47 protein-coding genes and 6 pseudogenes are annotated in these 50,982 nt (G+C 67.8%); 25 read left to right on the plus strand and 28 right to left on the minus strand.

Annotated elements, in window-relative coordinates:
• Positions 1-197: 197 nt before the first annotated feature.
• Complete coding sequence (locus ACIA8E_RS37380) at positions 198-1,259, plus strand: CU044_5270 family protein (RefSeq protein ID WP_399305388.1); 1,062 nt, start codon at positions 198-200, stop codon at positions 1,257-1,259.
• A 461-nt stretch (positions 1,260-1,720) separates the two neighbouring features.
• Here the strand turns inward: ACIA8E_RS37380 and ACIA8E_RS37385 are convergent, their stop codons facing one another.
• Positions 1,721-1,984, minus strand: coding sequence for a hypothetical protein (locus tag ACIA8E_RS37385; protein WP_399305391.1), 264 nt, complete (start codon positions 1,982-1,984; stop codon positions 1,721-1,723).
• A gap of 652 nt (positions 1,985-2,636) precedes the next feature.
• On the opposite strand from ACIA8E_RS37385, the gene ACIA8E_RS37390 reads away from it, so the two are divergent.
• Entirely contained in the window at positions 2,637-3,383 is a 747-nt protein-coding gene (locus ACIA8E_RS37390; protein WP_399305394.1) for an SGNH/GDSL hydrolase family protein, read from the plus strand.
• A 645-nt stretch (positions 3,384-4,028) separates the two neighbouring features.
• Here the strand turns inward: ACIA8E_RS37390 and ACIA8E_RS37395 are convergent.
• Positions 4,029-4,220, minus strand: a complete 192-nt coding sequence (locus ACIA8E_RS37395; protein ID WP_399305397.1) for a hypothetical protein — start codon at positions 4,218-4,220, stop codon at positions 4,029-4,031.
• On the opposite strand from ACIA8E_RS37395, the pseudogene ACIA8E_RS37400 reads away from it, so the two are divergent.
• The 3 genes and pseudogenes from ACIA8E_RS37400 to ACIA8E_RS37410 all read left to right on the plus strand — a co-directional run.
• Positions 4,206-4,451, plus strand: a pseudogene (locus ACIA8E_RS37400) (hypothetical protein); the annotation flags it as partial. The gene ACIA8E_RS37395 and the pseudogene ACIA8E_RS37400 overlap by 15 nt on opposite strands.
• Before the next feature lie 68 nt (positions 4,452-4,519).
• Complete coding sequence (locus ACIA8E_RS37405) at positions 4,520-4,687, plus strand: hypothetical protein (protein ID WP_399305495.1); 168 nt, start codon at positions 4,520-4,522, stop codon at positions 4,685-4,687.
• 168 nt (positions 4,688-4,855) lie between these two features.
• On the plus strand, positions 4,856-7,027 hold the full coding sequence (locus ACIA8E_RS37410; RefSeq protein WP_399305399.1) for an NEW3 domain-containing protein: 2,172 nt from the start codon (positions 4,856-4,858) through the stop codon (positions 7,025-7,027).
• 303 nt (positions 7,028-7,330) lie between these two features.
• Here the strand turns inward: ACIA8E_RS37410 and ACIA8E_RS37415 are convergent, their stop codons facing one another.
• Positions 7,331-7,837, minus strand: a complete 507-nt coding sequence (locus ACIA8E_RS37415) for a hypothetical protein (protein WP_399305402.1) — start codon at positions 7,835-7,837, stop codon at positions 7,331-7,333.
• Between the two features lie 123 nt (positions 7,838-7,960).
• Positions 7,961-8,389, minus strand: a complete 429-nt coding sequence (locus ACIA8E_RS37420; protein WP_399305404.1) for a transposase — start codon at positions 8,387-8,389, stop codon at positions 7,961-7,963.
• A gap of 252 nt (positions 8,390-8,641) precedes the next feature.
• Here ACIA8E_RS37420 and ACIA8E_RS37425 point away from each other — a divergent pair, with 252 nt between their 5' ends.
• Both ACIA8E_RS37425 and ACIA8E_RS37430 read left to right on the plus strand, forming a co-directional pair.
• Positions 8,642-9,391 (plus strand): hypothetical protein, encoded by a 750-nt coding sequence (locus ACIA8E_RS37425; protein WP_399305407.1) that lies wholly within the window; start codon positions 8,642-8,644, stop codon positions 9,389-9,391.
• A 288-nt stretch (positions 9,392-9,679) separates the two neighbouring features.
• Complete coding sequence (locus ACIA8E_RS37430) at positions 9,680-10,483, plus strand: alpha/beta fold hydrolase (RefSeq protein WP_399305409.1); 804 nt, start codon at positions 9,680-9,682, stop codon at positions 10,481-10,483.
• Between the two features lie 163 nt (positions 10,484-10,646).
• Here ACIA8E_RS37430 and ACIA8E_RS37435 read toward each other — a convergent pair.
• From ACIA8E_RS37435 to ACIA8E_RS37470, 8 genes and pseudogenes are all read right to left on the minus strand, one after another.
• Positions 10,647-10,940 (minus strand): annotated as a pseudogene (locus tag ACIA8E_RS37435) (integrase core domain-containing protein); the annotation flags it as partial.
• A gap of 653 nt (positions 10,941-11,593) precedes the next feature.
• Positions 11,594-12,154, minus strand: coding sequence for an RBBP9/YdeN family alpha/beta hydrolase (locus ACIA8E_RS37440; RefSeq protein WP_399305411.1), 561 nt, complete (start codon positions 12,152-12,154; stop codon positions 11,594-11,596).
• Positions 12,151-13,482, minus strand: coding sequence for an MFS transporter (locus ACIA8E_RS37445; RefSeq protein WP_399305413.1), 1,332 nt, complete (start codon positions 13,480-13,482; stop codon positions 12,151-12,153). The genes ACIA8E_RS37440 and ACIA8E_RS37445 overlap by 4 nt, the downstream gene beginning before the upstream one ends.
• A 238-nt stretch (positions 13,483-13,720) precedes the next feature.
• Positions 13,721-14,047, minus strand: coding sequence for a TauD/TfdA dioxygenase family protein (locus tag ACIA8E_RS37450; RefSeq protein ID WP_399305415.1), 327 nt, complete (start codon positions 14,045-14,047; stop codon positions 13,721-13,723).
• A 367-nt stretch (positions 14,048-14,414) separates the two neighbouring features.
• The gene (locus tag ACIA8E_RS37455) at positions 14,415-15,473 is read right to left on the minus strand and encodes a 3-keto-5-aminohexanoate cleavage protein (RefSeq protein ID WP_399305417.1); all 1,059 of its coding nucleotides are present in this window, start codon (positions 15,471-15,473) and stop codon (positions 14,415-14,417) included.
• A gap of 475 nt (positions 15,474-15,948) precedes the next feature.
• Positions 15,949-17,526, minus strand: coding sequence for a long-chain fatty acid--CoA ligase (locus ACIA8E_RS37460; protein WP_399305420.1), 1,578 nt, complete (start codon positions 17,524-17,526; stop codon positions 15,949-15,951).
• A 356-nt stretch (positions 17,527-17,882) separates the two neighbouring features.
• Positions 17,883-18,293 (minus strand): carboxymuconolactone decarboxylase family protein, encoded by a 411-nt coding sequence (locus tag ACIA8E_RS37465; protein WP_399305422.1) that lies wholly within the window; start codon positions 18,291-18,293, stop codon positions 17,883-17,885.
• A gap of 170 nt (positions 18,294-18,463) precedes the next feature.
• The gene (locus ACIA8E_RS37470; protein WP_399305424.1) at positions 18,464-18,697 is read right to left on the minus strand and encodes a hypothetical protein; all 234 of its coding nucleotides are present in this window, start codon (positions 18,695-18,697) and stop codon (positions 18,464-18,466) included.
• A gap of 121 nt (positions 18,698-18,818) precedes the next feature.
• Between ACIA8E_RS37470 and ACIA8E_RS37475 the strand changes: the two genes are divergently transcribed.
• Together ACIA8E_RS37475 and ACIA8E_RS37480 are read left to right on the plus strand one after the other, a co-directional pair.
• The gene (locus tag ACIA8E_RS37475; RefSeq protein ID WP_399305426.1) at positions 18,819-19,868 is read left to right on the plus strand and encodes an AraC family transcriptional regulator; all 1,050 of its coding nucleotides are present in this window, start codon (positions 18,819-18,821) and stop codon (positions 19,866-19,868) included.
• 745 nt (positions 19,869-20,613) lie between these two features.
• A pseudogene (locus ACIA8E_RS37480) lies at positions 20,614-20,867 on the plus strand (GntR family transcriptional regulator); the annotation flags it as partial.
• Between the two features lie 337 nt (positions 20,868-21,204).
• On the opposite strand, the gene ACIA8E_RS37485 reads toward ACIA8E_RS37480, so the two are convergent.
• Positions 21,205-23,328 (minus strand): SpoIIE family protein phosphatase, encoded by a 2,124-nt coding sequence (locus ACIA8E_RS37485; protein WP_399305428.1) that lies wholly within the window; start codon positions 23,326-23,328, stop codon positions 21,205-21,207.
• A gap of 358 nt (positions 23,329-23,686) precedes the next feature.
• Here ACIA8E_RS37485 and ACIA8E_RS37490 point away from each other — a divergent pair.
• Positions 23,687-23,884: pseudogene (locus ACIA8E_RS37490) on the plus strand (hypothetical protein); the annotation flags it as partial.
• 400 nt (positions 23,885-24,284) lie between these two features.
• On the opposite strand, the gene ACIA8E_RS37495 reads toward ACIA8E_RS37490, so the two are convergent.
• The 4 genes from ACIA8E_RS37495 to ACIA8E_RS37510 form a co-directional block, all read right to left on the minus strand.
• The gene (locus ACIA8E_RS37495) at positions 24,285-25,016 is read right to left on the minus strand and encodes an SMI1/KNR4 family protein (protein ID WP_399305431.1); all 732 of its coding nucleotides are present in this window, start codon (positions 25,014-25,016) and stop codon (positions 24,285-24,287) included.
• Between the two features lie 109 nt (positions 25,017-25,125).
• Complete coding sequence (locus ACIA8E_RS37500; protein WP_399305433.1) at positions 25,126-25,305, minus strand: helix-turn-helix domain-containing protein; 180 nt, start codon at positions 25,303-25,305, stop codon at positions 25,126-25,128.
• A 248-nt stretch (positions 25,306-25,553) separates the two neighbouring features.
• Positions 25,554-25,787 (minus strand): hypothetical protein, encoded by a 234-nt coding sequence (locus ACIA8E_RS37505; RefSeq protein ID WP_399305435.1) that lies wholly within the window; start codon positions 25,785-25,787, stop codon positions 25,554-25,556.
• A 348-nt stretch (positions 25,788-26,135) separates the two neighbouring features.
• Positions 26,136-26,879, minus strand: a complete 744-nt coding sequence (locus tag ACIA8E_RS37510; RefSeq protein WP_399305438.1) for a hypothetical protein — start codon at positions 26,877-26,879, stop codon at positions 26,136-26,138.
• A 108-nt stretch (positions 26,880-26,987) separates the two neighbouring features.
• Between ACIA8E_RS37510 and ACIA8E_RS37515 the strand changes: the two genes are divergently transcribed.
• Positions 26,988-27,623 (plus strand): TetR/AcrR family transcriptional regulator, encoded by a 636-nt coding sequence (locus tag ACIA8E_RS37515; protein WP_399305440.1) that lies wholly within the window; start codon positions 26,988-26,990, stop codon positions 27,621-27,623.
• A 204-nt stretch (positions 27,624-27,827) separates the two neighbouring features.
• Here ACIA8E_RS37515 and ACIA8E_RS37520 read toward each other — a convergent pair whose 3' ends face one another.
• The gene (locus tag ACIA8E_RS37520) at positions 27,828-28,568 is read right to left on the minus strand and encodes a uracil-DNA glycosylase (RefSeq protein ID WP_399305490.1); all 741 of its coding nucleotides are present in this window, start codon (positions 28,566-28,568) and stop codon (positions 27,828-27,830) included.
• Positions 28,569-28,811: 243 nt separating this feature from the next.
• Between ACIA8E_RS37520 and ACIA8E_RS37525 the strand changes: the two genes are divergently transcribed.
• The 6 genes from ACIA8E_RS37525 to ACIA8E_RS37550 all read left to right on the plus strand — a co-directional run bounded on the left by ACIA8E_RS37525 (position 28,812) and on the right by ACIA8E_RS37550 (position 33,211).
• On the plus strand, positions 28,812-29,174 hold the full coding sequence (locus ACIA8E_RS37525; protein WP_399305443.1) for a DUF488 domain-containing protein: 363 nt from the start codon (positions 28,812-28,814) through the stop codon (positions 29,172-29,174).
• 247 nt (positions 29,175-29,421) lie between these two features.
• Positions 29,422-29,826 (plus strand): STAS domain-containing protein, encoded by a 405-nt coding sequence (locus ACIA8E_RS37530; RefSeq protein WP_399305445.1) that lies wholly within the window; start codon positions 29,422-29,424, stop codon positions 29,824-29,826.
• Positions 29,827-30,572: 746 nt separating this feature from the next.
• Positions 30,573-30,728 carry a hypothetical protein gene (locus ACIA8E_RS37535; protein ID WP_399305498.1) on the plus strand — a complete coding sequence of 52 codons (156 nt, stop codon included), beginning with the start codon at positions 30,573-30,575 and terminating at the stop codon, positions 30,726-30,728.
• Positions 30,729-30,814: 86 nt separating this feature from the next.
• Entirely contained in the window at positions 30,815-31,441 is a 627-nt protein-coding gene (locus ACIA8E_RS37540; protein WP_399305447.1) for a TetR/AcrR family transcriptional regulator, read from the plus strand.
• Entirely contained in the window at positions 31,438-32,193 is a 756-nt protein-coding gene (locus ACIA8E_RS37545; protein ID WP_399305449.1) for an SDR family NAD(P)-dependent oxidoreductase, read from the plus strand. Before ACIA8E_RS37540 ends, ACIA8E_RS37545 begins: the two co-directional genes overlap by 4 nt.
• A gap of 142 nt (positions 32,194-32,335) precedes the next feature.
• Positions 32,336-33,211, plus strand: coding sequence for an ABC transporter substrate-binding protein (locus ACIA8E_RS37550; protein WP_399305451.1), 876 nt, complete (start codon positions 32,336-32,338; stop codon positions 33,209-33,211).
• On the opposite strand, the gene ACIA8E_RS37555 is transcribed toward ACIA8E_RS37550, so the two are convergent.
• Positions 33,212-33,571 (minus strand): hypothetical protein, encoded by a 360-nt coding sequence (locus ACIA8E_RS37555; protein WP_399305454.1) that lies wholly within the window; start codon positions 33,569-33,571, stop codon positions 33,212-33,214. It lies immediately after the preceding gene.
• 297 nt (positions 33,572-33,868) lie between these two features.
• A complete protein-coding gene (locus ACIA8E_RS37560; protein ID WP_030980175.1) occupies positions 33,869-34,483 on the minus strand; it encodes a PadR family transcriptional regulator in 615 nt (204 codons plus the stop codon).
• 101 nt (positions 34,484-34,584) lie between these two features.
• On the opposite strand from ACIA8E_RS37560, the gene ACIA8E_RS37565 reads away from it, so the two are divergent.
• From ACIA8E_RS37565 to ACIA8E_RS37575, 3 genes and pseudogenes are all read left to right on the plus strand, one after another.
• Positions 34,585-35,046 carry a hypothetical protein gene (locus ACIA8E_RS37565; protein WP_399305457.1) on the plus strand — a complete coding sequence of 154 codons (462 nt, stop codon included), beginning with the start codon at positions 34,585-34,587 and terminating at the stop codon, positions 35,044-35,046.
• Entirely contained in the window at positions 35,043-36,251 is a 1,209-nt protein-coding gene (locus tag ACIA8E_RS37570; RefSeq protein ID WP_399305460.1) for an FAD-dependent oxidoreductase, read from the plus strand. Before ACIA8E_RS37565 ends, ACIA8E_RS37570 begins: the two co-directional genes overlap by 4 nt.
• A gap of 134 nt (positions 36,252-36,385) precedes the next feature.
• Positions 36,386-37,033 (plus strand): annotated as a pseudogene (locus ACIA8E_RS37575) (PIG-L family deacetylase); the annotation flags it as partial.
• 787 nt (positions 37,034-37,820) lie between these two features.
• On the opposite strand, the gene ACIA8E_RS37580 reads toward ACIA8E_RS37575, so the two are convergent.
• Both ACIA8E_RS37580 and ACIA8E_RS37585 read right to left on the minus strand, forming a co-directional pair.
• Positions 37,821-38,294 carry a Rieske (2Fe-2S) protein gene (locus ACIA8E_RS37580; RefSeq protein WP_399305462.1) on the minus strand — a complete coding sequence of 158 codons (474 nt, stop codon included), beginning with the start codon at positions 38,292-38,294 and terminating at the stop codon, positions 37,821-37,823.
• 412 nt (positions 38,295-38,706) lie between these two features.
• Positions 38,707-39,750, minus strand: coding sequence for a sodium-dependent transporter (locus ACIA8E_RS37585; protein WP_399305464.1), 1,044 nt, complete (start codon positions 39,748-39,750; stop codon positions 38,707-38,709).
• Between the two features lie 721 nt (positions 39,751-40,471).
• Between ACIA8E_RS37585 and ACIA8E_RS37590 the strand changes: the two genes are divergently transcribed.
• Both ACIA8E_RS37590 and ACIA8E_RS37595 read left to right on the plus strand, forming a co-directional pair.
• Positions 40,472-41,371, plus strand: coding sequence for a hypothetical protein (locus tag ACIA8E_RS37590; RefSeq protein WP_399305466.1), 900 nt, complete (start codon positions 40,472-40,474; stop codon positions 41,369-41,371).
• A gap of 234 nt (positions 41,372-41,605) precedes the next feature.
• Positions 41,606-41,854, plus strand: a pseudogene (locus ACIA8E_RS37595) (polysaccharide deacetylase family protein); the annotation flags it as partial.
• A gap of 110 nt (positions 41,855-41,964) precedes the next feature.
• Here the strand turns inward: ACIA8E_RS37595 and ACIA8E_RS37600 are convergent.
• The 4 genes from ACIA8E_RS37600 to ACIA8E_RS37615 form a co-directional block, all read right to left on the minus strand.
• Complete coding sequence (locus ACIA8E_RS37600; RefSeq protein WP_399305469.1) at positions 41,965-42,633, minus strand: response regulator; 669 nt, start codon at positions 42,631-42,633, stop codon at positions 41,965-41,967.
• On the minus strand, positions 42,630-43,886 hold the full coding sequence (locus ACIA8E_RS37605) for a sensor histidine kinase (RefSeq protein WP_399305492.1): 1,257 nt from the start codon (positions 43,884-43,886) through the stop codon (positions 42,630-42,632). Before ACIA8E_RS37605 ends, ACIA8E_RS37600 begins: the two co-directional genes overlap by 4 nt.
• Before the next feature lie 64 nt (positions 43,887-43,950).
• Positions 43,951-44,790, minus strand: coding sequence for an ABC transporter permease (locus tag ACIA8E_RS37610; RefSeq protein WP_399305472.1), 840 nt, complete (start codon positions 44,788-44,790; stop codon positions 43,951-43,953).
• Positions 44,787-45,734, minus strand: a complete 948-nt coding sequence (locus ACIA8E_RS37615; protein ID WP_399305474.1) for an ATP-binding cassette domain-containing protein — start codon at positions 45,732-45,734, stop codon at positions 44,787-44,789. Before ACIA8E_RS37615 ends, ACIA8E_RS37610 begins: the two co-directional genes overlap by 4 nt.
• Positions 45,735-45,936: 202 nt before the next feature.
• Here ACIA8E_RS37615 and ACIA8E_RS37620 point away from each other — a divergent pair, with 202 nt between their 5' ends.
• Complete coding sequence (locus tag ACIA8E_RS37620) at positions 45,937-46,728, plus strand: hypothetical protein (RefSeq protein ID WP_399305477.1); 792 nt, start codon at positions 45,937-45,939, stop codon at positions 46,726-46,728.
• A 383-nt stretch (positions 46,729-47,111) separates the two neighbouring features.
• On the opposite strand, the gene ACIA8E_RS37625 is transcribed toward ACIA8E_RS37620, so the two are convergent.
• Entirely contained in the window at positions 47,112-47,624 is a 513-nt protein-coding gene (locus ACIA8E_RS37625) for a hypothetical protein (RefSeq protein ID WP_399305479.1), read from the minus strand.
• Positions 47,621-48,268, minus strand: coding sequence for a hypothetical protein (locus ACIA8E_RS37630; RefSeq protein ID WP_399305481.1), 648 nt, complete (start codon positions 48,266-48,268; stop codon positions 47,621-47,623). Before ACIA8E_RS37630 ends, ACIA8E_RS37625 begins: the two co-directional genes overlap by 4 nt.
• A gap of 185 nt (positions 48,269-48,453) precedes the next feature.
• Here ACIA8E_RS37630 and ACIA8E_RS37635 point away from each other — a divergent pair, with 185 nt between their 5' ends.
• Complete coding sequence (locus tag ACIA8E_RS37635) at positions 48,454-48,927, plus strand: hypothetical protein (RefSeq protein WP_399305484.1); 474 nt, start codon at positions 48,454-48,456, stop codon at positions 48,925-48,927.
• A 109-nt stretch (positions 48,928-49,036) separates the two neighbouring features.
• Positions 49,037-50,410, plus strand: a complete 1,374-nt coding sequence (locus ACIA8E_RS37640; RefSeq protein WP_399305487.1) for an IS1380 family transposase — start codon at positions 49,037-49,039, stop codon at positions 50,408-50,410.
• Positions 50,411-50,982: the final 572 nt, after the last annotated feature.

The raw sequence follows: 50,982 nt of genomic DNA on the forward strand, positions 1-50,982 counted from the left end.
CAGGAAATCCGTGCCGTCCAGCAGGCATGGGCCGCCGCCAGCCTCGGCACCACCGCCGCATAATCCACGGACCCATCAGAACGTCGAAAGTCGAGAGAACTGAGACGCGCGAAAAAAAGAGTGGAACCCCCTGCACCCGTCCGACAGATACAGGGCGACCGCACACCCGCGGTCCGGTCGATACAGGAGAAAGCCCGATGAACGCTCCGAAGCACGGTGACGAGGTCCAGCGCCAGGAGCTGTCCCACCTGCTGCCGCGCCCCGGCACGCCTGGTCTCTCTCCCGCCCGGTCTCAACGTCTCGAGGAATATCTGATGCAGGAAGTCACCCAGATCGGCGCGCAGGCCCAGCCGTCTCCCGCCGCGAAGCGCGGTATGCCCCGCTGGAGCCTGATCGCCGCGCCGGTCGCGGCACTGGCTGTCGCCGCGGCCGTCGCCGTCAACGTCACCGGCGCCGGCACGACCCCCGACGACGACAGTGTGGCCATGGCATCGGTTGTCACCGTGCAGCCCGCCTCGGCCCACGGCGCCACCGCCTTCCTCAGCCAGGTCGCTGACGCGGCCGGCAAGCAGAAGGCCCCGGCCGTCGGCGCCCACCAGTTCATCTACGTCAAGAGCAAGGTCGGCTTCACCCACCAGATCAAGCAGCGCACCATCGGCGGTCCCGCCAAGCTCGACGCCGTCCACCAGCGCGAGGTGTGGCTGGCCGCCGACCCCTCCAAGAACGGCCTCATCCGTGAGGGCGGCCAGAACATCACCATCCACAACAGCGGCGCGGGCGTGGTCAACCCCGACGCGGCATCGCAGCCCCCGAGGCCGGGCACCGTCCCGCAGATCGCCTCGCTGTCCACCAACCCCGACACACTGCTGAAGCAGATCTACTCCGCCACCCGCGGCCAGGCCCCCGGCAAGGACGCGGCCGCGTTCAACTGGGTCGGCGACACCGTGTCCGAGTCGATCGTCCCCGCAGACGTGGCCTCCACCATCTGGCGGGCCACCGCCAAGATCCCCGGCGTCGTCCTCGTCAAGGACTCCGTCGACGCGGCCGGCCGCCACGGCGAAGCCATCGCCCACGTCTCCAACGGCGAACGCACCGAATACATCTTCGACCGCAACACCCACCTGTTCCTCGGAGAGCGCAGCTACCTCGTCAAGGACACCCCAGAGGGCAAGGCCGGCATGCTGACCGGCACCACCGCAATACTCTCCCGTGCCGTCGTGAACAAGACCGGCGACCTCCCCACAGGCACCCGCGCCTAACCCCACACTCCCCAACCGCCCGGCTGCTGACCACCACCCAGCAGCCGGGCGGACCCATCTCCCAACCAGCCGGGCGCCAACACGGCCTGGCGTGAGTGGAGGCAACGTCGTCCGACAAGGCGACAAGGGCTCTTCGGTGGAGAAGGGCCACAGCCGCTGGAACTGGCTCGCACCACGATCGCCGATGAACTGCGACATGTTCTCGTTCAGCAGCGATAGAAGATCCAAGGATGCCCAGACATGCTGCCGGCGTCGGCCCGTTCGGGATGCACCACACGCCGCCTAACACCGACTGCCCGGTCGGCTTCGTAATTCGGCCAGTCCTGCGGGTGGTGTACAGCGGGCCGGAGGGACAGATGCGAAAGTCTGGGCGATCTCCGCAGAGTTGGCCTGGTTCAATCCAGGAGAGGAGCCGGGGCGGGCTGGGTCTTGGTCCGGGAGCCCGAGCACATCACCCCCCGTTATGTTTTCAGCGGTCCTGCAAGAGGACCGCTGGCCTCGCAGCGGCGGCTGGAGAGTTCGTATGCGACGTCCACGATCGCCGACACCATTTCCTGGATCGCCGGTTCGGCCCACGCGTAACGTTGGAGGTCGATGCCGGTGGACGGACGGCCGCGGACGAGGGCGAGCGCTCGGCGCAGGACGAGGTCGCCGTCTTCGTCGTGACGGGACAAGCCTGTGCGGGCGAGGCGGTCGTCATGACTGAGGCCGCCCAGTGGGGGCATGGGCGCTCGCAGTTCCGCTCCGGCGAGGCGACGAACCGCATCCGGGCTTGGTATCGGCGCGTGGCCTGCCCGAAGTGCAGCGTGGCTATCGGCCGCGCCTTCGGCAGCGGTGGCGTCAAAAGTCGGGTTCTGGCGCGATTGCCGTGAAGGCGGGGGCCGAGGGCGTTCAGGGGCGCGGCCGGGTGCGTCCTTCGGGGCGATCGCTGTCGCTGGTGAAGCGCTCCAGGAAGGCGGCGAACGCGACACCCCCTCCGCGGCGGCCTGACTCTGGCGCTCGGTCCGGCCTCCTGGCTGCTGATTGCGACCTCGTACGACGCGGGGTGCTGCTCACACCACCTGACGCCCTGTCCGACCGCGCCAGGAGCCAGGATCCGGCATCGAGACGATGCGAACCGCACCGGACTCGTCGGTGGCAAGTCCGTTATCAGGCCGGGTTGTTCGCCCCGGTCGAACCCCGACCGCACACGGCACGGTCGTCGACCAATCCGTCGGAAAAAATCACCGGCGGCGGGTCTAGTCAGAAAAGCTGTTTGACATGAACACTTCCCATGGCTCCGATCGCTTGCTACCAAGTGGTAGCAAGCTTTCCTGTCAGGGAGGTTCCGTGAGACCGACCAAGTCATTATCAGCCCTCGCCACGCTGATCCTCGCGATGGTGTTCAGCCTGCTGCTGACCGGTCCGGCGCATGCTGCCGGCCCGGCGTACGTAGCGCTGGGGGACTCCTACTCGTCCGGCAACGGCGCGGGTAACTACGACAGCGCGAGCGGCGGCTGTCACCGCAGCTTCAGCGCGTACCCGTACCTGTGGAAGAACGCCCATGCCCCGTCCTCGTTCGCCGACACCTCCTGCTCGGGTGCGGTGACCACGGACGTGACTAACAACCAGCTCGGCCCGCTGAACTCGACCACCGGGCTGGTCTCCCTCACTATCGGCGGCAATGACGCGGGATTCTCCGACGTCATGACCACCTGTGTGGCCGGCTCGGACGCCGACTGCGTCAACCGGGTCAGCCAGGCCGAGGCCTACGCCCAGAACACGCTCCCCGCCCGCCTGGACGCCGTCTACAACGCGATCGGCGCCAAGGCGCCCAACGCCAAGGTTGTCGTGCTCGGTTACCCGCGCGTGTACACGCTCAACGTCTTCTGCGTCGGCCTGTCCGACACCAAGCACCGCAAGATCGACGAGGCCGCAGACGTCATCGACAACGTCATCGCCAGCCGGGCCGCGGCCCACGGCTTCGTCTTCGGTGACGTGCGCAGCAACTTCAACGGACACGAACTGTGCTCCGGTGACGACTGGCTGCACGCCCTGGTGGCCTCGCCGAGCTGGGAGTCCTACCACCCCACGGCCACCGGCCACTCGAGCGGCTACTACCCCGTCCTCAACGCCAAGAGCTGACCACTCCCACGAACCGGCGCACCGCAGAGCCCCTGTCCGCCGCACTCCGCGAACAGGGGCTCCTTCCCGACGGGTGACCCCCGCGCCCAGGCCGCGTGCAGCTCCCAGTAGACGGGGGAGATGGCCTCGGGCGGGGCCACCTGGGCCGCGCTTTCGATGACGGCGGTTCCGATGGATACGTCGACGCCGACGTGGGCGGCGCCTGGATGCCGGTCCCGGACAGCTCCTTGTGCAAGTTGATCGCCCAGTTGCGCAGCGCTGCCGCGGCGGCGTTGATGTTGCCGACCTCCGCCACGGGGTCGATGCAGCCGGCGCCTGTGGTGTAGAGCAGGGTGCCCGCGCCGGCCTCGCGCATGGCGGGCAGCAGCGACTTGGGTGGCGGTGATCGCGCCGTCCAGCTGGAACTCCATTTCGTGCTGTACGTGGGACGGGTCCCTCTGGCTCGGGGTGGTCAGGACGGTGAAGCCGAAGGTACCCACGGGGGAATGCTCCAGGACATCGATGCCGCCGAACCGTGCAGCGGCGTCCTTGAGCGCCTGGGTGAGCGCGTCGCGGTCGAGGACGGCCGCAGGAAATGCACGGCGGTGATGCCCTCGGCGGGCTGCGAGAGATCGGCGCATCCGGCTCTCCAGTGCCTTTTCTTTCTCATGAGTTCTGCCGCGAGGGGCGTCCGCTGAAGTGGATTCCTTCGCGGCAGACACGGCAGACGACCAGGGTTTTCCGACGACGCGCAGCCATCATCAGAGCCCAGGCGGGCCTGGCAGCCCGCCCCCGGACGTTCAGGTCGTTCAGGTGCCAGATGTGATGCACTTCGATACCGTCATGAGACCCGCACATCTCGCAAGTTTCAGCAAGCAGGCGCTTCACAATCTCGTTGCGTCCACGGTTCCAAACCTGCGCCGGTTGATCGTCGAGACTTCCAACCCGTCGGCTAGCGGCGCGCTGCCGGGCGCGACCCACCCAGACCCCAGCTCTCCGCAAGACGGCTTGGACCTCGTCGGCCGACGGGCCGAGCGCAAGAAGGCCGCATACGCCCTGGTCCACGATCTGCTCGCCCAAGGCCACTCACGCCGGGCGATCGCCCGGCACCTGGGCTGGGGCCTCGACACCGTGCTCCGATACGCGACCGCCGCACGATGGCAGGACACCATCTCCTGGTCGCCGACTCCACCCAGCTCGGCAAGCGGGCGTTCGCCCGGGTCTGCGACGTCACCGCGATCGCCGTGCTCATCACCGACAAGGACGCGCCGGACGAGCTCGTCGAGCGGCTCACCGCGCAGGGCGTCGAGGTGCAGTGCGTCTGACGCCAGCCGGGCGACCCCGCTGGGCTGAACATTGCGTGGGTGAGGCTGCGTGTTTCTGCTCGTTACTGCAGTTCTCTTGTCAACTCTGCGCATTGCTGCCTGGATATACCTCGCAACGGTTCTGGATCAGCCGCCCCCGCGGCCCAACGAATCAATGAGGTTACCTCCGTGATATCACCCCTCGCCCGGCGACTGCGCACAGCTGCCGTCGGCTGCGGCTCGCTCACCCTCACGCTCGCCGGACTGGTGGCCGCGGCCCCCGCCGGGTCCGCGGCCGCACCCGCGGACACCGCCGCGCAGTACCCGAACTACGCGCCCACCCCGCCCATGGGGTGGAACGACTGGTCGTACTACCAGTGCAACATCGACGAGAACACCATCCTCGGCAACGCCCGGGCCCTGGTGAGCAGCGGCCTGGCCGCCAAGGGCTACGACACGGTCACCACTGACGACTGCTGGATGGCGCGCTCCCGCGACAGCTCGGGCAACCTCGTCTCCGACCCGGTGAAGTTCCCGCACGGCATGGACTACGTCGGTGTCCAACTCCACGCTATGGGGCTGAAGTTCGGTATCTACGAGGACGCGGGCACCACCACCTGCGGCGGTTACCCCGGCTCTCTGGACCACTGGCAGCAGGACGCCGACCTGTTCGCGAAGTGGGGCGTCGACTACGTCAAGCTCGACGGCTGCAACGTGCCGACCAAGCCCGGCGAGACCGACGAGCAGAGCTACCACGACACGTACTCCGCGTGGAGCCAGGCGATGCTCAACACCGGCCGCCCGATGGTCTTCTCCGTCTCCGCACCCGCGTACTTCCAGGACGGGCCCGACTGGGACAAGGTCATCGGCTGGTCCGCCCAGGTCGGCAACCTGTGGCGAGAGGGCGCCGACGTCGCCCTCGGCCAGGAGAGCCCGGCCGCCAAGTGGAGCTCGCTGAAGTACAACTACGCCTACAACGTGGCCCTGGCCGACCTTCAGAGCCCGGGACGCTGGAACGACCCGGACTTCCTGCTCGCCGGCGACTCGGGGCTGACCCGCGACGAGATCCAGAGCCAGATGTCGCTGTGGTCGGTGATGGCCGCGCCGCTGATCTCCAGCACCGACCTCACCCACCTGTCCGCTGACGCCCTCGCCGTCCTCGGCAACCGCGACGTCATCGCGGTCGACCAGGACCCCAAGGGCCTGCAGGGCCGCATCGTGCAGCAGGGCGACGGCTACGACGTGCTGTCCAAGCCGCTGGCCAACGGCGACCGCGCAGTCGCGCTGTTCAACAAGTCCGACTCCGCGCTGACCATCAGCACCTCGGCCGCCACGGCGGGCTTCGGCCACGGTTCGTCCTTCGTCCTGAAGGACCTGGTGACCAAGCACGTCACGCGGACCACCGGGACCATCGCGGCCGACGTCCCGCCGCACGCGAGCGTGCTCTACCGGGTCAGCGCCGGCGGCGACCTGTTCGTGCCGCCCGCGACCACGGTGACCTGGAAGGACGTCAGCACCGCCGACCACCCCGGCACCTACACCGTGGGCCTGACCGACCTCGGCCCGACCGGCCTGTCCGACACCAGCGTGTCGCTGACCGCCCCGGCCGGCTGGACTGTCACCCCCGCATCCGTCCGCCTCAACCGGGTCGCCCCCGGAAAGACCGCCACGGCGAAGGTCACCCTCACCGCGCCCGAGGCCGCGCCCGGCACCACGGTCAGCACCATCACCGCGACCGCGCACTACGTGGCGGGCCCGGCCGGCCGGGACTCCGTCAGCGGGCCGCTGACGATCACCACGGTCGTGCCGTACCCGACGCTCGCCGACGCCTTCAACAACGTCGGCGCCACGCTGGAGAGCGACACCGCGCCGGGCAACCTCGACGGCGACAGCAACAGCTACTCCGCCGACGCGCTCGCCGCGGCCGGCGCCACCCCCGGCGCCACGATCACCGCCAACGGCCTGACCTTCACCTGGCCGACCGCCGCGCCCGGCACCCCCGACAACGTGGAGACCGGCGGCCAGGTCGTCGAACTCACTGGCCAGGGAAGTGCGCTGGCGTTCCTCGGCACCGAGACCGGATTCACCTCCGGCCAGGTCGTGGTGACCTACACCGACGGCACGACCAGCACCGGCACGCTCGGCTTCCCGAACTGGTGCTGCTCCACGACCACCGACTACGGCGCGCAGACGGTCCTCACCATGGACCACCGCAACACCCCTGCGGGCCCGGCCAACTTCGGGGTGAGCTACCGGGTGTTCTCCAACACCGTCCCGCTCACCGCCGGCAAGACCGTGCGCACCGTCACCCTGCCCAACCAGCCCGCGATCCACGTCTTCGCCCTCGCGGTCAAGCCGTAACGGGCGTGCCCGGCCCCACCCGGCGTGATCCGCCGGGTGGGGCCACTGCGGGGACCGGACGCAGGCACCACGCGTCTCGGCGCAGCTGGTCCGGATCGGTGATGGTGTCCTTGCCGATGCGCCCGGACGCCGTGCCATATTCCCGGCTCAGCTGGTTCTCGGCGTTATCGGCGACCAGGGGGTGCCGGCCGGGCCGGACGATCAGGTTGATCAGGTGCCTCAGGTCCGGCGCTCGGGTGCGGTGGGTCCGCCCATGCGCAATGCGCCTTCCTATTCACGTGCTGTTTTGTCGGTGGCGGGATGTCAGGACAGCTGCGGCCCGGGGCCCGCCAACTTGAAGTCCCGAGCGGTGGGCTGTGGGGCGGCCTGGGACGGCAACCCAGCGGCGGCCAGGATCTGCCGGGCCATCTCCTGGGGGCTGTGCTGCTCGGTATCGAAGACCAGCAGGGTGCGGTGGCGGCGGTCGACGTGGTGCAGGCGCAGCCCCTCCCTGCCGCTGTCGGCCTCCAACACGCCCAGCAGCCGCCGGTACTCCGGCGCGAGCACCAGAGCCGTGACCCCCTCGCGCCACTTGGGAACCACCGATCCGTCCACGGGCGCCTTCACCGGGACCGGAACCGGTGCCGGCTGGACCGGCTCCTGCGGCACAGCACCCGCGGTCAGGGCCTCGACCAGTTCCGCGAGCGCGACGACCCGCCGTTCCAGCACGGCTTCTGCCTCCGCCAGCTCGGCCAGAACCCGGCCCGCCTCGGCACGCATTTCCTCCACCCGCACCCGAGCAGCCGACTCCCGAGCCTCCAACAGCCCCATCACCGACGGCACCTGCATACCTCCCCGACGAAACAACACGACGTGTCGTCCCTGCCGCAGAACTGTCGACATCATGCCTGAGCAGCGAAAACGCAGCGATCACATTCGGAAAGACAACAGCTTCTAAGGTCGCTTTTTTAGGATCTCAATCGTTTTCGCCTGTTCCGCGGTGAGCTTCCGGAGCCGCTGCAACTCCTCGTCCCGGCCGTCCGCGTCCCGCTCAGCCACTGGTGGGGCCTCGGCGGCCCGGGCCTTCTTAACCCATCCACGCAGACACTCCGAGCTGATCCCGAGTTCGCGGGCGACGTCGGTCACCGTCCGCCCGGACGACCGCCCGATGCCCTTCCGTGTGAATGTTTGATTCTGCGTGAAGTCGCGTGTTTGCAAGCAAGTATTGACACTCCTCGACTGGAGGCGCCATAGTCCTCCGCAGACAAGGGACTGCAGGGTTCCGGCGAACGAAGAAAAGTGCCTACTGGTGCGGTGCCTGTCGGTGCACGGCTCTTTCGGGGCCAAGTAGGAAGCTTTCGGCACACTTATTGTCAGGTGCATGGCGACACGTCAACCGGCGTGTTCTGTCACCGGGCTCAGTACTGCAGGCCCGAAAGGACGCCTCTGAGCATCCGTGTCGCGAAGTAACGGGAAACAGGCTGGTCGTCGGCCCTGGAGCCCAGGCAACAGAGCCACCTCAGACATACCGCGAGCACTGTGGCGTAGTCGTTAGTGCCTGCGGCCCTCATCCGAGAAGGCTGGCCAACCGGTCACGACCAGGCTCGACTTCAACACCCCCTTGAGGAGAATCAGATGAAACGAGCGTTGACACGCACTGTGGTAGCAGCCCTGGCTGCACTCGTCCCGTTCATCGCAGCACCTGACGCACAGGCACAGACCTTCGGCGGGAACGAACTCCTGTCGTGGTCCATCAGCGGGGCTCCCAGCGGGGGACTGACATCCCTCAACTTCCCGATCACCGTGAACACCGGCACCGCCCATGTAGCAGGGACCTACTTCGCGATGCAGTACGGGTTCACCGGGCAGAGCGACATTGGGTACGCAGGACTGCAGCCGCGGCCGGATGCGAACGGGCACCAGCGCCTGCGTGGGGTGTTCTCCTCCTTCATCAGCGGCGCGACAAGCACCCACGCCAACTGTTCGGACGGGGCTGACGGCGGCGCCGGCGTCAGCTGCGGAGTGGACTTCGACGCCGTGTACGGCCACACCTTCCGCGTTGTGGTCGCACAGGCCGGCACGGACACCTGGTCGGGCACCGTCGTCGACACCAACACCGGACAGCAGATCCCCATCGGCACCTACAAGTTGCCCGCTGGCTCCGGCAACCTGAAGGCCTCACAGGTGGGTTTCATCGAGTACTACGACGTGCCCAGCTGCGACCAGCAGCAGCGGTACGACGTCACGTTCGGCGGACCGTCCTCCGGCTCCCTGTCCGGCACAACCACGTGGAGCCAGGAATACGGAGAGTGCGCCGGCTACGGCAGCACCAACGTGACCACGGTCGGCACAGGTGTGCGCGTGACCCGCGGTAGCGTGGGTTAGCACGCCGGGCAGGGCTTTGCAGTTGGTCCTTGGGATGATTTCGGGGCGGCTGGAACCTGATCGGGCTGATGGCTTGGCAGGGGCGGCCTCGCTGAGGCCGCCCCTCGATCATGTGCCTGCTGTGGGAGAGGACGGGCAGCGCCGCCGGAGGGACCGTGGCGGCGAGGGCACGCGGCTGCAGGTGGACGGGCATGAGAGGCCAGGCCAGCGCGGCGATCTCGACCAGATCCGACCGGATCGTGAGGGCGCTGGGACCCCGCTCTCGCGCACCCCCGTTAGGGTGCCGAGGTGACTTGGATCGAGCGTGTGATCGAGCGGGAAGGCGTGCGACTGGTCTGCCGGGACTGGGGCGGCGACGGGCCGGCGTTGGTGCTGTTGCATGGACTGGCCGGTCATGCGGGCGAGTGGGATGCACTGGCAGACCCTCTGCGCTCGGCATATCGGGTGGTCGCATTCGACCAACGCGGTCAAGGTGCCAGCGACCGCTTCCCTTCTGACGTATCCCGGGATGCCTTCGTTGAAGACATCGTTGCCGTAGCAGACCAATTGGGCCTGGAGCGCGTTGTTCTTGTCGGACAGTCGATGGGCGGACACGCGGCCATCCTGGCCGCCTCGAGGCATCCTGAGTTGATCCGCGCGCTGGTGGCCATCGAAGCCGACGTGAGCGGCCCCGACCTCGAATGGCCGGCTCATATCCGCCGGTGGTTCGACTCGTGGCCGGCCTCCTTTCCCTCGCGCGATGCTGCCGTCCAGTTCTTCGGCGGCGGAGCGATCGGCATGGGCTGGGCGGATGGCCTGGAGGAGCGCGGTGGGCAGTGGTGGCCCCGCTTCGACCGGGACGTGATGGTCCAGTCCGTGGCGGATGCTGCCCAACACTCCTTCGCGCACGAGTGGCAGCGCATCACCTGCCCCACTCTGCTCATCCTCGCCCAGTCGAGCTTCATCTCGCCTTCACGGGTCGCTGATCTAATGCGCCGACGCGTCCCGACCGTGTCTGTCAGCATTCCTGGAACCCGTCACGACCTGCACCTGGAGCAACCCGCCATCGTGTATGACCTGATCTCCCCATTCCTCGCCGGTCTTTCTCCATAGGTTTGCGTTGGGACCTGTGAACCCGATGGGGAACTCACAGCCGAAAGTTGACCTGTACGCCGCTCTGGCCTTTTCCTGTGCTCGTCACCACCACGCGATGCTCGGCATTGCCCACCTGCACAACCTGGGCCTTCCCCCGTGAAGGTGGGCACGCGGTTATTGATCACGCGGCGAGCGTGAGTTTAGCGGTGTGGTGTCGGTGTTCGTATTCGTTGGGGCTGAGGTGGCCGTTGGCGGAGTGCCGGCGGCGGGTGTTGTAGCGGGTCAGCCAGGCGAAGACGGTCCTGCGGCAGGTATCGGAGTCGCCGTACTCGTGGACGCCCTGGAGGGTCTCGCGTTTCAGGGAGGCGTGGAAGCTTTCGCAGGCCGCGTTGTCGGCGCTGGTGCCGACCGCGCCCATCGACCGTGTGACCCCGAGTTGGTCGCAGAGGCCGGCGAAGGCCCGGGATCCGTATTGCTTGGACCCAGCCGCAACCCGCGCACGCGTACCGGCCATCGAGACCCGCGATCTGTGTCCCGCACCGAGCGCACCCTATATAGGTGATCTCGGGATGCGCCAGAGACATCTCAGGCCGGCCCGGCCATTCCAATTCCGGCGCAATCGCCATGATCGGAAGCTACCTGCATAGACGGTGACGTCAGGTACCAAAAGCGACACCACCACACCCTCTCTACAGACGCCAGGAAACCCTTACTTGCAGGCTTGCCCACAGCTGGCAGAGGCTTGCCCGGGGGCCGGCGGCAGGCTTGCCCACAGCCCGGCAGTTGCCGTCGGCCGCGAGCTCTTCGCGTCTTCTGTGCCACCGGCCGCGGGCGGTCGCTGAACCGGCCGGACACACCACGGCCTCCGCCAGGAGGACGCCGGTCACGGGGCGCGGTGCACGGGGACGTACAGGCCCCCGGCTTTCGGCTCAGAGTGAGGCCGGAACGGGAAGGGCCTGTTCGCTCCAGACTGTCTTGCCTTCCGCGGTGTAACGGGCTGACTGATCCGGCACCCCTGCTCAACCCATCAAGCAGGGTTGTGAGCTGCTGTCGACCGTGCCCGACGGCAGGCTGGCGGGAGTGCGAGGAAAGCGCCGTCGTGCCTCAGGCGGAAATGTCAGACAAGGCTCAGCTGAGCTCGCGGATGAACTCCTTTGCCCGAGGCCATTCGCCATAGCCGGACGCAGGGTTGAGGTGTCCGACCGGGCCGAGATCCACGAAGCGGCTCCCCCATGCTCGGGCGAGATCGGCGACGCGGTCGACACCGGCTAGGGGGTCGTTCGTGCTTGCCACGACGATGCTGGGGAAGGGTAGGCGCGTCCGCGGCGTCGGCGTCCATCCACTTTCGCGCAGGACTTCCAGGGTGGGGTAGCCCTCCGGCAGCGGCGTGTCGAAGTCGGGCGGCGCTGCCAGCAGCGCGCCCTTGACCGGACGCCGATGTCGTTGCGCCCAGTGCACGGTGGTCATCACCCCCGCGCTGTGGGCGACCAGCACGATCGGTCCGGAGGTGTCCGACAGCGTCTCGTTCAGCGCAGCGACGTGGGCGTCGCAGCTCAGCCTCTCGTCTGTCAACGGCGGAACGGTGCGCGCGTCTGCGACCTTGTTGGCGAGGATGGTCTGCCAGTGGTCCGGCGCGTGATCGCGTAGCCCGGGGACGAACACGACCGTCGACTGTGCGGTGATGCTCATGACTGAAACTCCGGGGACTTGAGCACCGTGTCAGGGAGCAGGCCCAGGCGGCGCAGATCCTTTTCGTAGAAAGACTTGCCGATGATGAAGGCCGTGCCGCCCGCGAGCGCGACGAGCGGGACCACCTGCAGTGCGCCGAGCAGGCCCAAGTGGTCCGCGAGCATGCCTGTCACCGCGGGCCCCGGGGCCAGTCCGAGCAAGCTATTGGCCAGAGTGAGGGTGGCGAAGGCCGTCGCCGCGAGGGCCGCGGGGGTCAGATTCGCCACCATGGCGGCCGCCGGGCCGGCGGTGCCGGCGGCCACCAGGGTCCCGGTGGCGATCAGCACGAGCTGCAGCAGGCCGGCCGGCAGCTGGAATCCGATCATCAGCAGAACGAGCGACGTAAGACTGCAGGCGATCGCAACGGTCCACTTCCGGGCGGCGGCCTTCCGGCTGAGGCGGTCGGCGACGATCCCGCAGAGGATCATGCCGGTTCCGCTGATCAGCGCGAAGACCCCGGCGGTCAGGCCGGCTTTCGCGGGAGGCATGGCGTAGTAACGGTTGAGGAAGCTGGGCATCCAGGCGAGCAGGGACATCGCGATGAACAGCTGCAGTCCGCTGCCGATGTAGGCGCAGATCACAGAGACCGTGGAGAACAGCCGCGGCAGCTGGGTCCGAACGGGGGCGCGTTCGCCGGACTTGGCGCTGTTACGGGTGGAGGCCGGACCCAGCCTCTTCTCCGTGACCACGATGCCGTAGATCGCGGCCAGTACCAGCCCGAAGATCCCCATCGCGCCGAACGCCCAGCGCCAGCCGTGCTCCTGGGCGATGACGCCGCCGATCGAAACGCCCAGCACGGATCCGAAGGAGCCTCCGCCGATGAATGCACCGGAGAGCGTGGCCCGCCGGCTGATGGGGAAGACGCTGAGGACCACCGCGATGCCGACGCTCCCGTAGGCCGCCTCTCCGACACCGACCATGAACCGGCCCAGGAACATCTGGCCGTAGCTCGCGGAAACGGCGCAGCCGAGAGTCGCCAGACTCCACACCGTCGCGGCGATGACCAGGCTCTTGACCCTGCCCCAGCGGTCCGCCAGGAGCGACAGGGGGAAGGTGAGCACACCGACCATCACGGCCACGATGCCGGTGAGAGAACCCAACTGGGCATCGGAGAGCAGCCACTCCGCCTTCAGCATAGGAAAGACCGCATTGAGGACCTGCCGCGCCATGTAGTCGGACAGCATGAGCCCAAAACTCAGGGCGAACACCAGCCAGGCATAGCTGCGGGAAACCGCCGGTATGACGGGAGACGTCTCCGGCACGGCCGTGTCGGCAGTGTGAAGTCCCATGGGCGTCACCTTTCTTCTTCACTAATCGGGGCTCAGAAGGGTCTGTCGATTCCGGCGCGCTCTCTTGCGGACGGCGAGCCATTTGGCCTGGACGGCGTAGTGCTGCGTAGAGCGGTTGTCCCAGATGGCCACGCTGTTCTTTTGCCAGCGCCGGCGCACCTGCTACTCGGGGACGGCTGCCTTCCTGATCAGGTAGTTCAACAGGTTGGCGGCGCCGGGCGCGTGTTCCAGGCCGAAGCTACGAGTGCATGGTCAAGGCATTGACGAAGAGGATCTGCTCGCCGGTCTCCGGGCGGGTGCGCACTGCTGGGTGCTCCGGGTCCGGGTACCTGGCCTTCAGTTGGTGGCGCTGCGCCATCGGCATGAAGGCGCCGAAGGTCGCCTCGATGCTGTGCCGCGCGCAAGCCGCGATCGGCTTCTGGATGTGCTCGGGCAGCCTACGGTAGGCGTCTGCCCTGTTGACCCAGATCGTGTCACCCCCCTCAGGCGTCTCCACGCAGGGCAGTACCGCACCCGTCCCGTCGCGCTGGAGCGCGTTCTCATAGCGCTGAGGCTTGCTGTCCACGTCCTGGCGCGGCGGACATGACCCGCTCCGTGCTGTAGGCGCCCAGCGGGCTGCCTGTGTAGGTCACACGGTCACCCTCGGCGGCGTGCGTCACACCCTCGAGCCTCCACGCCGAGCCCTGCGGGCAGCGGAGTCGGGTACAGGCCGGTCCGGAAGTAGGCGTCGGCGAAGTTGAGTCGGACAGCGACGTGCCGGATCGTACGCCCGGGCCCGGGTCGCCGGCCTTCTCCCCCCGCAGGACTTCGGGGCCGCCGGTTTCGTGGAAGCCAATGGCGTGTGCCATGACTTGCTCCCTTTGCTCGTGTGTGGGGCGGCGGCCGCGGGATCAGTCCACGGGCCGCCGCCAGTGGGGTCGGGTCGGGTCGGGTCAGCTCTTGACGTCGCGCAGCATGAAGCCGCGCTGGCCGGGGCGGCGGTTGGGCACCATGCCGAGCTGGGCCAGGGTCTCGTCCGCGTCCGAGTACCATTCGCCGATCTTGTAGATCTCCTTCGCCTCCTGCCCGGTGGCGATCTCACGGCCGAGCGCGTTGGCGACCTGGACCATCTGCTCGACCTGCTCCACGGAGGACATCCGCTCGCCCTTGCGCCGCCACAGGTTGTCCTCGTTGCCCACCCGCACGTGCGCACCCAGGGCGATGCCGATCGCGTTCATTGGTGCCACCGCGCGCATGGATGCCTCGATGGTGAGCACGGCGCCGTCCGGGACCCGGCGGATGAACTCCATCAGGTCGGCCGGGTGCCGGCCGGCGAGCCCGCCGCCGATGGCGACGTAGTTGAGTACCAGCGGCCCACTGTAGGTGCCCTTGCGGATCAGCCGCTCCACGGTCTCCAGTTGCGCCATGTGACCGAGCTGGAAGTGCGGCTGGATGTCGTTGGCGCGGAGCCGCTTGAGGTGTTCCAGGTAGAAATCCGGCCCGGCCTCAACCACCATGTCGCGGTAGGCCTGGTAGTACGCCGGCTTGGCGATGGAGGTGCCCTCGATGTCCTCGTCGTCGAAGAGCTCGACGATGTTCATCTGGGCGGTGTTGATCGCGATCGTCACCTGGTCCGGCCGAGGGGTGACCTCGGCCAGCATGTGGCGGGTGTCGTAGCTGAGCCACTTGGCGTCGGAGCCCTCGTCCTCGGGGGCGAAGGAGATAGAGCCGCCGATCTGCAGGACCATGTCCGGCACGGCCTCGCGCAGCCGGGCCATCAGCTCCTTGAACATGGAGATGCGCTTGGAGCCGTGGCCGTCCAGCTCACGCACGTGGATGTGCAGCACCGTGGCGCCGGCGTTGTAGCAGTCGACCGCCGCCTGCACGTGCTCGTCCATGGTGAGCGGGAGGTCGTCGGCGTCACCGGGCAGCCACTCCGGCCCGTAGGGGGCCGCCTGGATCACCAGTTTCTCCTGGTTCTCCGGATACAGGGAGTCGTCGAGGAAGTGCACGGTCCATCTCCTTTGTTGTGTGGGTGATCACTCGCCGCGTGCATCGCTGTCTGCAGCGCACGGCCGGGGGGCTTGGCGAGGAGCGGAGCGAAGATTGCAGACGGGGTGCCCCGGGTTCGCTGGGTTGTTCGGATACGATCAGCGGTTCCCGGAGGGGGATGCGGCTGCGGGCAGGGTTGCTACTCGTCCTTGAAGGCCGGCGGTCTCCCTTGGGTATGGCAACGTTAAGGGCCGGTTACGCCGCATGCTTGACCGCACGTGGCAGCTGACTTACCACTTGGGGACAAAAGTTCCGCTGGCGTCGCTCCAGCCTCAGGCTGGGCCACCGAGAGGATCGAGCTAACGGTCACGGCCACACCGGAGATCGATCTGTCCTGGACCGCGAGGCCGACGGGTCGCAGTACGGGGGCTGCGCGATCGAGTTGCCGGCTGCGCGCAGGATCGCTTGTGGGCACCTGTGCGGCGGCTGTCCCGGTTACTTTGAGTCGGCCACAGCATCGGCCGAGCGCAATTCGCGCTTGAGGATCTTGCCGCTAGCGTTCATGGGCAGGACGTCGCGGAACTCGACCTGACGGGGGTACTTGTAGCCGGCCATGATTGATCGGGCCCAGGTGATGAGGGCGTCCTCGGTGATGTCCGCGCCGGGGGCGCGAACGATGTAGGCCTTGATCTCCTCGCCGTGACTGTCGTGGGGGACCCCGACGACAGCGGCCAAGCTGACGGCGGGGTGGGAGAGCAGGACCTCTTCGATTTCACGGGGGTAGACGTTGAAACCACCGCGAATGATCATGTCCTTGGCGCGGTCGACGATGTAGAGCCAGCCGTCCTCGTCCCGGGAGGCCAGGTCGCCGGTGCGCAACCAGCCGTCGCGCATGACCTCTGCGGTGGCCTCAGGGCGCTGGTAGTAGCCCTTCATGACGTTGTGTCCGCGGACAATGATCTCCCCGGTTTGCCCGGGTTCGACCGAGGTCCAGTCGGGCGCGACCAGGTCGATCTCCACGCCCCAGACCGGTCGGCCGATGGACCCGGGCCGCGCCTTGGCCCCGAGCGGGGAGAAGGTCGCCAGCGGGCTGGTCTCCGAGAGTCCGTACCCTTCGCGAACCACCAGGCCGCAGGTCTTCGCGAACTTGCGGTGGATCTCCACAGGAAGCGCCGCGCCGCCGGAAATGGCTATTCGGAGGTTCTTCGTGGCGACGGGCAGGTCCATGTCAGCGATGTCTTCGTTGAGCAGGGCCCAGTACATGGTCGGAACGCCCGCAAAGAAGGTCACCTCGTGGCGCTTCATCAGGGTAAGGGCGCCTCGGGCGTCGAAACGCGGCATGAGGACCAGGGTTGATCGCGAGGCGAGTCCGACGTTCATCTGCACGGTCTGGCCGAAGGAATGGAAGAGCGGCAGGCTAATGAGGTGGACCTCGTGCTCCCCCTCGCCGAACAGCTTGTGGCAAGCCAGCGCGTTGAACGCCATGTTGGCGTGGGTGAGCTCGGCGCCTTTCGGTCGACCAGTGGTGCCGGAGGTGTAGAGGATGACCGCGCTGTCGCCGGGCTCGGTCACCACCGTGTCGAACGCACTGGGCTGGTCCGTGAGGACGTTGGCGATGGTCTCGGCTCCCTCCAGTGAGGAGGCGGCCTTGCCTGCCGCCTCCTCACTGGTCATCAGGAAGAAGTGCTCGCACCCGTCCGTGTCGCCGAATGCGGCCCAGCCTTCGCGGCCCAGCGGGAGTTCCGTGCCGCCTTCGAAGCAGAAGTAGGCCTTCGCATCGGAGTCTGTGAGGTGGTAGGCGATCTCACTGCTCTTGAGCAGCACGTTGAGCGGAACGACCACGGCCCCGGCCTTGAGGATCCCGTAGTAGACCGCTGGGAACCACTCCACGTTGGGGCACGACAGCGCTACCTTGTCACCCTTGGCGATCCCCCGTGACACGAGGAGGTTGGCCACCTGGCCAGCCATCGCATTGAGCTGGCGATACGTCAGCTGGTGCTCGCCCGAAACGATCGCCAATCTGTCGGGGACGGCCCGGGCGGTGTCCTCCAACATGACGGCAAGGTTCAGCATTAAGAACTCCAGAGTCCTATTGGGCAGGGATGATGGGCGCAGGCGTCGGCGATGCTGCACCTGTCGGGGGTCTTGGTGTGGCGCGCTGTTGCGGCACGCGCAGCCGGCGCGGAAGGCTGGGCCGTACTCGACGTGATGAGGCAGGGACGCTGGACCGTCCTCATAGCGGCGAGAACCGTGCAGCGCACTTGGCGCACGCGCTGCTGATCGAGGGGCATTGGCTGGGCTGTTGCAGCGTCGCCGAGGAGCTGCGCCGCTCGCCGACGCCGGGGATGGCCAGCCTTCGCTTCCTTGAGGATGGGCCCTGTGTTGTGGGCGCCTGACCTCCGGCCCCGGTGACTTGCCGGACTGGGTGACTAACCGATGTCGGACCGTGGCTGCTCGCGGGCAGCGAGCTCCTCGGCGAGGATCGGGACGCCGATGTTGCATGCGTGGATGCCCACCAGCGTCGTCAACTTGAGGACGTCGAGGATTTCCTCACGGGAGGCTCCGAGGTCCAGTGCCGCCCGGATGTGGCGGCGTACACCGGGGCTGTACATGTGAGTGGCGGCCGCGTCCAGGGCAATGCAGAGAAGCTCGACGAGCTTCGGCTCCAGCACCCCGCTCTGCCAGGGTTGCATTCCCATGGCCATGAACTGCTCGGTCCAGGCCGGGTCCCACTCATGTAGTTTGTCCCACTTTGGATTCCACGCACCGCGGGCACGCATCTGGTCCACGACCGGCGTGTCTACGAGCGCGGCAGGGGCCCCTTCGGCATCGGTATTCATTTCTTCAACTCCCTTTCTCGACTTCTACTGTGATCACGATCGATACCGAAGCGGCAGCGTTCGCCAGGCCTTTCTCATAGGTCCGCGAGCCCGACAACAGTGCGCTGCTACGCCGAGGCCGAACATCGGCATTACGGCGAGAGTGGCCGGAGGCCGAAGGTGTCGGAGAGCTATCCGGTCAGAACCAGCCCGACGGCCAAGCCGACGGACTCCGGATGCGGGCCACCACGCCGGTCGCGGTGGACCGTATAGAGGGGCACGCCGTCGACCACCACCGCGGGGTGGTGCCAACCGAACACCATCGCGAAAGCCCACCAGCCCGAGCGCCGGGAGACGAGATGCGTGACCGACCGGAGGCGTCCAAAACCAGAGGTTGCTTGCGTTTCCTCGATGGGCCCGTTCATGCACCTACTCCCTGCTCTCGCACCGTTCACGCGGGTGATGGCAGCATAGGCGCGACCACACATGAAAACTTGACCTTGCGTGGCGAAATAGTTAGCACTTCGTGGCATCGGAGACCTGCCCATGAGACCGCTTGTACGTAACGCGGCGCTGAACGGCTATCTGGCACTCACCCGCTCCCTGGCCGTCGACCCTCAACCGCTATTGAGATCGGCCGGCCTGGCCAACACGGACCTGGCCATTCATAACAAATGGATCCCCGCCGACGCGGTCGCCCAGCTCTTGGAGCTCTCGGCCGTCGTGACCGGCGAGGAAAACTTCGGGCTCAGGCTCGCCGAAGACCGGCGATTCTCGAACCTCGGCCCTGTCGGCCTCATCGCTCGCGATGAACCCGACGTGCGTAGCGCACTGGAAATGATCATGCGCTATCTGCACCTACACAACGAGGCACTCCACATCGGGATATCCGAGACCAACAGCCTTGTAACAGTCCAACTGCGTATCGTCCTGGGCACGCCCACGGAATGCCGTCAGGCCATCGAACTGATCGTCGGTGCCTTCCACTGCATCATCCGCAGTCTCGCCGGCTACACCTGGAATCCTGTCACCGTCTGTTTCATGCACCACGCACCGAACGACCTCGCCACGCACCACCGCGTCCTGGGTCCCTCTATCCGCTTCGGTGAGGAGTTCAACGGCATCATCTTCTACGCTGACGACCTCGACGCCCCGAATACACTGTCCGACCCCCTCCTGAGGCCCTACACCAGGCAGTACCTCGAAGCGGTCGCGCTACCCCGCCCCACAGCCGACGTCGACCGCATTCGGAATCTCATCGAGGCGCTGCTCCCGACCGGACGCTGCTCCCTCCAGCAGGTGGCCCACAGCCTGGGCGTCGACCGAAAGACCGTGCACCGGCACCTCGCCAGATCCAATGAGACGTTCTCGTCGGCCCTCAACTCCACCCGCATACATCTGGCCCAGCAGTACGTCGGACAGCAGAACCGCCCCCTGACCCAGGTCGCGGAACTGCTCGGCTTCTCTGCCCTCAGCGCTTTCTCCCGTTGGTTCCGCGGCGAGTTCGGCTCAAGCCCTAGAGCCTGGCGGGTCACCCGCAATCACGAAGTGAATCGCCCCGGGTCGAATGGAAGCTCGACTCTCGAAGAGGATTGAGTCATGACACGTCCCTCCCCTTACCCCCAATGCCGCGTAGTTGGCATCGAAATTTCGTGACGGCCCGTTGGTTTGCCCGGCGGGCTATTTCGTCCGTCTGTGCCGGTTGTGGGCGTGTTGGTGGCTCGGCTGTCGCGTCGGGTGGGCGCCGGGTTCCACGGCTCCGGTGATTGATCAGACCCGAGCTGACCGAAGCCCGACACGCCGCGATCGACTTCACAGTGGCCCCGCACGCACGGGGTGACGTGGACTGGGTGGCGGCCGGCATCGCCGATCAGGACGTGCTGCACCGGCCCGTGACCTCCGCCCATCCTCTACGGCGCCGCGCCGCGGCCCCATCTGCTACCCGATCTCCTGCGGCTTCTGGCCGAGGACGCGGACGTCCTCGTGCGCACCCACCTGGCCGTGTACCACCCCGACACCCCGGAGAAGGTCCTGATGAGCGTGTACGCATAGCTCGGCGGGATGTTCCCGCTACGCGGACCATCTACCGACAGCTGGCCGTCCGCGCCCCCGCCGCCGGCCCCGATCTGATCGAGCGGCTCAGCCACGACCCGGACGTCTGGACGCGCCAGGCGGCAGCCCGCCGACCCGAGCCTGCCGCTCCCCCGGCTCCTCGAGGCCCTCGCCCTGCCCGAGCGGGCCTCCAGCGCGGGTGCCAAACCCGGCCCTCCCCCCGGAAAAGATGGCCGTGGTCATGGACGAGGCCGGGGTACCCACATGACGACGGGCGCCCAGCGCGACACTGCCGAAGCTCGGGGCCGATCTGCACCTGGAGCTGACCGGTGCGGGCAGTCGGCGGGCGGTGCTGACCAGGGCGTTGCGCGAGGTGCTACGGAGCGGCCGACTGGAACCCGGGACGCGGCTGCCGCCGTACCGGTCGCTCGCCGCCGATCTGGGTCTTGCCCGGAACACCGTGACCGACGCGTACGCCGAGCTGGTCGCCAAGGGATGGCTGACCTCCCGCCAGGGTCCGGGACGCGGGTGGCCCGCCGGGCGGTGACCACGGAAACGACTGGGGACGCGGCGGCAGGGGGCGACGATCGCCAGCACCCGGGCCCGGACCCCCTCGCTGTGCAGAGCACACCATGTCCCGAAGCTCATCACACCCTGTCCGGCAAAGCACGCTCTAACTGATCAGCACAGGCCACAGCCACAATCCCCGATCAGAAACACTCACCCTGGACAACACCGCCCTCGCCGAGCTGGGAGTGGAGTGGGCGTGACACCGGCCGCGGGCGGGCGCTGAACCCGCCGGACACACCACAGCCTCCGCCAGGAGGACGCCGGTCACGGGGCGCGGTGCACGGGGACGTACAGGCCCCGGGCTCTCGGCTCAGAGTGAGGCCGGAGCGGGAAGGGCCTGTTCGCTCCAGACTGTCTTGCCTTCCGCGGTGTAGCGGGTGCCCCATCGTTGGGCGAGTTGAGCGACGATGAACAGACCGCGTCCCCCTTCGTCGACCGTGCGGGCGTGGCGCAGTTGGGGGGAAGTAGCGGCGGCGTCGTGGACTTCGCAGGTGAGGGTGTGGTTCTTGATGAGGCGTAGTTGCAGGGGCGGGGCTCCGTAGCGGATCGCGTTGGTGATGAGTTCGCTGACGATCAGTTCGGCTGCGTAAGCGGTGTCTTCGTCCACGTTCCAGTCTGCGAGTGTCCGGCGGATGTGTCCACGGGCGGTGGCTGCTGCTGTGGGGTCCTGGTCAAGGAGCCAGGTGGCAAGACAGTGGGCGGGGAAGGGCCGAGTGCGGGCCAGGAGGAGAACGGCGTCGCCGGGACAGTCCTTGCTACGGAGGGTGCAGAGGATGTCGTCGCACAGGTCCTTAAGAGGACGGCCGGGTTGAGCAAGGACGTCGCGCAGGAGGGCGGAGGCACCGTCGGAATCGGCGGGGGGTGTGGGCAGGATCGCGGAGGTGTAGAGGGCGAGGATGCTGCCGTGGGGGAGGTCGGTGGTGGTAGCGGCGAAGGGCGGACCTTCCGCACTGCCCAGTAGGGGCCCCGGGGTGCTGTCCGGGATCTCGGTGCTGCTGTCGGGGCGGATGATCACGGGTGTGGTGTGCCCGGCCCGTGCGAAGGCGCACGTGCGGGTGACCGGGTCGTAGACCGCGTAGACGCAGCTCGCCGAGACCGGTTGCCGGTGCAGGGGGTCGCCGGGGGGAAGAGCCGCGCGCTCTGCTGCCAGGAAGACGGCGGTGTCGTTGAGGCGCGCGAGGAGCTCGTCGGGTTGCAGGTCCAGTGCGGCCAGAGAGCGGATGACGGTACGCAGCTGTCCCATGGTGGTGGCGGCTTGGATGCCGCGGCCGGCGACCTCGCCGACGACCAGAGCAGTGCGGGCGCCGGACAAGGGGATCGTGTCGAACCAGCCTTCCCCACCGCCGGTGCCGGGCACGTACAGATGGGCGGTCTCGACAGTGCCGTGTGAGTCGGGATAGCGGGGGAGCTGGTGGCGCTGGACCGTCGCGGCGATGGTGTACTCGCGGGTGAATCGGCGGGCGTTGTCGATACACAGGGCGGTGTGGGAGGCCACATCGGCAGCAAGGCCCACATCGTCCTCGTTGTAGGGATCGGACCCGCCGGTGCGGAAGACGCTCAGCACTCCCAGAGTCGTTCCGCGCAGAGCCAGTGGCGCCACGATGAGTGTGCGCGCCCCGGCTGCACGGACCGCCCTGGCCCTGGCGGGATGGGCGGCGAGCCACGGGCTGTCGGGACTCAGAGCCACGAGACGAGGACGGAAATCACTCAGGGCCTGCGCATAGGGAGGCAGCAAGTTGAGGGTCCGCACGTCACGCACCGGATGGGCCTGTACCTCCAGGCCGTCGCGGGCACGGATGGCGGCACGGCGCAGAGCAACATCCTGAGCCAGCGCCCCGGTCGGGGACTCCTCACCGCGTACCACCGCGTCCACGACGTCCACCACGGCGACGTCGGCGAAGCCGGGCACCAAGGCCTCCACCAGCTCCTGGCAGGTGGCGATCACGTCCAGGGTCCGTCCCACACGCTCGCGCACGGTGTTCAGGACACCCAGCCGCGCACGCGCCTGTTCCTGTTCCGTGACGTCGACCACCGTGACAGCCACTCCCAGGACCGTCCCCTGCGGGTCCTGCAGGCGGAACACCGACACTGACCGAATCTTTTCCCGCCCCTGTTCGGCCGCCAGCCGAATGCGGACCAGATACTCGCGCACGGGCACGCCGCTTTCCAGCACGCCACGGAGCATCGCCTCCACCTCGTCGGGCGCGGACATGCCTGCGTACGCCTCGGCGAAATGCAGCCCGACCAGGCCTTCAACCGCCACACCGCGCACGTTCCCCGTGGCGGTGTTGACCCGCACGACCCGCAGCTCCGTATCCAGAACCTGCAGCCCTACCGGTGACTGGGTGAACAAGGCATCCAAGATCGCCTCTCCCACCCAGCCACCCGCGTCCCCACCCGTCGGCGTCCGGCGCATCGCGTCCCCATCCACCACAAAGATCACCTCCGCCACCCAGACTGGCCCGACGCGGTGTGCCGATAGCCCGCCACGCCGCGTCAGCTACCCGAACAGCCCCCAGCACGACCACGGACCACCAGACGATCGGTGCTTCAACGGCCTCGCCCCGGCCGGCACTCGCAGAGCAACACGAGTTCAGCCCGGCGTCACCCACCGCGGCGACGACATCGGACGCTGGCTCACGCAGCAGGTACGGGACTGAGCGCGCCTGAACCCGGAACAGCAACACCGCCTGGACCAAGTGGGCGTGAAACCGGCTGTACAGCCCCCAGAAGACCGCAGCGCGAACCAACGCGAAGACTGCTGAGTAACGAAGGGCTCCGACGCCTTCACACGGGGCGTAGCGGCCCTCGCGCAGTACATCCAGCGTGAGGAGAAGACCGTAGTCGGACGGCAGCACGTCGAAGAAACCCCCGACAGCACCTCCGTACGCCTGGGCGTATTTCTGAGTAATCACAAGAGCCGCCGCGACCGCCTCGCTGAGGAACAGATCCGCACGCTGGCAGCCCTCGGGCTGGAGTGGGACAGCTGACGGAACAACGGCGATGCCGGCACGGGTGGCTTTGTCGGCGAGTTACGGGTTCTGGCACACATTCCGTGAGCAATCTTGAGTCCGGCTTCAACGGACCTGGTGACGCATGGTCCGTGCAGCTCCCAGGACGCGCGCTTCCTGCTGACGAGCGCTAGCAAGATCTTTCACGAAATGTGTGCCAGAACCGAGTTACGACAGCGCCTGTTGCCCGGCGCCAAGAGCAGGCTCCTCCCCGGGGAGGTTGGTGTCGCTGAGATTTGAGAGTGGCTGGATGCTTGCTTCGGGACCATGGTTGTGCTCTGCACGACGAGGGGGCCGGGTTGCTGCCGCAGTCCGAGGTCGATCTGTGCGCGGCGATCTCGCCACGCACCGGGCGGCTGGCAGAAGACCAGAACATGATCTACCGGAAGTCGTTCAGCCAATCGCCCTGGAGCAGGTCACGTACTCCGTTGAGGGCTGCTTCGGTACGGCCGCGGGCCAGAAGAAACATGCCATCGTCGTCGCGCAGGAGCACGTCATCGCCGAGGAACCAACGGGTGGGGTGCTCTTCCTCGCCCACCGGATAGGCCGGGAACGGCAGCCGGCTGCAGTTCTGTTCCAGCAGTTCAACGCCGTAGTCGTCGAAGTCGCTCAGGAAGTCGCAGCACTCGCCCTCGGCCTGCACGGATTCCGACAGCACGATCTCGATGAAGCACAGCGACAGCCGCTCCAGCCAGTTCTCCCAGCGTTCGGCAGCCTGGTCGGCCAAGTCGGTCTTGATGACAACGGCAGGGTCTTCGTCCATCAGCTTGTCGAGCAGGATTCCCCAGGAAGCAGCCCCCTGGTTCTCATGCCGGAAGACCAGGGCTTCCTTGGCCTCGTCCACATACAGCTGTGACGGGCTGAGCAGGACGTCATGGTTGCTGGTGAGGTCCTGACGGCGGCCGAACAGCCGATACGCCTCTCGCAGCACCAGCGGCAGCCGGATGCCGAGCCTCTCCTCCGCGGCCACGAGATCCGCCTCGCCCCACCCGTCCTCATCACCGAGCCCCTCCGACCAGTTCGCGACGAACCCGCGGATGAACTCCCAGGCACCCTTGCGGCCCTCAACACCCGCAGCGAGCGACCGCACCATATCGAACCCACGTGTCATGCCAGGACGGTATCGGCTCCACCCACGCAGCCCTCGGACACCTGCACAGAGCGGTCGACACGCCGCTCCTGGTGCTCCCAGAACTCAGCGACATTTCCACTCGGCCAGATCAACATCCGCCGCCGAAACTCAGCATCAAACGCCGTTCCCGACCGCCGTTACGGGCGATCTCACGGGAGACCGTCGACGGCGATCCGCCCAGCCGCCGCGCCAGTTGCCGGGCGGACTCACCGGCTGCGCTTGGGCCGGCACCCACGCGCGTAGGCAGCCGCGTCCGCGGACGCGGCACGGTAGGGCATCGTGGACTGCGACCCGATCATGCCCGCGGTGCTCGACGGCGCCACCCCCGATGTGCGAGACCTGCATGGAGACGTCGCCAGGGAACTGACGCCGCAGCCAGCCCGCGACGTCATGACGGTGCGCAGGTTCCACCTCGCCGCGTGCTCCAGGAGCGCGGCCTGCAGGAGCGCGAGGAAGGTGCCCGGAGCCCTATCTTGGGCATCGCCACAGGTCAGGGGTGAAACGCGGGGCGGTGTTTCACTGGCCGCGTTTCAATGCCACGGATCGATGTTGCAGCTCCAGCAGCGACGCGTAGCAGCGGACCGTCGTCGGAGAGAACCCGCGCACCACCCACGTCGACGCGAACGCCGCCGCGCACTGCGACTGGAAAGCCCACACATCCGGGACAGCCATGCCATCCACCGTGCGGGCGAGCCGAACACCGCCCGCCTCATGCCGACCACCGACGGGCGCACCGGCACCGGCACCCACGTCACCTTCCAGCCCACGGGCTCTTCACGGAGCGCCATCCGCACGGCCGCGGTCTTGCCCCGGCCCGGGTCGCCGAACACGCACACCGCGCCCTCCGCCGCCATCGCCTGCCCTTGGCGGAAACCAGCCTCAATACAGACATCGAATAGCGGTCTGCCCATGGAGGACATCAACAGACACCGGTCCAACGCCCACCGCCGCCGCTCGCCTCGATTAGGCCTTTGGTTAACTCGAACACCACCGGGTCGCTCTTTTTGTGCCTGCGGCCGCATGTGTCCCCTGCCGACAGACGCCCGGGACCAGCGGACCGGTCGACCCCGAGATGGTCAACCGCTTTGCAGGACAGGCCTAATCAGCTCGCTGAGGCCGCTTGCCGACGATATCGGCCAGCGAGGCCATGGTGGTCCGCGGGCGCCGTTCAAGGTCGAGTTCGGGGCGGAGAATCGGGCGGGCCAGGAGCCGGACCAGGACGCCGAGAGTGAACCCGTAGGCCACCACCAGCCCATGCCCGTTGGACTGGGCGAACCACAGCGTGAGGCCCAGGACCGGCACAGCGAGTGCAAGCAGCCGATGCTTCGGAGCGTCGGCTGGGGCGCTGACGCGCAGCAGGAGGGCTGCGGCCAGGGTCGCTGCGAGGAAGTAGGTGGCACCCGAACTTCCTGCGAAGTTGCGGGGGTCGGTACTGGCGCGATCGCCTTGACCAAATAGGGAATCAATGTATTGCGGCATGAGTATGCCCGCGGTGAAGAGCCCCACCATCAGTGGAGCGCCCCAGAACCACTCCGCCAGGGCGGCGATGACGGCGAGAGTGGCGATGTTCCACGCCGCTCCCAGGAAGCCGCCGTTCTGCATGAATACCGACGTGATCACACGCCACCAGCCTGATTTGGCGGGGTCGTTGTCGAACGTGCTCATCGCCCCCGACCAGCAGAGCTGGGTGATCACTGCGGCGATCGCGATCGCGGCCAGAGCGGCGGCGGCCCATGGAAGGCGGCGCCGGCCTATCGCGCCCTGGCCGATCAGAGCTTGGCCGGCTTTGAACATCAGCACCATCAGTCCCGCCGTGGTCACGTTGAAAAGCAGCGCGCTCATCGCAACCACCCCCCTTCTAACGCCGTTTGAAGTGTGCTCACAGTGAGACTAGCGCCGACCACGCCATGTTTCAAACAGTGTTAGAAAATTTCCGGTAGACTGGGCACCATGAAGCTCACCGCAGACCGGATCATCGACGCGGGCATGGCCGTGTTCGCTGAGTCCGGATACCACGGGTTGTCGATGCGACAGGTGGCGGAGCGACTCAACGCGTACGCCGGAAGCCTCTACTACCACGTGCCCAGCAAGAGCGCCTTGCTCCAGCTGATGGCAGACCGACTGGCACTGCAGGCCTACGATGCCGGCACGGCTGCGCTGACCGCTCTGCCCGAGCAGGCCGACTGGAAGGACCGAGTGGAGGCCCAGGCCGCCTCGCTGCGGCGGATCCTCCGCCAGCATCCAGGTGGGGCCGTCATGTTCGCCGGCAGCCCGAAAGTCCTCAGTCCCGGTGCTCTCTCGCTGATGGAACGGCTGCTGCAGACCCTGGCCGATGCCGGGCTACCCAAGGACCACCGCTCCGTCGCCGCCGACACACTGCTCAGCCACATCACCGGTTTCGTGCTGCAGGAGCAGAGCGACCCACCCGCGGTACCCGTCACCGCACAGGAAGCTTCCGAACTCCACGAACGCTTCCCGATGACCATCGCCGCCGCCTCCGCCCACGACGAAGAAGAGAGGTTCATCCTGAGCGTGCGGCTGATCTGCGTCAGCATCGCGTCATCCCGAGTGCCTGGAGCTGACTAACGCACGAGGGATCAAGGCAGCCGGTGGGAGCGCAACAGACCGGCAGATAACACGAAAGAGCGCACTCCCCGTGCCCCGTCACCGCCCGCGGCAGCGGCGACAGCCGCTGAGTCGGCGCTCAGTACCGCCGTAGGGCGGCTCCGGCCCCCAGACTGCGAGAGGGCGCAGGGCGGTCCGGGACAGGTGAAATCTGCCGGCCGCTTCTCAGGGGGTCGTGGGAGCCTGTGGGTGATGCGGCTCCTGTGGCAGCCCTGCGAGCGTAGCGGCCCGTTGCAGCACGTCGCGGAGCATGGCGGGGGTCAGGGTCCGGGTCGACATGTTGCGCTGGCTGGGGTGGAATCCGCCGACCAAGTGCACCCGCCGTTCACCGCCAACGTCGGTGAGGAGGGCTTCGGCGCCGTGGCCAAAGGCCGGGCGGGGGCGAGGCAGCTGCCAGCCTGCATCCGACAGCACGGGCAGCAGTGCCTGCCAGGCAAAGCCGCCGAGCACCACGATGGCCCGCAACGTCGGTCGCAAAAGTGCCAGTTCGCGAACGAGCCACGGACGGCAGGTGTCGCGCTCGGTGGTGGTGGGTCGGTTGTCGGGCGGCGCGCAGTGCACCGGCATTGTGATCCGCACCCCGTACAGTTCCATGCCGTCACCGCGGTTGGTGGCGGTCGGCTGGGAGGCCAGACCGAGGTCATACAGGACGGCGTACAGGACATCGCCGGACGGGTCGCCGGTGAAGATCCGCCCGGTGCGGTTGCCGCCGTGTGCGGCCGGTGCCAGACCGACGATGGCCAGCACCGCGTTCGGCGGTCCGAAGCCGGGCACCGGCCTCGCCCAGTACTCCCACCCCCTGTATGCCCGGCGCTTGACCAGGGCGACCTCTTCTCTCCAGGCCACCAGGCGCGGGCAGGCCCGGCAGGAGGCCACGGCGGTGTCCAGCCTGCTCACGTCACGCATCCGGGGTGCGGTCGCGGCCGGGAAGTGCTGCCCCTCCGGGGCGGCAGGGCCGGTGTCGGGCAACGGCGTTCTCCTCTCCTGCGGGCTGAGGGCGACGGCGCCGGCCGCGGGTCTCCGGCCAGCCCACCCATCCGGCGATAAAATTGGGTGAGCCGAGCACATCCGCTCCCACAGGGGCCGGGGCCGTCCCCGCTGTCCGCCGGTCCCGGGCCGGGGCGGCCGATCGATCTGAAGGGTGCCGTCATGGCCGAACAGATCACCTATCGCCGAGTCTACGAGGAGACCGCGTCCAAGGACGGCAAGCGGGTGCTCGTCGACTGGATCTGGCCGCGCGGCATGCGCAAGGAGAACGCGCACCTGAACCAGTGGCTGCGTGATGTCGCCCCGTCGAGCGAACTGCGCAAGTGGTACAGCCATGAGCCCAGCCGCTTCACCGAGTTCCGTCGCCGCTGCCTGGCAGAACTACGCGATGCCGGGCACCGCCAGGCGGTCGAGCTTCTGCGTGACCTGGCGGCGCACGACAAGCTCATGCTGTTGACCGCCACCAAGGACGTGGACCACAGCCAGGCCGCTGTCCTGGCCGAGTGGCTGACCAAGAAGCGGTGACGAACACGAGTGTCCACAAGGACGGCGAGCTGCGGAATTTGATCGTCGACGGTGGGTGCGGCGCAGCGCACGTCGTGTGGCGCTGCGCCGTCGGAGCGGCCTGCACCGTCACGGTCACCCGTCGACCATACCGACTCCCGCTCGGGCCACGCGGTGCTGGTACGTCGGCCGCGCGGACGAATCCAGTCCCACGTGTGACGCCATGCTGGCGGATCCCCCGCCGCCCGGAGATGTCAGGAGGATGATGATGCGAACGAACATTATCCGCAACGAGCGCATGGCCGTCAGCTACGACGTGGTGAACGGCTGGACAGTTGTTGAGATCGACGGCGATGTGGACGCCCATACCTCCCCCCTGGTCCGTGAAGCAGTGATCAAACTCGTCGACGAGGGACACCGCCACTTCGTCCTTGATCTGAGCTTCGTATCCTTCCTGGACTCGATGGGGCTGGGCGTGGTCGTGGCGGTCACGAAACGCATCCGTGAACACGATGGCTCACTGCGGATCGCGTCCGCCTCTGGCCGGATAGTCAGGGTCTTCGACATCAGCGGCCTGCGTGAGGCCTACGAGATCCACTCCTCGCCACAGGAGGCAACGCGACACGCTCCCTCGACCGGCAGCCTGGCGCACTGGCCCCACCCGTCAAGCTGAGGAACGCTCACTGGCGTGCAGGGCGAACGTGGACTCTGGCCTCGGAGTCCGGCCTGGAGGGAACGTTCGGACAGTTCATCGACCGCATCAATACCCGGCCCGTGTGACACGTGGCGGAGGCCTTGGAGCCAACGGCTCCAGGGCCTCGAAGGACGTGTCGGGCCATGGCGATGGACAGCAGCACACAGCTGAAGTGGGCAAGCCGTCGCAGAGGGCGGCTTGCCCAGGCTCTCCTTCGGCTTACCCGAGAGCGTCGGTGACGCGGCGCATCATCCGACCGATGCGGGACCTGGACCGTCGGGCGAGTTCGACGCGGCAATTGGGACAGTGCCGCCCATCGGCCGGCGAACCTCCTCCCAGTCCTCGCGCGGGTCCAGACTGCAAGGGTCGCGGCCCTGGCATTGCTCACAGACCGGATCCGGCACCCGGGCCACCGCCTCGTCCCTCGCCTGACGCTCCAGCTCGGCACTCTGCTCCCGGCGCTGCCGCTCCCGTTGCGCCTCGGTCCACGGCCTGACGCGACCGGTCCGGGTCCGGGTGCAGATACGGCTCGGCGCTGGACAGCCGTGCGTGGTCGAACACGGCAGCCACCTCGTCCAGGCTGCCTCCGGCGTCCGCGACGTTGCTGACCATGGCGTGGCTTGTGTCCGCAGAGGCCGTGTGCGGGTGACCCCGTGTGGCGATTGAGCAGGCGTGTCGTTGCGCACTGCTTTCGCGACGCAGGCAGTCGGTGGTGTTGCATTCCGATGCAGATCAGCTGTGCACAGCAGGACGAGTTCGCCCTGCACAGCCACGGCAAGGCCGCCCGGGCCCGAACGCAAGGCCTGTTCAACGCCGAACTCGCCCCCGGAAGGGCAAGGGTGACGGCCACGCAGCTCCGCACGCCCACAGGCGTGCCTTGACAGCGGAGGGGCAGGGATCCAGCATGGGAACCATGGAAACTAAATCAGTTTCGCAAGTTTCCGAGGGTGACGGGCAGCGTGCTGATGTGATCGTGGAGGCGGCCGGCCGGCTGTTCTTCGCGCCGGGTTGCGCGCGGGTGAGCATGGACGATCTCGCTCGTGAGCTCGGGATGAGCAAGAAGACGATCTACCGTCATTTCCCGGACAAGCGCAGCCTGCTGGCCGCGGTGCTGGATCGGCAGTTCGCGACGGTGGAGCGCACGCTGGTGACGGCGGCCGACGACGCAGAAGCACAGCCGTTCGGTGTGCGGGTCCAGCGGTTCCTGATCGCGGCGGGCACGGAGCTCTGGCGAATCGGTGCGGCTCAGCTCGCGACGGGGCGGGGCGATGCGATGCTGCGCCAGTACGTGGAGCAGCGCGTCGACGCGCTGGTCTACCGGCGGGTCGACGAGCTGTTCCGGGAGGGGCACCGGCAGGGACTGCTGGCGGCGCCGCCTGAGCTGCTGAGTGAGATCACCCGCGGCGCGTTGGAGCGGTTGCTCACCTCGCAGTTGCCGCGCGAACTCGACTGGACCGCGGCCGATCTGCTGCGGGCGACCGTCGACACCGTGCTCTACGGGGCGATCCGCTCAGCACACCCCGGCATCGACGATGAACAACTCAGGGCGGTCATGCCGACGGCCCGCGATGATGAGCAGGAGGTGGGACCGTGACTGGGGCAACCGGCAGGGTGGCATTGGTGACAGGGGCCAGCAGCGGAATCGGTGCGGCCACCGCGCGCCTTCTGGCCGCGCGAGGGATGCGCGTGGTGGTCAACTACCTGCGCAGCAGCAAGTCGGCCGAGGAGGTCGTGGCGGGCATCGAGGCCGCAGGCGGCCGGGCCATGGCCGTGCAGGCCGACGTGCGCGAGGCAGCGGCGGTCGAGAGCATGGTCGAGCAGGTCCAGGCGGCATGGGGCGGCGTTGACGTGCTCGTGCACAACGCGCTCATCCCGTATGCGGTCAAGCCGTTTCAGGACATGACGTGGGAAGAACTGGGCGGCAAGCTCGACGCCGAGATGCATGCGGCGTTCGCGGTCACGAAAGCTGTCCTGCCCGCCATGACCGAACAGGGCTGGGGGCGCATCATCTATCTCGGTACCGGCCTCAGCCGCCGGCCCCGGCAGGGCATGATCGCACTGGGCACGGCCAAGGCCGCACTGGAGCAGTTCGCCCGGTACGTCGCCCAGGAACTGGGCCCGCAGGGCATCACGGTCAACGTCGTCGCGCCCGGCCCGGTGGAGTCCCGCATGGCGGATGACGTGTTCGACGATGCGCACAAGCAGCGACAGGTGGCCGCTACCCCCCTGGGCCGCCTGGCGTACCCGGCCGACGTCGCCCAAGCGGTCGCCTTCTACGCCGGCGAGGACAACGCCTTCATGACCGGCACCACGGCCGCGGTCAACGGCGGAATGTCCATGGACTGACGCGCCGCTGTCCCCCCGCACACGGGGCCGTACCGTCCCGGTCCGGCACGCACCCGGCACACCGCCCCCCTTCAGGACCATGGACCGCAGCGCCCGCGACACGCGCGGGCGCATGACGGCGACACGATCAAGGAAAACATTCATGCACACGATCGATCTCGCCTACGTCGGGCGGGGCCTGCACGAGGAACTGGCCGCCTACATCGCCGACCAGCAGGACTACTACGCCGACGAGGGCGTCCACGTCGCGCTGCGCGACGGCTGCACCTGGGACGAGGAGCGGCTGCGCCGCGGCGCCACCATCGGGCTCGGCCGGGCACTGCTGTCCCGACTGACCGATGGCACCCCCTGGGTCGCGCTCAATGTCAACACCCACCGCCCGCTGTTCTGGTTCCTCGCCCGCCCCGGTCTGACCTCCCTGGCCGACCTGGCCGGCCGGCGGCTGGCGGTACACGCCCCCCACACCGCACCGGGGTGCTTCGCCCGGATCGTGCTGCGCCAGGCCGGCCTCGACCCGGACCGCGACATCCACACCATCGTCCGCCCGCCCGGCGACTACGGCATGGACCTGCGCCGACTGCACGACGGCGAGATCGACGCCGCCCTGGTCGGCAGCACCATGGCACCGGAGGCGATCGCCGCCGAGCACGGCTGGCAGGTGCTGGCCTGGGTCGGCGACCACTTCCAAATCCCCACCGTGGGCCTGGCCGTCGACCCCACCTACACCCACCCGGACGACCCCGCGGTCCAAGCCGTCGTACGAGCCCACCGGCGCGCCCTGCAGGTGATCCGTAACGACCCCGACACCACGGTGCGGCACATCCAGACGTTCCTCGGCGGACATACCGCAGACGAAGCCCGAGCCCACTACGAGAGGTTCGTCGCACCGTATTTCACCACCGACGGCCAAGCCGACTTCGCGGTCGGCGCCACCGCGATCACCGCGGTCGCCGCCGAACTCGGCGTGCCCGCCACCGTCACCGCAGCCGAGTTCTACCGCACCGCCACCACACCCTAGCTAGCTTCCGGCACCGTCTTCGAAGTAGGACGCGATGTTGTTCCACATGAAGTGGTCCTTCCAGTCGGGCTCTCCCTTCGCCCAGGCGAGCACAGCCGCGACCACCTTCTCGCGCGCAAGCGTCCGGGTCTGAAAGTGCCCGGTCGGAGCCCCGTCCCGGTATTCCAGCTGAAAAGTGTTGTCCTCGCGCATCAGTACCTGCACATACCAATCGCCCTCCTCCTCGACGACGCGTTCGACGATCAGGGCATCGCCGCGTTGCAGGTTGGCTATCGCAGCACTGATCTTCGGCTTCGTCGGCCGTCTGGCCACCACACGTGCGCCATCGCTCATCACCAGCATGCTCGGATCATCGCGCATGCCTCTGACAGCTCCGTAGTCCGGAAAAGGGCAGCGGCGAAGACCCCTCACCCGCGATCGTGATGCGGATGCTGCGCCAGCACGACGAACAGGCTGCGGCGGCAGCGAGCGCATGACCACGATCACCGAGTCCAGGCCGCTGCTTTGCGGCTGGCGTGCGAGCTAAGGACTCCGGAGCCGTGTATTTCTGGTTTGGATTCCGAGCGGCCCAAAGGACACAGAAGTGAGACGAGCGGCTGGGGTTGGCCCCCGGGAGAATGCAGCGCCAGCCCGTCCCCGGTCGCACCGGGGGCGGGCTCACTGCTCCACCGGTCCCGCCGCGAGGGCGTCCAGCCGTTCCCTCGACCACGAGAGCCCACCGGCCCGCAGATCTTCGACCACCGCGCGTACCCACTCCAGCTCCGCGGCCGTCACGGCCCTCAGGTATTCGGTCTCCAGGCGGGTGATGCGTGGCAGCCCCTGCTCCGTCTCCTCGGCCAGGGCCGATTCCAGTCCGTCGAGCTTCTCTGCGAGTGCGTCGGCCCGCTGATCCAGTACGTCAGCCATGTCTCGCGGCGTGAGCAGCAGCAGGTTCGACAGGGCGGCCGGGAACTCCGGGAACTCCTGCTTGGGTGCGGAGAGCATCTCCTCCAGCCAGGCGCGGGCTGTCTCGCGCCCCGCGTCGGTGATTTCGTACACGGTCCGCTCGGGGTACTGCTGATCGCGCCCGGTCTCGCGGACGGCGATCAGCCCGGCGCCATTGAGCCGCTCGATCGTGCGGTAGAGGCTCGCGCGCTGGCTGACGTTGACGACCTGCTCCTTGCCCCAGTCCTTGATCAGGCGCTGGACGCCGTAGGGGTGCAGCGGTTTGTAGTGCAGCAGAGCCAGGACGGTCAGGGCGAGCGGGGAGCTGCGGGGGGCAGATGGGGTCATGGACCCGATTCTAGCCTCAGTAAAACTAGTTGACGAGATACTAGTTTCAGTGCAACTATCGAAATCGTCAGTGCAACACCACCCAGAGAGGAACTACCGAGATGTCCCTCACCGAGCGCATCCACTTCGACCACGGCCTCGTCAAGCACCTTGGCAACTGGACCGAAGCCGGCCGCTTCGAGGTCAAGGCCCGCCATGGCGCAGCCGTCCTCGACCTCCGCTCGCCCTGCCTCCCCGACGACATCGAGATTCACCTCGATATGGACCGGGCCATGGTCAAGCTGCTCGTCGACGACGACACTGCCATCGACCACTGGAACCTGAACTGGACCGCCCGCGGCAAGATCAAGGACTCCACGTCCTCATCCGACGGCGACAAAGCGGCCGGCCGCCTTGTCCATCTGTCCGGCTCCGCGACGAACAGCGAGATCCGCATCCACCGCGGTGGCATCGCGCTCCTGTCGGCGATGTTCTCCCGTGCATACGTCCAGGATGTGCGCCGCACCCACAAGACCGGCGGCGTACCGACGATCGACGACCCGACAAGGGGATATCAGTCATGACCAGCACGGACAAAGCCCGCACCGCGCTCATTATCGGGGGCGGGATCGCAGGCCCGGTCGCCGCGATGGCCCTGCGTCAGGCCGGTATCGAGGCCGCCGTCTACGAGGCGTACGACTCCACGGCGGACGGGGCCGGCGGCGGCATGACCATCGCCCCCAACGGCCAGAACGCCCTCGACGCCATCGGCGCGGGCGGCCTCGTCCGCGCCATCGGCGCCCCGGTCACCTCCATGGTCCTGCGGAGCGGGACGGGCAAGCAGCTCGCACAGTTCGCCCCGCCTTCGCGCCTCCCCGTCCAGCAGTTCGTCTGGCGCGCCGACCTCTACCGAGGGATCTACGACGAGGCGGAGCGCCGCTCCGTACCCATCCACCACGGCAAGCGGCTGACCGGCGCGACGGACACCGGCTTCGGTGTCACCGCGCAATTCGCCGACGGTACGCAGGCGAGCGCCGACATCCTGATCGGTGCCGACGGCATCCGGTCCACGGTCCGCCCCCTGATCGACCCGGCCGCACCACGGCCGAACTACGCAGGCCTGGTCTGCTTCGGTGCGCGGATGGACGAGTGCGGGCTGCCCTCCACCAACGGCGTCATGTACATGTGTTTCGGCAAGCGCGCCTTCTTCGGCTACCAGATCTTCGACGACTCCTCGGCGGTGTGGTTCGTGAACCTGCCGCACCCCGCCCCGATGACAGTCGCCGAGGCCCAGGCGATCGGCGCGAAGGAGTGGATGCGCACCCTGCACACCGCCTTCGCCGACGACAGCACCCCGGCTCTGGAGATGATCAGCGCTACCGACCCCGGCCGGTTCCTGATCACCGGCCCGATGGAGAACATGCCGAGTGTCCCGACCTGGACCCGCGGCCGCCTGACTCTGATCGGCGACGCAGCCCACGCCGCCTCGTCCAGCTCCGGGCAGGGCGCCTCCATCGCCACCGAAAGCGCCGTTGAACTGGCGCGCTGCCTGAGGGACTTGCCGTACGACCAGGCCTTCGCGGCGTACGAACAACTGCGCCGCCCCCGCGTCGAACGCATCATCAAGCTCGGCGCCCGCACGAACAGCAACAAGTCACCGGGCCCGGTCGGCCGGGTGCTGCGCGACCTGCTGATGCCGGTGGGCATGAAGCTGATCAACCCGGAGAAGACGGCCTGGCAGTTCGACCACCACATCGACTGGGACGCGAAAGCATCCCCGCTCGCCTGAACTCCGGCCCGCCCTCGGCCGCGCCGCCGGGGACGGGCTGGTGCCTGTGTCAGGTCCAACCCCGTGCGTGGCACTTGCCGGGTGGCGAGGTTGAGGCGGTTCCTGACGTTGACCTCAGTGATCGAGAGATCCAGGCGGCGGTCGCCTTGATGCGCCGTCAAGAACTTGAGGCGAGCTGTGACGTCCTGAAGGTCAGCGATCTGGAGATGCTGGACTATGCCGACTCCGGGATGACGGGCTGGCCGAGCAACGACGCGCCCGGATCCTTCTGGCAGACCCCCGCGCAGGAAGGCGCGGCCCGACTCGCGGAACTCATGCGGCACTACCGACCTGATGTGGTCGTCACCTACGACGAGAACGGCTTCTACGGCCACCCCGACCACATCCAGGCCCACCGCATCACGATGGCGGCGCTGGAGATGACCGCGCTGGCACCGAAGGTGTACTGGACCACGATGCCCCGCTCGATGATGCAGCGGTTCGGCGAGATCATGCGCGAGTTTCATGAGGAAATGCCGGAGCCGGATCCTGCCGAGGCCGCCGCGATGGCCGAGATCGGCCTCCCTGACGATGAGATCACCACGTGGGTGGACACCACCGTGTTCAGCGGTCAGAAGTTCGACGCGCTGGCCGCGCACGCCAGTCAGGGCGAGAACATCTTCTTCCTCAGGATGGGCACGGAGAGGTTCGGCGAGTTGATGGGCATGGAGACCTTCGTACGTGTCCAGGACGCCACCGGCGCGCCCATACCCGAGAACGATCTCTTTGCCGGACTGCGCTGATCCGCCCGTCCGACCGGCCGGGAAAGCGCATCGACCGCACGGCGTGATCGAGCGGGTCACACACCCGGAGGCTTGTCCACTCGAGTTCCGCTCCGGCAGCCCGCGTCCAGGCCCTCGCCGACGGCGTCGACGCGTGCCCGCACTTCCGACCCGACACCGCGCTCGTCCCCCAACCACCTGGCAACCGCACCGGTGGGAGACCTGCGGGCTGCTGACTCGGATGGTGCGCGCCGGCGATTGACTTCCAGTCTTGACGGCCGACGTCCAGCCACACCGCACCGCCCCCGAAGCATTCATGATGCCCGTCATCATCACGCTCCGGAACGATTCCGGAAGGCTGGCCGGCCGACGGCCGCTTCACTGGCGATGGTCGGGTCCCCCGGCCGGCCCGACCATCACCAGTGGCAACCCTCGAGCGGTCCCGGAGTCGCGTACGCCGCCACCGGGTCGTCGCCCTCCGCCGCGTTCAGCGAGATCCGCAGGTCCTCGACGAGCTGCCCGAAACGGGCACACGCGCGGACACCTCAGCATTGACAGCCGTGCCCGGCAGCCGTCTCTTCAAGACGACCGCTTGGTGCTCGACCAGTGCGTGTTGCAGAAGGAATATCGATCCAGCAGCCTTCGACGGCTGCGCGGGATTCATCTGGCCGGAGCTTCTCGACCCAGGGCTCTACTGAGACAGACCACTGCACCGACCTCTGCGGGCGTCACTCATCGTGATATCGGGCAGCATGACCAAGGCAGTACGTGATACGGAGACATGCGAGCTCGCCAGTCCGAAGACCCGTCATCCAAGCCGGATGGTGCCACCGGTGACGGTGATCCGTTCGACAGCCAGCGGCTGCGGCGCGGGGCCGGCCACGACCGCCGCGTCCGTGATGCTGTACCGACTGCCGTGGCAGGGGCAGTTGATGGTGCCATCGCTGACGGCGACGACGATGCACCCCTTATGGGTGCAGACGGCGGAGAAACCCTTGAACTCGCCCTCCTTGGGCTGGGTCACCACGACCTCCTGCTCCTCGAAGACCTTGCCCCCTCCGACCGGAATGTCCGAAGCCTTGCCGAGAAGCTCGCCTCCCGGCACGGAACCATCGGCGCTCGCCGCACCTGCCCTGGTGCTCGGCTTCGCGGTCCGGGAGGTCTCCGGTGCCGCGGCCGTATTCCTGCCTCCGTCCCCGTCCCCGGACGAGCCGCAAGCGGTCACCAGCCCCGCGGCGCCCACCGCGCCTGCCGTGAGGACCGTCCTTCGCCGTGCATGCATGACTTGCTCCCTGCGTGGTGGCCACAACACCGTGAACCGTCCGCTCCCGGCACAGACATCGTCACCCCCGCGGACCCCGAGGTCCTAGCAACAGGGCGGCAGGCTCGCCCGAGTGCCACAAGCCCGGTTCCGCACAGCGGTTGAGACTGGCGAGCGCACATGGTGAGGTGTCGCGTATTGCTCAGCTGCCGCTGCTCGGTATCGCCATGAGCGACGAGGCCGCTGCGGCGGCCGATCGGTAGGCCGTGTCCCCTTGCCGCCCCGGCGCGACGGCCGAAGCATCGCCGGGCGGGAGATCTCGACGACGCGCTCGCCCACGACCTCGCCGCCTCCCTCGGTAGACGTCCTCGCCGGCCCGCGGCGCGCCGACGGTGTTCTCGCTACTGCCCGTGCGCCGGGAACGGACCGGCCCTCAGGACGACGCCGGACAGGGCAGGCTCTGAGGACGCGCCGTCCGTACAACCCGGTTCGCGGCCGTCTTCTGTAGCAGCCCGTACGCCAGCACTGGCAGTAGCAGATACGGTTTGTCCGGCAGGGCCGTGGTGATCAGCACCGCACTGGCGCTGCTGTTGTTCATGCCGCATGCGAGCGTGAGGGACGTGGCGGCGGGCGCGTCCAGACGCAGGACGCGTGCCGCCACCCGGCCCACCGCGAAAGAGAGCGCGCACACGAGTGCCGCCACAACCAATGCCGCGGCGAACAGCAGTAGCCGAGGGTGGGTCACGAAGGAGCCGAGGGCGCCGCTGGCATTCGTATACGTCAGAACCAGTGAGGCCGCCATGGCCACCGGCACAACGACGTGCAGCGCATGCTCAAGTCCGCGTTCGGGCAGCAGTAGCCGGGCCACGATGCCCGCTACGCACGGCATCACCACGCCAGTGAGCGCGAAACCACCGTTCATGGTGGGCCCGGCGGCACCCAGCACGTTCGCGTAACCGGTGCTGAGCAGCGGCGCAAGCACACTCACGACGGCCGGGACAGTGAGCGGGCTGACCAGGGTGGAAGCGATCACGAGGCCCACCATGGTCGGTTGGTCGCCATGGCCCTCGCCGGTCCACACCGTCGCCCCGGCCGCCACAGGCATCGCTACGATCAGGATCATCGCCGTGATCAGTCCACTGCCGCCGTCCGTGTCGGGCGAGCACCGCAGCAGGAACGCCACCAGCGGGATGATCAGTATCGGCGCCGCAACGTGCAGAGCCAGCCCCGCCAACAGGGCCCAGGGGTGCCTCAACAACTGTCCCAGCGCGTGCACAGGGACCTGGAGCCCTGCGGCGAAGAGCAACAGGGAGAGCAGCAGCGAGGCGGTATGCAGGGTCAGGTCGATGCGGGGCAGCGTGTGCGGGTGACGTAACCACAAGCCCGGGCCGGGCAGCAGCAGGGCGGCGAGGTACGAGAGCGCGACGGCCCTACCGAGTCGTCGCCGCAGCCAGTCCATCGCACCGTCGGTATGCATGGCAGCATGATCCTCGTGTGGGGTCGGCAGGGCAGGTGACGCCACGCGGCAGTCAGGATCCGTTCAGGTTCCCGGTGGCACGGTCGCGCCTTGCGACCTATGAGAGGTCTGAGACGCGAGACTCCAGAACTCCGCCTAAACCCGACCCTGGCCGCCCGCGACTGCACTGGAACAAGGTGCCCGCGGTCATTGCCTGCTTCTGGATCGTCAAGGTCCTCTGCACGAGGCCGACGAGACAGCGGCGGACCTGCTCAACGACAGGGCAGTCCTGGGTCTGATCGGTGTGTCGCCGCTGACGAGCTCGCTCTGGCGATCGCCGTGGTCGTAGTGGGCCCGAGCTCGGCCTGGACGCCGTGTGGAGCTTATGGATCGCGTACATCCTCACCCGTCCGCTGGGCGCCTCGATGGGTGAGTGCCCCTCCCAACTGACCGGCGACGGCAGCCTCGGTCCGGGCACCTGGTGACCCGCACGCTGTTCCTCATGGTCACCCTTGCCCTGGTCATCTGTATGCCGGTGACTCGTACGGATGCCAGCCAGTCGGAACGGACCGCGTAACACGCAGAGTGCGCGTCTGGTCACGCGTTCACGAGGGATTCAGGTCACTGTTGGCAGGGTCGGACACCGACGTGGCCGCCGTGTGCAGCCGTCCCCACCGTCTTCACGGGGCGCTCGCCTCCAGACGAGGACCCGTGGCATTGCACGAACAGGAGCGTCCCTACCGTGGAGAAGTACGAAGTGCTCGGTGACCTCGAGGTCACCGAAGCCCGGAAAAACTTGGTGAAGAAACTGCCGGAGGCCACCTTGGCCTTCTGGATCACGAAGATTGCGGCGACCACCCTGGGCGAGACGGCGGGGGATCTGTTCGCCCAGACGCTAGGACTGGGCTATTTCCTCACCACGATCGCGCTGTTCCTGATCTTCATGGTGACCCTGGTCGTCCAGCTCCGCTCCCGGCGCTACAACCCTTTCTTCTACTGGACCGTCATCTTGTCGACCAGCATGGCCGGCACGACGATGTCCGACTTCATGAACCGTGATGCCAGCGCCAAGTTCCTCTCGAACGGCACCAAATCGCTCGGCTTGGGTCCGCAGGGCCTGGGTCTCGGCTACCCCGAGGGTGCCACGATCCTCATCTCGATCCTGGTCGCCGTCTTCATCGTGTGGAAGCTGACCGGAATGACCTTCGTGATCCGCGACATCGTCACCTTCCGAGGCGAGGCCCTGTTCTGGTCGGCGATCCTTGTCTCCAACACCCTCGGCACGTCGATGGGCGACTTCCTCTCCGACAGCTCCGGCCTCGGCTACGCGGGCGGCGCCGCCCTCGTCACCAGCGCACTAGTGGTACTCGTCGTCCTCATGCCCGTCTCCGCAGTACCCAACGTGCTGCTGTTCTGGATCGCGTTCGTCCTCACTCGCCCCCTCGGAGCCACTGCCGGTGACTTCCTCACCAAGCCGGTCGCCAAGGGCGGTCTCAACCTAGGGACCGCGGGTTCCTCGGGCGTGCTGCTCGCGACCCTGCTCGGGCTGATGGCGTACGCCCACGTCCAGGAGCGCAAGGAGCGCGCCGCACTCCCGGACACCGCAGCCGAGCCGAATCAGATCACCCACCGGGCAGGCTGATCACGAACCGGGCGCCCGGAGGTGTGACCTGGATCGTGGTACACATCGCTGGCTTCCACGGACAGCACCCGAGTACCCAGCAGGCCCGACTTGACGCCGCTGACCGTCACCGGGGCATCTGAGGTGGCCGCGTGTCGTCTTGCTCGTCGGTGTCTTGGGGGGTGAAGCCGCCGGCGATTCTCACGTAACCGTCATCAACCCAGCGGCCAAAGCAGCGAGGATGGGCGTCCGCCCCGGATTAATGTCGCCCCGGTGCTGTGGACCTGCTGGGGCGAGGACTGGCGGGCCAGGGCCACACCCGACAGCGTCCACCGCACCGTCACGGCCGGCTTGGACGGCGGTGGCACGATCCTGCTTCACGACTCCGACTGCACCTCGGCCCCCGGCTCCTGGCGTACCACCCTTGGCGCACTGCCCCGCCTGCTGGACACCTGCGAGCAACGCGGCCTGCCCGTCGGACCGTTGCGAGACCACGGGATGTAAGTGCGGAGCAGGTGCGGGCGCTGCGGGAACTGTTCGGGGAGATCCCGCCACGACGGTCGCGTGCCGCTCGGCGATGCCTCGGAGCCGGCGGGCCGGCCTTCGCCGTCCGCTCACCCCGCACCGGGGCCGGCGAGCCCGAGGTCATAAGCGAGGATCACGGCCTGGATGCGGTCGCGGGCACCGATCTTGGCCAGGACGCGGCCCACGTGTGTCTTGACGGTGGACTCGGACACCACGAAGCGGGTGGCGATCTCACCGTTGGTCCAGCCCTTGCCGATGGCGACAAGGATCTCGCGCTCGCGTTCGGTGAGTGCATCCAGTCTCGGGTCCTCCTCGGAATCGCTGCGGCGAGCGGGCACGTGCTGGGCGTACTCGTCCAGGAGACGGCGGGTGAGCGCCGGCGCGATGACGGCGTCGCCGACGGCCACGGCGCGGATGCCGGCGAGGAGTTCCTCGGGGCGCGCGTCCTTGAGGAGGAAGCCGCTGGCTCCGGCTCTGAGGGCGGCGTGGACGTATTCGTCGAGGTCGAAAGTGGTCAGCACGAGAACGCGGGAGCGGCCGCCGGCGGCGGTGATCCGGCGGGTGGCCTCGATGCCGTCCATACCGGGCATGCGTACGTCCATGAGGACGACATCGGGACGCAGCTCGGCGGTCATGCGGACGGCCTCGGCGCCGTTCGCGGCCTCACCGACCACCTCCGTCTCGGAGATGGAGTCGAGCAGCACCCGGAAGCCGTATCGCTGGAGCGGCTGGTCGTCCACGACGAGCACCGTGGTCACCTGGCACCGGCCCGGGGTGTCATGTCGAGGGTGGCCTCCACCGCCCATCCCCCGCCGGTCGCCGGTCCGGCGCTGACGTTCCCTCCGTAGAGCGCCACTCGTTCTCGCATGCCCACCAGTCCATGTCCTTCCTCGTTCGGTGATCCGGGGCGTTCCGCCGGGCCGTCGTCCCGGACCCGGATGACCAGCCGGACATCCTCGACGACCACCGACATTTTCACCCGCGTGCCGGCCCCGGCGTGCTTCAGGCTGTTCGTGAGGGCTTCCTGAACGATGCGGTAGACCGTCAACTGCATCCCGCCGTCCAGGGCGCCCAGGTCGCCGGCGGTCCGGTAGACGACGTCCAGGCCGGCGGTGCGCACACCGTCGCACAGCGCCTCGATGTCCATGAGGTCGGGCTGCGGACTCAGTTCAGGCGTGACGGGAGGGCCGTCCGACGCCTCCCGCAGCACGCCGAGCACGCGCCGCAGTTCACCGAGAGCGGTCCGGCCTGTGTCGCCGATGAGCTGCAGGGCCTCTTTGCCACGTTCGGGAGCCGCATCTGTGGCATACAGACCAGCGTCGGCGAGGGTGATCATGACGGCCAGGTTGTGACCGACGATGTCGTGCATCTCGCGGGCCACCCGCGTCCGCTCGGTGGCGGTCGCGAGCCTGCTGCGCTGGTCACGTTCGATCTCCAGGCGGGCCGCCCGTTCCCGCAGCCCCGCGAGCTGGGCCCGGCGGGTCCGTACCATCAGGCCGAGTGCCAGGGCCGCGGTCGCGGTGCTCAGGAGGAAGAACAGCGCGTCCCAGACGGACACCGCCGCCGACGCGCGCACCGCGACCAGCACCATTCCCGCCGCCATGATCCCACAGGCCCATGGCAACTGTCGCGGGCGCCCGTGCAGGGCGAGGCTGTACAGGGCGATGAACAGGGCGACGTCCGCGCGCAGCGCGGCGCCCAGCGACCACTGGACGGCGAACACCGCCGCGATGGTGCCGAAGGCCGCCATGGGCCTGCGCCGACGCCCCAGCAGCGGTAGGACCAGACCGGCCTGCAGGACCAGCGTGGCCGCCGGGGGAAGCCGGGTGAAGGCGAGTCGGAACCGGCGTGGGCCGTCGCCGTCCCCGGCACCGCCGTGCAACAGGTCCGGCAGGCAGAACATGAGGAAGACCAGCAGCACGACCGTGGTGTCCAGCACCCATGGGTGTGCCCGGTCCGCCTGCCGCAGCTGCTGGCCGCCCCGGGAGAGCCGGGCGACCAGCGGCCCCATCCCGTCGGCTTCGTCGGCGGACGTAGGTGTCGTCAAGGAGGTCACCTGCCCATGGTGCATGCGATCAGACGTCGCTGCGCACGAGCCGGTACGCCGCCCCCGCCAGGGCGAGTGCCGTCCAGGCGAGGAAGACCAGCAGCCCGGCCGTGGGCGACAGGGTGGTGGTGTCGTGCGTCAGGGCGAACATCGACTCGCCCGCGTTGCTCGGCAGGTAGGGGCTGATGTCGTCCTGCCAGGAGCTGGGGAGCAGCGACACGAGCCCCGGGATCAGCATCAAGGCGGCGACCAGCACCGAGATGCCGCCGGCCACCGACCGCAGCAGCGCGCCCAGGGCGGTGCCGATCACGCCGACCAGGCCGAGGTAGAGCGCGGCGCCCAGCAGGCTTCGCAGGACTCCCGCGTCCGTCAGGCCCATCGCGGCGGGGGTGCCGGAGACGATGCCGCTGCCGAACAGGAAGGCGACGAACACGCCGAGCGTGCCGACCACCAGCGTGACCACCCCGAACACGGCCGCCTTGGACCACAGCACCGGCAGTCGGCGCGGTACGGCCGCCAGCGTCGAGCGGATCATGCCGGTGGAGTACTCCCCCGCCGTGACCAGCACGCCGAGCACGCCCAGTGCGAGCTGGGCGAAGTTGGTGCCGAAGAGGGACAGGCTCACGGCCGTGGCGTCGGCGAAGTCCCGGTCCAGGTGACCTGAGCCGATGCCGGACTTGTAGCGGCTCGCGGCGATCAGCCCGAAGGCGACGAGGAAGAGCAGGCCGAGGCTCAGGGTGATCCACGTCGAGCGCAGCGACCACAGTTTGGCCCACTCGGAGGACAGCACGCGCCGTCCGGTCACCCGGTAGGCGGGGCGGGCGGGGCCGGACGAGGGCGCCTCGACGGTCGCGGTGAGGGTACTCATGCCGCCCTCCCGTCGGCCGCGAGGAGGTCGATGCCGGTCGTGGAGCCGTGGTACTCCACGGCATCCTTGGTCAGGTTCATGAACGCCTCCTCCAACGACACCGTCCGCGTGCTCAGTTCGAACAGCGCGATTCCGTGCTCGGCCGCCTTCAGGCCGATCTCGCGGGCGGTCAGCCCGGTCACCTGAAGTTCCTCGGAGCCGATGCGGCCCGTGGCGTCGACACCGGGACCGGCCAGTACGTCCCGTAGCCTCGCCGGGTCCTGCGTGGCCACCTTCACCATGTCGCCGCCCGCCTCGCGGACGAGGTCCCGCACGGTCGTGTCGGCCAGCAGCCGGCCACGACCCACGATGATGAGATGGTCCGCCACCAGGGCCATCTCGCTCATCAGATGGGACGACACGAACACGGTCCGGCCCTCCTCAGCGAGCGCCTTCAGCAGGTTGCGGATCCAGAGCACGCCTTCCGGGTCCAGCCCGTTGACCGGCTCGTCCAGCATCACGGTCTGCGGATCGCCGAGGAGTGCCGCCGCGATGCCGAGCCGCTGGCCCATCCCGAGGGAGAAGGCGCCTGCCCGCTTCTTCGCCACACTCCCCAGCCCCGCGAGGTCGATGACCTCGTCGACCCGGCAACGGGGAATCCCATGCGTCAGTGCGAGCGCCATCAGGTGATTGCGGGCCGAGCGGCCCGGGTGAATCGATTTCGCCTCCAGAAGGGCCCCGACCTCCTGAAGCGGTGCCTCGTGCCGGGCGTAGTGGCGGCCGTTGACCTTGACGGAGCCGCTCGACGGAGCATCGAGCCCGACGATCATCCGCATGGTCGTCGACTTCCCGGCTCCGTTGGGCCCCAGGAAACCGGTCACCATGCCCGGCCTGACGGCGAAGTCCAGCCCGTCGACGGCAGTCTTCTCGCCGTACCTCTTGGTCAGCTGCTGTGCGTCGATCATTCCTGTTTCTTCCTGTCGGGGACCGGCGCCATTCCTTCGTCCCTGACGCCTCACCAACCACGCTAGGGACCACTACGCCCCGATTCGGTGGTACCGGGGGCTGATCCGCGCCCATCGGGTCGTACCCCGGTACTACGTGCCTCCGGTCCGGCGCGCACGCTGTTCAGGTTGTGTTCAGGCACGGCGTGCCAACGTGCGGATCATGACCACAGAGCACGTCCTCGACGACCAGCCCCTCGTCCCCGTACGCCGGATGGCGAACAAGGTGCCAGAGGTGACCGTCTACTTCTGGATCATCAAGGTGCTGACCACCGGTATGGGCGAGACGGCGTCGGACCTCCTGGCCCGCCTGCTCGGTCCGGTTCCGGCGGTCGCTCTCGGCGGCCTCGCCCTGACGGCCGCCCTCGCCGTGCAGTTCGCTCTCCGCCGGTACGTCGCCTGGGCCTACTGGACCGCCGTCGTCATGGTCAGCGTGTTCGGCACCATGGCAGCCGACGTCCTGCACGTCGGCCTCGGCGTACCGTACGCCGTGTCGGCGCCGGCGTTCCTTGCCGTACTGGCCGCGGTCTTCGTTCTCTGGTACGCGAGCGAACGGACCCTGTCCATCCACAGCATCCGCACCCGCCGGCGCGAGACGTTCTACTGGGCGGCCGTCCTCGCCACCTTCGCCCTCGGCACCGCCGCAGGCGACCTCACCGCCAGCATCGGGTTCGGCTATCTGGGCTCGGTCGCCCTTTTCGCGGCCGCCATCTGCGAGCCCGCCCTGACCCACCGCTTCGGCGCCCTGAACGCGGTGCCCGCCTTCTGGATCGCGTACGTCATCACCCGTCCCCTCGGCGCCTCCCTCGCCGACTGGATGGCACTCGGGCACGCCCGCGGCGGCCTCGGCCTCGGACTGGCACCGGTCACCCTCGCGTGGACGGCCGCGATCGTCGGATTCGTCGCCTACCTGGCCGTGTCACAGCGCAACACACACGCACACCACGCAGCCTGAGGGTCAGAACACACGGTGCGGGCTGGCCACCACCCGCGGATCAGCCGAGACCGAGCATCGGCGGCAATTTCCAGAGCCGAACGGCCGTTCACGTGGACGCGGCGCAACAGCCTCACGCCCGGATGCGAATCAGCGAAGGGTCGAATCTCGACCTCCTTGTCGACTTTCAGGAACGGCCGGAGTCGGTTCGAGGTTCGCCCGCACCTCGTCAACCGACATGTCCTGGCTGACGGCGAACGGGTTCTTCGTGCCGCACACGCCCTGCTTCCCCGGTTCCAGCCCACTCGGGGTGTCCGAGACCACAGCACGGCACTGTGCCCCGCATCCGCCCAGACGGTTGCGGAGTTGCGGGGCACAGTGCCGCGTCTCGGTGAAGCTGCGGCTTACTTGTCAGCCTTGTCCACGCGCCACCCGACCATTCCCGTGGCTCCCGGCATCCCGTCGCCATCGATCTTGATCGGGGCCGCTGACGCCGTGAGGCGCTGCCGGAATGTGACACCGTCGCAATCAATGGTCTGGCGAACGGGTTTCTTCACAGCTATGGAAAGGCTGATTTTACCCTTTCCGGCGCAGACTACCGACAACTTGTAAGAATGCCCTCGCGTCAGATCCGGCACCGAGTGGAAGCCGTCGCCGACACGTTCGAGGCCGGCCTCAACGAACAGCGGCTCGCTGTCGCTGACCTCGGCTGTGTCGAGGGTCTTCTCGACTTGCTTACCCAGCTTCTCGTCGGTGAGGCCGGACGCGTTTGAGGGGCTCTTCTGTTGCTGGCCCGGGCTGCTCGCCGGTGCGCTCGGTCCCCCGGGGTCGCTTGTACATCCGGTGACCACGGCAGCGCACAATAAGGAAGCGCAGAGGACGAGGTTACGACCCAAAGGGCGCGGTTGTTTCGTCATGAGCTCGTCGACCAGTATCGCCAGCCGACTTCTCTGGTGGGAAGCTTCGCGGTGCCTGCCGCAATTTTCACCTCACCGCAGCGGCCTGAACTGGTTTTGTACTTCGTCCAGTTCACCTTGTGGCCCCAAGAACCGTATTGCAGGTGACCGTACTCCTTTGCAGGTATCTCGTGGGTGGAAGTGTGCCCCACGGTGACACCCACTTCGGCCACCACCTTGACGCTGCACTCCGCCTTGACCTCAGCGAGAATGACGCCGGCAGTGACTCCGGCGGTGCCACTCACCTCGACCCCGATCTTTTCCGCCTCTTCCACGCTCACCCTCATCGGTCCGCCCGGACCGTCTTTGTAGCTGGTGCCGTTCCACCATGAAGGAACGTGGTAATGGTCCTTCTTATCACTCACTTGCACCCACTGCTTGGCCGGATTGTCACAACGCATGGTCCCGACATCACCGTCGGCGCTCACCTCAGGGAGCGCGGAAAGGGTGTGGTCGACGGCGACCTCGGCGGCCGACTTGGACGGGCCTTCCACCATGCTGTCAGCTGATTCCTGCGAGGCGATCTGGTCAGAGGTGACATCTTCAGGCGCGACGTCAGACGACTCCTCGACTGCCCCGGCCGTGGTGGCCAGTACCAGAGTCAAAGCCAGGGTCGTGACTGGAGTTAACCTCGCGCTTTCATGAGTTTGGTGGGTCCAGACGTGGTGGACGTGCCGGAGTGCCCCTGACCTGGCCATTGCTCTCGCGAAAAACTCACGAGCTGATCAGGTGTGTTGCACCTGGCAGGTGCAGGGTGCCCTCGTTCCGGCGGATCCGCGAGGAAAGGGGGGTGACCAATGAGGGGCTCTCCTGCAAGGCTGCAGGCATGGAGAGCGAGTTGCTGGCCGCAGAGGACTACGCTTCGGTTCTTCGGGCCACACAACTACTGTCCAGTCGCTACCTCCACGGCATGACACTGAACGCTCGCATGGAGGCGTGGGCGGAGTTCGTCGCGGACGTTGAAGAGGGCTTCGACACCATGTGGGCTTGGGAGTTCGACAACGACATGGCTCATCGCGACTGGCTCCACGATGCCTGGCCGATCCTGACCGAACGCGTCTGCCAGCTCCGTCAATCCGAGCTGGATGCGCTAGACGAGCGGTTCCGCGTGGCTACGGTACCGATCAAGCCGTTCGGTATGAACCAGAGCGCGATGTCACAACAAGCGCGGTGGTGGCAGTTCCGCTACCCGCGGCTCGTGACCGGGGATCCGGCCGAGGAACTGCCTTCGACGTGGTCCCCGGTACCCACCTACATCGACTGACGCTGTCCGTGATCCACTGGGCGGCCAGCAAGGCGGAGAGTGCAGCTGACCTGCAATGATGGGACTTGTCTAGGGTCCGGTCAGACGCAAGGAAAGAAGTCCTCTCCCGGTGAAAACTGTCGGCTTCCACCCTGCTGTCCGTGTCCAGGGCGACGGGGGTGGGGTGGTCTCGCAGGCCGGCGGGGTGCTGCTGGTGGAAACGGTCCGCAAGACGGGGCTGGACACGGCTATATCGACGGCGCTGGCGCCGTGGCGCAAGTCCCGGGCGGTGCACGATCCGGGCAAGGTCCTGCTGGACCTTGCTCTGGCAGTGGCGCTGGGCGGTGACTGCCTGTCGGACATCGGCGTGCTGCGGGCCGAACCCGGCCTGTTCGGGTTGGTGGCCTCCGATCCAACGGTGTCGCGGCTGGTGGACATCCTGGCCGGGGCGGGTCCCCGCGCGCTTACCGCGATCCGCCGGGCCAGGGCCGAAGTCCGCGAGCGCGTGTGGACGTTGGCTGGTGCCGATGCCCCCGACGCGCACGGGCACGTGATCGTGGACATCGACGGGGTGCTGGTCCTGGCGCACTCCGACAAGCAGGACGCGACCGCGACGTGGAAGAAGACCTTCGGGCATCATCCGCTGGTCGCGTTCGTCGACCACGGCCCTGCCGGGTCCGGGGAGCCGGTGGCCGCCCTGCTGCGGCCGGGCAATGCGGGCAGCAATACCGCGGCCGACCACATCACTGCCACGAAGCTGGCGCTGGCCCAACTGCCCAAGCAGTACCGGAGGGGTCGCTCGACCCTGATCCGAACCGACTCCGCAGGCGGCACCCACGAGTTCCTGGACTGGCTCACCGCGCGCGGCCGGTGGCTGTCCTACTCGATCGGGATGACCATCACCGACGCCGTCCACCACGCCGTGCTGCAGGTCCCGGACTCAGCCTGGACCCCGGCGGTCGAGCCCGACGGCCAGGTCCGCGGCGGCGCCTGGGTCGCCGAGCTGGCCGGCGACGTCCTCAAGGGTTGGCCCGCGGGTATGCGGCTGATCGTCCGCAAAGAACGCCCGCACCCCGGTGCGCAGCTGCGGTTCACCGACGCCGACGGTATGCGCTTGACGTGCTTCGCCACCAACACCACCGGAACCGCGATCGCCGCCCTGGAACTGCGGCAACGCCAACGCGCCCGAGCCGAGGACCGCATCCGAGCCGCCCGCGCCACCGGACTGCGCAACCTGCCTCTTCACCACGCAGCGAGCAACCAGCTCTGGCTGGAGATCATCCAGCTCGCCCTGGACCTCCTCGCCTGGATGCCCATGCTCGCGCTGACCGGCCAAACACGCCGCTGGGAACCCAAAAAGCTCCGCCTCAGACTGTTCTCCGCCGCCGCCCGCCTGGTCACCACCGGCCGCCAACGCATCCTCCGCCTCGACCGCCACTGGCCCTGGACCAAGGCGATCACCAGCGCCTTCACCCGGCTGCAAGCCCTACCGAACCCCGACTGACCAGCAGGATCAACCCGCCCCGACAAGCACCCGAATGCCTCCGGACCCGTGGAACCCGGCGCCCACCCGACACGACAGTCGGGCCGCCGGCCTGCCCATCCCCAGAACAACCCGAGACCCGGCAAGCAAAAAAGCCCCCGTCAAAGTCCAACGGGGGCTCACGCAAGATCGAGGTTAACAAGTACCGCAACGCTGTCTTTCGCACGTGATTCCCCCTACGGATGGCGCCCAGACGACTGGGCGGGTCTGTGCGTAACCTACGTAACTGCCGCACTTGATTGGGAACCTATTGGATTTCCTGAGGAAGACTTGAGGAATGGGATCCAGGTTGTCACTTCTCATGGCGCTGCAGCTGAAGCCGGAGGCCGAGGAGGATGTGGCAGAGACGACCCGGGGCGAGGGAAAGCTCCGAGGAGATCTGGAGCGCATTCAAACTGAGTACCGGCGCGCGGTGGAGTACGCACTACCTGGTGGGGGCGCATCAAGCAGATTCCCGTCCCGGTCGTCCTGACCTTCGCTGGTGACGCCAGCCGGCCACTTACCGCGCGGGCCGGGGGGGGGGGGGGGGGGGC

Source organism: Streptomyces sp. NPDC051664 (assembly GCF_044453545.1).
Classification (GTDB): domain Bacteria; phylum Actinomycetota; class Actinomycetes; order Streptomycetales; family Streptomycetaceae; genus Streptomyces.

Bases quoted from the DNA above. Each gene is read 5' to 3' on its own strand.
- ACIA8E_RS37380 (WP_399305388.1), top strand. From the start codon at position 198: ATGAACGCTCCGAAGCACGGTGACGAGGTCCAGCGCCAGGAGCTGTCC.
- ACIA8E_RS37385 (WP_399305391.1), bottom strand. From the start codon at position 1,984: ATGCCCCCACTGGGCGGCCTCAGTCATGACGACCGCCTCGCCCGCACA.
- ACIA8E_RS37390 (WP_399305394.1), top strand. From the start codon at position 2,637: ATGGTGTTCAGCCTGCTGCTGACCGGTCCGGCGCATGCTGCCGGCCCG.
- ACIA8E_RS37395 (WP_399305397.1), bottom strand. From the start codon at position 4,220: ATGTGCGGGTCTCATGACGGTATCGAAGTGCATCACATCTGGCACCTG.
- ACIA8E_RS37405 (WP_399305495.1), top strand. From the start codon at position 4,520: ATGGCAGGACACCATCTCCTGGTCGCCGACTCCACCCAGCTCGGCAAG.
- ACIA8E_RS37415 (WP_399305402.1), bottom strand. From the start codon at position 7,837: ATGGGGCTGTTGGAGGCTCGGGAGTCGGCTGCTCGGGTGCGGGTGGAG.
- ACIA8E_RS37420 (WP_399305404.1), bottom strand. From the start codon at position 8,389: ATGCACCTGACAATAAGTGTGCCGAAAGCTTCCTACTTGGCCCCGAAA.
- ACIA8E_RS37425 (WP_399305407.1), top strand. From the start codon at position 8,642: ATGAAACGAGCGTTGACACGCACTGTGGTAGCAGCCCTGGCTGCACTC.
- ACIA8E_RS37440 (WP_399305411.1), bottom strand. From the start codon at position 12,154: ATGAGCATCACCGCACAGTCGACGGTCGTGTTCGTCCCCGGGCTACGC.
- ACIA8E_RS37445 (WP_399305413.1), bottom strand. From the start codon at position 13,482: ATGGGACTTCACACTGCCGACACGGCCGTGCCGGAGACGTCTCCCGTC.
- ACIA8E_RS37460 (WP_399305420.1), bottom strand. From the start codon at position 17,526: ATGCTGAACCTTGCCGTCATGTTGGAGGACACCGCCCGGGCCGTCCCC.
- ACIA8E_RS37465 (WP_399305422.1), bottom strand. From the start codon at position 18,293: ATGAATACCGATGCCGAAGGGGCCCCTGCCGCGCTCGTAGACACGCCG.
- ACIA8E_RS37470 (WP_399305424.1), bottom strand. From the start codon at position 18,697: ATGAACGGGCCCATCGAGGAAACGCAAGCAACCTCTGGTTTTGGACGC.
- ACIA8E_RS37475 (WP_399305426.1), top strand. From the start codon at position 18,819: ATGAGACCGCTTGTACGTAACGCGGCGCTGAACGGCTATCTGGCACTC.
- ACIA8E_RS37495 (WP_399305431.1), bottom strand. From the start codon at position 25,016: ATGACACGTGGGTTCGATATGGTGCGGTCGCTCGCTGCGGGTGTTGAG.
- ACIA8E_RS37510 (WP_399305438.1), bottom strand. From the start codon at position 26,879: ATGAGCGCGCTGCTTTTCAACGTGACCACGGCGGGACTGATGGTGCTG.
- ACIA8E_RS37515 (WP_399305440.1), top strand. From the start codon at position 26,988: ATGAAGCTCACCGCAGACCGGATCATCGACGCGGGCATGGCCGTGTTC.
- ACIA8E_RS37520 (WP_399305490.1), bottom strand. From the start codon at position 28,568: ATGCGTGACGTGAGCAGGCTGGACACCGCCGTGGCCTCCTGCCGGGCC.
- ACIA8E_RS37525 (WP_399305443.1), top strand. From the start codon at position 28,812: ATGGCCGAACAGATCACCTATCGCCGAGTCTACGAGGAGACCGCGTCC.
- ACIA8E_RS37530 (WP_399305445.1), top strand. From the start codon at position 29,422: ATGCGAACGAACATTATCCGCAACGAGCGCATGGCCGTCAGCTACGAC.
- ACIA8E_RS37535 (WP_399305498.1), top strand. From the start codon at position 30,573: ATGCAGATCAGCTGTGCACAGCAGGACGAGTTCGCCCTGCACAGCCAC.
- ACIA8E_RS37550 (WP_399305451.1), top strand. From the start codon at position 32,336: ATGCACACGATCGATCTCGCCTACGTCGGGCGGGGCCTGCACGAGGAA.
- ACIA8E_RS37555 (WP_399305454.1), bottom strand. From the start codon at position 33,571: ATGCGCGATGATCCGAGCATGCTGGTGATGAGCGATGGCGCACGTGTG.
- ACIA8E_RS37560 (WP_030980175.1), bottom strand. From the start codon at position 34,483: ATGACCCCATCTGCCCCCCGCAGCTCCCCGCTCGCCCTGACCGTCCTG.
- ACIA8E_RS37565 (WP_399305457.1), top strand. From the start codon at position 34,585: ATGTCCCTCACCGAGCGCATCCACTTCGACCACGGCCTCGTCAAGCAC.
- ACIA8E_RS37570 (WP_399305460.1), top strand. From the start codon at position 35,043: ATGACCAGCACGGACAAAGCCCGCACCGCGCTCATTATCGGGGGCGGG.
- ACIA8E_RS37580 (WP_399305462.1), bottom strand. From the start codon at position 38,294: ATGCATGCACGGCGAAGGACGGTCCTCACGGCAGGCGCGGTGGGCGCC.
- ACIA8E_RS37585 (WP_399305464.1), bottom strand. From the start codon at position 39,750: ATGCATACCGACGGTGCGATGGACTGGCTGCGGCGACGACTCGGTAGG.
- ACIA8E_RS37605 (WP_399305492.1), bottom strand. From the start codon at position 43,886: ATGGGGCCGCTGGTCGCCCGGCTCTCCCGGGGCGGCCAGCAGCTGCGG.
- ACIA8E_RS37610 (WP_399305472.1), bottom strand. From the start codon at position 44,790: ATGAGTACCCTCACCGCGACCGTCGAGGCGCCCTCGTCCGGCCCCGCC.
- ACIA8E_RS37615 (WP_399305474.1), bottom strand. From the start codon at position 45,734: ATGATCGACGCACAGCAGCTGACCAAGAGGTACGGCGAGAAGACTGCC.
- ACIA8E_RS37620 (WP_399305477.1), top strand. From the start codon at position 45,937: ATGACCACAGAGCACGTCCTCGACGACCAGCCCCTCGTCCCCGTACGC.
- ACIA8E_RS37625 (WP_399305479.1), bottom strand. From the start codon at position 47,624: ATGACGAAACAACCGCGCCCTTTGGGTCGTAACCTCGTCCTCTGCGCT.